General features: G+C 39.1%; 53 protein-coding genes (2 of these 53 cut by a window edge). 34 read left to right on the top strand and 19 right to left on the bottom strand.

What is annotated here, in order from left to right; translation table 11 throughout:
• The 5 genes in view from IPM48_04010 to IPM48_04030 are tightly spaced (at most 2 nt apart) and all read right to left on the bottom strand, a layout consistent with a single transcriptional unit that may run on beyond the window.
• Positions 1-218, bottom strand: partial view of a hypothetical protein gene (locus IPM48_04010; protein ID MBK9270739.1) — the 5' portion only. The gene continues 109 nt to the left of window position 1, outside the view; 218 of the gene's 327 nt are visible here — the first part of the coding sequence; the start codon lies at positions 216-218; the stop codon falls past the left edge of the window.
• Positions 215-457, bottom strand: a complete 243-nt coding sequence (locus IPM48_04015) for a hypothetical protein (protein ID MBK9270740.1) — start codon at positions 455-457, stop codon at positions 215-217. Before IPM48_04015 ends, IPM48_04010 begins: the two co-directional genes overlap by 4 nt.
• Complete coding sequence (lptB, locus tag IPM48_04020) at positions 457-1191, bottom strand: LPS export ABC transporter ATP-binding protein (protein MBK9270741.1); 735 nt, start codon at positions 1189-1191, stop codon at positions 457-459. Before lptB ends, IPM48_04015 begins: the two co-directional genes overlap by 1 nt.
• On the bottom strand, positions 1191-2792 hold the full coding sequence (locus tag IPM48_04025; GenBank protein ID MBK9270742.1) for an Ig-like domain-containing protein: 1602 nt from the start codon (positions 2790-2792) through the stop codon (positions 1191-1193). Before IPM48_04025 ends, lptB begins: the two co-directional genes overlap by 1 nt.
• A gap of 2 nt (positions 2793-2794) precedes the next feature.
• Positions 2795-4324 (bottom strand): 2,3-bisphosphoglycerate-independent phosphoglycerate mutase, encoded by a 1530-nt coding sequence (locus IPM48_04030; protein ID MBK9270743.1) that lies wholly within the window; start codon positions 4322-4324, stop codon positions 2795-2797.
• A gap of 120 nt (positions 4325-4444) precedes the next feature.
• Here IPM48_04030 and IPM48_04035 point away from each other — a divergent pair, with 120 nt between their 5' ends.
• Positions 4445-4828, top strand: coding sequence for a DUF4783 domain-containing protein (locus tag IPM48_04035; protein MBK9270744.1), 384 nt, complete (start codon positions 4445-4447; stop codon positions 4826-4828).
• Between the two features lie 1357 nt (positions 4829-6185).
• Here the strand turns inward: IPM48_04035 and IPM48_04040 are convergent.
• The 5 genes from IPM48_04040 to IPM48_04060 all read right to left on the bottom strand — a co-directional run bounded on the left by IPM48_04040 (position 6186) and on the right by IPM48_04060 (position 9100).
• Positions 6186-6794 (bottom strand): fumarylacetoacetate hydrolase family protein, encoded by a 609-nt coding sequence (locus tag IPM48_04040; GenBank protein MBK9270745.1) that lies wholly within the window; start codon positions 6792-6794, stop codon positions 6186-6188.
• A 54-nt stretch (positions 6795-6848) separates the two neighbouring features.
• On the bottom strand, positions 6849-7844 hold the full coding sequence (gene trpS, locus IPM48_04045) for a tryptophan--tRNA ligase (GenBank protein ID MBK9270746.1): 996 nt from the start codon (positions 7842-7844) through the stop codon (positions 6849-6851).
• Positions 7845-7865: 21 nt separating this feature from the next.
• On the bottom strand, positions 7866-8246 hold the full coding sequence (locus IPM48_04050) for a RidA family protein (GenBank protein MBK9270747.1): 381 nt from the start codon (positions 8244-8246) through the stop codon (positions 7866-7868).
• Between the two features lie 123 nt (positions 8247-8369).
• A complete protein-coding gene (rpmF, locus tag IPM48_04055; GenBank protein ID MBK9270748.1) occupies positions 8370-8573 on the bottom strand; it encodes a 50S ribosomal protein L32 in 204 nt (67 codons plus the stop codon).
• A gap of 11 nt (positions 8574-8584) precedes the next feature.
• Positions 8585-9100, bottom strand: coding sequence for a DUF177 domain-containing protein (locus IPM48_04060; GenBank protein MBK9270749.1), 516 nt, complete (start codon positions 9098-9100; stop codon positions 8585-8587).
• 3 nt (positions 9101-9103) lie between these two features.
• Between IPM48_04060 and IPM48_04065 the strand changes: the two genes are divergently transcribed.
• The 6 genes from IPM48_04065 (at position 9104) to IPM48_04090 (ending at position 12936) form a co-directional block, all read left to right on the top strand.
• Positions 9104-9316, top strand: coding sequence for a 30S ribosomal protein THX (locus IPM48_04065; GenBank protein ID MBK9270750.1), 213 nt, complete (start codon positions 9104-9106; stop codon positions 9314-9316).
• Positions 9317-9474: 158 nt separating this feature from the next.
• Positions 9475-10317: a PASTA domain-containing protein gene (locus IPM48_04070; protein MBK9270751.1), complete on the top strand. Its 843-nt coding sequence runs from the start codon at positions 9475-9477 to the stop codon at positions 10315-10317.
• A gap of 64 nt (positions 10318-10381) precedes the next feature.
• Positions 10382-10693 carry a rhodanese-like domain-containing protein gene (locus IPM48_04075; GenBank protein MBK9270752.1) on the top strand — a complete coding sequence of 104 codons (312 nt, stop codon included), beginning with the start codon at positions 10382-10384 and terminating at the stop codon, positions 10691-10693.
• Between the two features lie 47 nt (positions 10694-10740).
• Positions 10741-11340 (top strand): DUF4294 domain-containing protein, encoded by a 600-nt coding sequence (locus IPM48_04080; GenBank protein MBK9270753.1) that lies wholly within the window; start codon positions 10741-10743, stop codon positions 11338-11340.
• Positions 11341-11346: 6 nt separating this feature from the next.
• Positions 11347-12372: a diphosphomevalonate decarboxylase gene (locus IPM48_04085; GenBank protein MBK9270754.1), complete on the top strand. Its 1026-nt coding sequence runs from the start codon at positions 11347-11349 to the stop codon at positions 12370-12372.
• Positions 12373-12381: 9 nt separating this feature from the next.
• A complete protein-coding gene (locus IPM48_04090; GenBank protein MBK9270755.1) occupies positions 12382-12936 on the top strand; it encodes a rhodanese-like domain-containing protein in 555 nt (184 codons plus the stop codon).
• 55 nt (positions 12937-12991) lie between these two features.
• Here the strand turns inward: IPM48_04090 and IPM48_04095 are convergent, their stop codons facing one another.
• Positions 12992-13330 carry a hypothetical protein gene (locus IPM48_04095; protein MBK9270756.1) on the bottom strand — a complete coding sequence of 113 codons (339 nt, stop codon included), beginning with the start codon at positions 13328-13330 and terminating at the stop codon, positions 12992-12994.
• A 109-nt stretch (positions 13331-13439) separates the two neighbouring features.
• Here IPM48_04095 and IPM48_04100 point away from each other — a divergent pair, with 109 nt between their 5' ends.
• The 3 genes from IPM48_04100 (at position 13440) to IPM48_04110 (ending at position 15885) form a co-directional block, all read left to right on the top strand.
• On the top strand, positions 13440-14228 hold the full coding sequence (locus IPM48_04100; protein MBK9270757.1) for an SDR family oxidoreductase: 789 nt from the start codon (positions 13440-13442) through the stop codon (positions 14226-14228).
• Between the two features lie 86 nt (positions 14229-14314).
• Positions 14315-15208 (top strand): YitT family protein, encoded by an 894-nt coding sequence (locus IPM48_04105; GenBank protein MBK9270758.1) that lies wholly within the window; start codon positions 14315-14317, stop codon positions 15206-15208.
• Positions 15209-15282: 74 nt separating this feature from the next.
• Entirely contained in the window at positions 15283-15885 is a 603-nt protein-coding gene (locus IPM48_04110; GenBank protein MBK9270759.1) for an HD domain-containing protein, read from the top strand.
• 71 nt (positions 15886-15956) lie between these two features.
• On the opposite strand, the gene IPM48_04115 is transcribed toward IPM48_04110, so the two are convergent.
• The 3 genes from IPM48_04115 to IPM48_04125 all read right to left on the bottom strand — a co-directional run bounded on the left by IPM48_04115 (position 15957) and on the right by IPM48_04125 (position 20242).
• Positions 15957-18452 carry a thioredoxin family protein gene (locus IPM48_04115; protein MBK9270760.1) on the bottom strand — a complete coding sequence of 832 codons (2496 nt, stop codon included), beginning with the start codon at positions 18450-18452 and terminating at the stop codon, positions 15957-15959.
• A 90-nt stretch (positions 18453-18542) separates the two neighbouring features.
• Positions 18543-19262 (bottom strand): phosphoribosylformylglycinamidine synthase subunit PurQ, encoded by a 720-nt coding sequence (gene purQ, locus IPM48_04120; protein MBK9270761.1) that lies wholly within the window; start codon positions 19260-19262, stop codon positions 18543-18545.
• 2 nt (positions 19263-19264) lie between these two features.
• Positions 19265-20242: a hypothetical protein gene (locus tag IPM48_04125; protein MBK9270762.1), complete on the bottom strand. Its 978-nt coding sequence runs from the start codon at positions 20240-20242 to the stop codon at positions 19265-19267.
• A 109-nt stretch (positions 20243-20351) separates the two neighbouring features.
• Here IPM48_04125 and IPM48_04130 point away from each other — a divergent pair, with 109 nt between their 5' ends.
• The 6 genes from IPM48_04130 (at position 20352) to IPM48_04155 (ending at position 27670) form a co-directional block, all read left to right on the top strand.
• A complete protein-coding gene (locus IPM48_04130) occupies positions 20352-21329 on the top strand; it encodes a polyprenyl synthetase family protein (protein MBK9270763.1) in 978 nt (325 codons plus the stop codon).
• A gap of 287 nt (positions 21330-21616) precedes the next feature.
• Positions 21617-22705: a hypothetical protein gene (locus IPM48_04135; protein ID MBK9270764.1), complete on the top strand. Its 1089-nt coding sequence runs from the start codon at positions 21617-21619 to the stop codon at positions 22703-22705.
• 146 nt (positions 22706-22851) lie between these two features.
• Complete coding sequence (locus IPM48_04140; GenBank protein MBK9270765.1) at positions 22852-24573, top strand: S8 family peptidase; 1722 nt, start codon at positions 22852-22854, stop codon at positions 24571-24573.
• A gap of 7 nt (positions 24574-24580) precedes the next feature.
• Positions 24581-25633, top strand: coding sequence for a rhodanese-related sulfurtransferase (locus IPM48_04145; GenBank protein ID MBK9270766.1), 1053 nt, complete (start codon positions 24581-24583; stop codon positions 25631-25633).
• A gap of 66 nt (positions 25634-25699) precedes the next feature.
• A complete protein-coding gene (locus IPM48_04150; GenBank protein MBK9270767.1) occupies positions 25700-26611 on the top strand; it encodes a hypothetical protein in 912 nt (303 codons plus the stop codon).
• A 6-nt stretch (positions 26612-26617) separates the two neighbouring features.
• The gene (locus IPM48_04155; protein ID MBK9270768.1) at positions 26618-27670 is read left to right on the top strand and encodes a hypothetical protein; all 1053 of its coding nucleotides are present in this window, start codon (positions 26618-26620) and stop codon (positions 27668-27670) included.
• 23 nt (positions 27671-27693) lie between these two features.
• Here IPM48_04155 and IPM48_04160 read toward each other — a convergent pair whose 3' ends face one another.
• Positions 27694-32712: a hypothetical protein gene (locus IPM48_04160; GenBank protein MBK9270769.1), complete on the bottom strand. Its 5019-nt coding sequence runs from the start codon at positions 32710-32712 to the stop codon at positions 27694-27696.
• Positions 32713-32803: 91 nt separating this feature from the next.
• Here IPM48_04160 and IPM48_04165 point away from each other — a divergent pair, with 91 nt between their 5' ends.
• The 11 genes from IPM48_04165 (at position 32804) to porQ (ending at position 44659) form a co-directional block, all read left to right on the top strand.
• Positions 32804-33889 carry a glycosyltransferase gene (locus IPM48_04165; protein MBK9270770.1) on the top strand — a complete coding sequence of 362 codons (1086 nt, stop codon included), beginning with the start codon at positions 32804-32806 and terminating at the stop codon, positions 33887-33889.
• Positions 33883-34512 carry a 16S rRNA (guanine(527)-N(7))-methyltransferase RsmG gene (gene rsmG / locus IPM48_04170; GenBank protein ID MBK9270771.1) on the top strand — a complete coding sequence of 210 codons (630 nt, stop codon included), beginning with the start codon at positions 33883-33885 and terminating at the stop codon, positions 34510-34512. Before IPM48_04165 ends, rsmG begins: the two co-directional genes overlap by 7 nt.
• Positions 34502-35635 carry a T9SS type A sorting domain-containing protein gene (locus IPM48_04175; GenBank protein ID MBK9270772.1) on the top strand — a complete coding sequence of 378 codons (1134 nt, stop codon included), beginning with the start codon at positions 34502-34504 and terminating at the stop codon, positions 35633-35635. The genes rsmG and IPM48_04175 overlap by 11 nt, the downstream gene beginning before the upstream one ends.
• 110 nt (positions 35636-35745) lie before the next feature.
• Positions 35746-36456, top strand: a complete 711-nt coding sequence (locus tag IPM48_04180; protein MBK9270773.1) for a DUF4197 domain-containing protein — start codon at positions 35746-35748, stop codon at positions 36454-36456.
• A 186-nt stretch (positions 36457-36642) separates the two neighbouring features.
• Positions 36643-37194, top strand: a complete 552-nt coding sequence (locus tag IPM48_04185) for a hypothetical protein (protein ID MBK9270774.1) — start codon at positions 36643-36645, stop codon at positions 37192-37194.
• A gap of 635 nt (positions 37195-37829) precedes the next feature.
• Complete coding sequence (locus tag IPM48_04190; GenBank protein MBK9270775.1) at positions 37830-38618, top strand: hypothetical protein; 789 nt, start codon at positions 37830-37832, stop codon at positions 38616-38618.
• A gap of 39 nt (positions 38619-38657) precedes the next feature.
• A complete protein-coding gene (locus IPM48_04195; GenBank protein ID MBK9270776.1) occupies positions 38658-39305 on the top strand; it encodes a response regulator transcription factor in 648 nt (215 codons plus the stop codon).
• Between the two features lie 685 nt (positions 39306-39990).
• Positions 39991-40425 (top strand): hypothetical protein, encoded by a 435-nt coding sequence (locus tag IPM48_04200; protein ID MBK9270777.1) that lies wholly within the window; start codon positions 39991-39993, stop codon positions 40423-40425.
• Positions 40426-40689: 264 nt separating this feature from the next.
• Entirely contained in the window at positions 40690-42813 is a 2124-nt protein-coding gene (locus tag IPM48_04205; GenBank protein MBK9270778.1) for a peptidylprolyl isomerase, read from the top strand.
• A 125-nt stretch (positions 42814-42938) separates the two neighbouring features.
• Complete coding sequence (locus tag IPM48_04210; GenBank protein MBK9270779.1) at positions 42939-43532, top strand: toxin-antitoxin system YwqK family antitoxin; 594 nt, start codon at positions 42939-42941, stop codon at positions 43530-43532.
• A gap of 59 nt (positions 43533-43591) precedes the next feature.
• Positions 43592-44659: a type IX secretion system protein PorQ gene (gene porQ, locus IPM48_04215; GenBank protein ID MBK9270780.1), complete on the top strand. Its 1068-nt coding sequence runs from the start codon at positions 43592-43594 to the stop codon at positions 44657-44659.
• A 34-nt stretch (positions 44660-44693) separates the two neighbouring features.
• On the opposite strand, the gene IPM48_04220 is transcribed toward porQ, so the two are convergent.
• A complete protein-coding gene (locus IPM48_04220; GenBank protein MBK9270781.1) occupies positions 44694-48053 on the bottom strand; it encodes an isoleucine--tRNA ligase in 3360 nt (1119 codons plus the stop codon).
• A gap of 124 nt (positions 48054-48177) precedes the next feature.
• Between IPM48_04220 and IPM48_04225 the strand changes: the two genes are divergently transcribed.
• Genes IPM48_04225 through ddlA form a run of 3 tightly spaced genes read left to right on the top strand, consistent with a single transcriptional unit; the run spans position 48178 to position 50557 of the window.
• Positions 48178-49044, top strand: coding sequence for a hypothetical protein (locus IPM48_04225; protein ID MBK9270782.1), 867 nt, complete (start codon positions 48178-48180; stop codon positions 49042-49044).
• A gap of 10 nt (positions 49045-49054) precedes the next feature.
• Positions 49055-49465: a hypothetical protein gene (locus tag IPM48_04230; protein MBK9270783.1), complete on the top strand. Its 411-nt coding sequence runs from the start codon at positions 49055-49057 to the stop codon at positions 49463-49465.
• 15 nt (positions 49466-49480) lie between these two features.
• On the top strand, positions 49481-50557 hold the full coding sequence (gene ddlA / locus IPM48_04235; GenBank protein MBK9270784.1) for a D-alanine--D-alanine ligase: 1077 nt from the start codon (positions 49481-49483) through the stop codon (positions 50555-50557).
• Positions 50558-50578: 21 nt separating this feature from the next.
• On the opposite strand, the gene IPM48_04240 is transcribed toward ddlA, so the two are convergent.
• Genes IPM48_04240 through IPM48_04250 form a run of 3 tightly spaced genes read right to left on the bottom strand, consistent with a single transcriptional unit; the run spans position 50579 to position 52951 of the window.
• Positions 50579-52045, bottom strand: coding sequence for a M48 family metalloprotease (locus tag IPM48_04240; protein MBK9270785.1), 1467 nt, complete (start codon positions 52043-52045; stop codon positions 50579-50581).
• Positions 52046-52098: 53 nt separating this feature from the next.
• On the bottom strand, positions 52099-52329 hold the full coding sequence (locus IPM48_04245) for a hypothetical protein (GenBank protein MBK9270786.1): 231 nt from the start codon (positions 52327-52329) through the stop codon (positions 52099-52101).
• A gap of 46 nt (positions 52330-52375) precedes the next feature.
• Positions 52376-52951, bottom strand: a complete 576-nt coding sequence (locus tag IPM48_04250; GenBank protein MBK9270787.1) for a sigma-70 family RNA polymerase sigma factor — start codon at positions 52949-52951, stop codon at positions 52376-52378.
• Between the two features lie 87 nt (positions 52952-53038).
• Here IPM48_04250 and IPM48_04255 point away from each other — a divergent pair, with 87 nt between their 5' ends.
• From IPM48_04255 to IPM48_04270, 4 genes are all read left to right on the top strand, one after another.
• Positions 53039-54076 (top strand): thioredoxin family protein, encoded by a 1038-nt coding sequence (locus IPM48_04255; protein MBK9270788.1) that lies wholly within the window; start codon positions 53039-53041, stop codon positions 54074-54076.
• 3 nt (positions 54077-54079) lie between these two features.
• On the top strand, positions 54080-54904 hold the full coding sequence (locus IPM48_04260; GenBank protein ID MBK9270789.1) for an FkbM family methyltransferase: 825 nt from the start codon (positions 54080-54082) through the stop codon (positions 54902-54904).
• A 918-nt stretch (positions 54905-55822) separates the two neighbouring features.
• Positions 55823-56560, top strand: a complete 738-nt coding sequence (locus tag IPM48_04265; protein ID MBK9270790.1) for a succinate dehydrogenase cytochrome b subunit — start codon at positions 55823-55825, stop codon at positions 56558-56560.
• Positions 56561-56573: 13 nt separating this feature from the next.
• On the top strand, positions 56574-57671 hold the 5' portion of the coding sequence (locus tag IPM48_04270; GenBank protein MBK9270791.1) for a fumarate reductase/succinate dehydrogenase flavoprotein subunit. 900 nt of this gene lie beyond the right edge of the window; 1098 of the gene's 1998 nt are visible here — the first part of the coding sequence; it begins with the start codon at positions 56574-56576; its stop codon lies off the right edge, out of view.

Here is a 57671-nt window from a genome sequence, read left to right on the forward strand (position 1 = left end):
AACTTTTGAGATTTGGACTCTATCCTAAGAATGGAATCTGCATAAGTCTGGGCTTTGTTCATGGTTTTTCTGCTGCATTCAAGCAGTCTTTCTGTCATAAACTTGTTCTTTCTTTCTTCCAATTTCATATTGGTTAATTTTTCAAGTCTTTCAGTAGAATCAGACTGGCAGCTGGTCAGAACCGATAAGAATACAAATAGCAATACTGGACTTTTCATTTCCTCAATTCGATGACTTCAATCCTCCTTTGGGCCAACAAAGAATCAACCCAATGATTTAACTGGTTTTGTTCCAATACGGTACAAAGCGAATCAGCCTCTCTGAAATAAACGGATGTATTGGCTTGAAAAGTACTATCCGCTATTCTGAAAGACATTACTTCCAATTCTCCGGATGACAAGCCGCATCCCTGCAAGACAAAAAGAAAAAAAACAAGAAAGTTTTGAAATTTCATCATCAATTTCTCCTTCTTTTCAACTCAAAATTTTGACCAAGATACACCTTTCTGACTCTTTCATCCTCAGAGAGTTCCTCGGCTGTACCACTCATTAGAATTCTACCTTCAAAAATCAAATAGGCCCGATCTGTTATGGACAAAGTTTCCTGGACATTGTGGTCAGTAATTAAAATTCCAATGTTTTTTTCTTTTAGTTTTTCAACAATGGATTGAATATCCTCAACAGCAATGGGATCGATTCCTGCGAAAGGCTCGTCGAGCAGAATGAATTTGGGATTTGAAGCAAGAGCCCGTGCGATTTCTGTGCGCCTTCGCTCACCTCCGGACAATGAGTCACCTGAATTCTTTCTTACTTTGTGCAATGCAAATTCGTCGATCAGGTTTTCTAGCTTGTCTCTTTGCTCCTGCTTACTCAATTGGCTCATCTCAAGGATGGCTTTTATATTGTCTTCGACACTCAATTTCCGAAAGACAGAAGGTTCCTGAGGGAGGTATCCAAGTCCCTTGCGCGCACGCATGTACATTGCGTCCGTAGTGATCTCTTGATCATCCAAAAAGACCTTGCCTTCATTGGGAGTAATAAAACCAACAATCATATAAAACGTGGTGGTCTTCCCAGCGCCATTGGGACCAAGTAGTCCAACAATTTCTCCTTGTGATACTTCAATGGATACTCCATTGACCACCGTCCTGGCGCCATACTTTTTGATTAATTCTGTTGTCCGCAAGAGCATTAGTCCATTTTTATTGTTTGTTCCACATCCCAGTCTGGACGAAGTTCCTCCAGTTCATACAATCTTACTGTCTCTGGTTGTAATTTTTTATCCAAATCTCCGGGATCCCATACCCCGTTGCCATTGGAGTCTTCTATAATCTGCAGCATATATTTGCCTGGATCCAAATACGTATATTTAAATTCTTTCGGTGTTCCATCAGAATGAATAAATTCCTGTTGAATCATCGTTTTACCTTTTATCAAACGCAAAATATACTTTTTTCCACTTTCAAATTGATCAACTTTTAGATTTAAACCGGATAAACTTTCCTTGTTTATTTTTCGAATCACAATGCTATCCTGTCTGTTGATTTCCCCGTTGATAAGTTCTACAAATCCATCCTCATATTCTATTGCAATAGGTTCATTCATTACTCCCCTGAATTGAACCAGGATAACATTGGGTTTCATGGAATCTTTCATCGTCAAAAATTCGGTGTGCGATGACATTTTAATTTTGCTCTGCACAATATTTTTAATAGGATAAGGAGCCTCTAAAATGAACGGCTCATCCGGTTTTAAAATAAATCGCTTGATCTTAAAAGCAAAACCATCCTTTATGTTTTTATTCCATTCTGAAGGAGGTAAAAAGATGGTATCCAATTGGTCATCATAAGATAAAAAACCTGTCAATGTATCCTTGGATTCGTACCAAATCATCAAGCTATCCCCATCGTGTACCCAAAAGGTTTTATCCTGCTCTTTGGTCTGCCATATTAGATTGTTTACAGTTCCGGTAAATTTAATTTTGACCAGACCTGATTGGATTTCTTTTTGAGAGATCCGAACAGTGGGAGAATTTGCTGAGATCAAAAGTTTGTAACTCCGGGTACTATCTTTTCTCAAATCAATGGCCTGGGGTAAAAAAGCAAATTCCTCCGAAGCCAAATCGAAATAATTGTTTTGATTGTTGTCTTTTAGTGCGTAGAGTGCATAGCGGCCGGGTTTTAAATAAGAAATCTTGAAATATCCCTGATCGTCTGTTTTGATCAGGAAGTCTGGTTTTGTTTTTCTAAATGCGGTATCCGCCAGATTAAAATACAATCCCACGATCGCATCTTTGACTGGGTTTAATTCCAATGCATTGATCACATAACCCTCTATCCACAAAGAATCAATGTGGTCTCCAGTGGAAAACACGAATTGGATATTTTTTGCAAGATTTTTTTCAGTGATGTCCTGGATGGATTCTCCGGGAAAAAACAAATAGGTAGTGGAATCTTTTAGTTCTTCTTTTTCATCCAATTGAATCCACAAGGTTTTTCCTTTCAATTTAAATTCAGGTTTATAATCCAGACTGGGTGTAAAATGATGCTGTCCTTGAATATTGTTCAAACTGATCCACTCATTAAATGTCAATTTAATTTCTCTGGGTTTGGATCCTGTTTGTAAATTGGGACTAGACTTACTCCATACAACCTGTGGCGCTTCAGTATCCTTAGGACCTCCTTGAAGACCTTCCTGTCTGGCACATGATGACATCATCACCAATAAGAGAAATGTAAAACAAAGAAATGCAAAATAATAAAACGCAATAGCTCTGCCTCTTCGTTTTCCCATTGTTATGCTCCATTCTTCGTTAACAAAGATTCACCGGTCATTGCTGAAGGAACCGGCAAGTTCATAAGCTCCAATATGGTGGGGGCAATATCTGAGAGTTTTCCATCTTTGAGTTGGATGTCTTTTCGATCACAAATCAAAATGCAGGGAACAAAATTGGAAGTATGTGCTGTATGGGGACTTCCGTCCGGATTCAACATCAGTTCTCCATTTCCATGATCAGCCAATATTAAGATTTGGTACCCCAGTGAAACTGCCTGTGGGATCAATCTGCGAAGACAGCGATCCACGGTTTCTGCGGCACCCACAACCGCCTTAAATACACCGGTGTGACCCACCATGTCTGTGTTCGCATAGTTGATGCAGACAAATTCGGTGGGATTCGTCAGCATATCCTGTAACAAGGCATCGGTGACTTCTTCAGCCGACATCTGTGGTTGTAGATCATAGGTAGCTACTTTGGGTGAAGGAACGAGAATTCTTCTTTCACCTGCAAATGCTTGCTCACGTCCTCCACTTAAAAAATAACTGACATGGGGGTATTTCTCTGTTTCTGCAATCCTCAATTGTTTTCCACCAAAACGCGAGATCATCTCTCCTAAAGTTTCCCTGATGTTTTCTTTCTCAAAAACCACTCTAACGTTTTTATAGCGCTCATCGTAAGGAGTCATGGTGACATAATACAAATCAAGAGGATGGGTGTTATAATCGGGTAAAGAAGTTTGGGTTAATGCAGTCGTCAATTGTCTTAATCGATCCGTTCTGAAATTTAAACAAAACACCGCATCTCTATCTTTTATGTACTCCAAATGATCAAAAGAGGATTTTAGAATAATGGGCTTTACAAATTCATCTGTGATGCCATCCTGATAGCTCTTCTGAAGACTTGCCAATAAATCATCTGATAGATTTCCAATACCTTTTGTATACAAATCAAACGCCAGTTTGCTTCGCTCCCACCTTTTATCGCGATCCATGGCATAATACCGGCCAATTAAGCTGACGAGGGTCGAATTTTTGCTCTCTAAAAAATGTTGCAGTTCTTTCACATATTTGATACCAGCTCTGGGATCTGTGTCCCTCCCATCGAGAATTGCATGAATGAATATCTTCTTAAGACCAAGTCTCTCAAGGGCCTCCAGCATTCCATATAAATGATCGATATGGCTGTGGACACCACCGTCAGACAAAAGGCCTATTAAATGCAAATCTTTTCTTTGCCCAAGACAATAATCCACCAGTTCAAGAATGGTCTTGTTTTGAAGGATGCTCTGATCCTCTATAGAACGACTGATTCTGCCGAGATCTTGCCAAACCACTCTACCTGCACCAAGATGAATATGTCCTACCTCAGAATTTCCAAACTGGCCTTCGGGAAGACCTACAGAAGGACCAAAACTGATTAATTTAGAATGTGGATGCTCCAATAGCAACTGGTCATAAAAAGGGGTTTGCGCCTGAGCAATCGCGTCGGCCTCGGGAATTAGTCCAATGCCCCAACCATCCAAAATGACAAGCATTGATTTTTTCATCAGCCTTCAAACGTCCAATGAGAGCGTAAGGTTGCAAAAAATCCCATATGTTGGCCAGTAATTTGGGTAAACAGGAACGAAACATGGAATTCATTTGTTATAGGCTAAAATTAAGTTGAAATGAACAAATTTTCTGTTTTCCTTTACTGGCTACTCCCGCTTCTGAGCTTCGCCCAAACCAGGCATCCCGCCTTTGATGCATTTTCCAAATCCGACCCCTCAGGACTCTCCAATTTATTAAACTCCAAAGTGGAGTATTGTTACAACGGAAAAATTGCTTATCTTGATAAATATGAAGCTACCAAGGCTTTGGGCTTATTTATGACCAATAATCCTCCCAAAAGTGTCAATGCACTCCACAGAGGTGCCTCAAAATCCAATGAATCCCAGTATCAGATCGCCCAATACCTTAGCACCAACGGCAAATCCTTCCGAATCATGATTTATGCTGAAGAAAATGCCTCGACCAATGGTATTCGGGAAATCAAAATTGATCCCCAATAAGTCAAATACATTGGTATTCAGATCTACACCGCATTCATCCATCCTTTATTTGTCTCAATTTCTTTAGATCGTAATTGCGACAGGAACGCTTGTTATGGCAAGCGATAAAAATTTTATAATTAGACATTTGAAATTAAAAATGGAACAAGACACCCAATATTTTCAATCAGACATTGCCCCATGGCAAGGATGAGATCAAATATTCCAATTGATGCAATAGAGTTCTTTATGATGGAGAAAAGGGCAATAAAAGGCAGGCATTTTATAAGCAAGCTTGGTGGTGTTAAGCGGACGAATCAAATAGTTTGAAAAGCATGCATTTTGAAGCCATTTTTGTTAGTGCTAGGATCTCTAATCCAAGATTTGGGATGATCCTTTCCCGCAAGCTTGCAAGCTGATATTCGTATTTATAGCATAAAAAGCAAGGGACTCTAAAACTAGAAAATCAGACACACCTTTCCAAAATAAGTTTAAATTTGAAACGTGACCATTGATTTACAAGTGAATAATAATTTTGAAACGTTATTATAAAACTGAACCCTCAAAACAGTTATTGCAATTTAAAAAATTTCTTTTGTTTTTCAAACTTCATGCATGTTACTTTCTTTTGACCGTCAAAAGACGACTGAACGATCTGCGAAGCAGTTTTGAGCAACAGCTCAAAAAGTGAAGGAGCCCGCAAGGGATAAAACAAAGATAGCTCGCTGTTTCAATTATCCGCTTTCGCGGTTCACTTCGCCATCGCACTGTCGTACGATGGTATCCTGCGTGGCAGGATACTTCGCTACGATCACCTCGCTCACCCAACTGCAGCTCTTTCGCTATGCTAAAAAAACTCGCCTCTACCTCTCCTACTGGGCTCCCCAATCCTCGCTTCGCAAACTCCGTCATTGCGGGTAGCTCCTCCGTTGGGCTCAGACAGTTTTTAGCATGACCGCGAAATTCGCTGGTTGGGTACCCGAGCTACGGAGCCCTAGGCCGCATTGAAATGCTTGAAAACCATCATTCTTTCTGATATTTCAATCTAATTAATGATTAATATTAAGAGCCTTTTCGTCAGCGGCCCAAGAAGGACAGATTTTGGAAATAGCGCCTTATATTGTCGCTCCTTTAACTGAAACTAATATGATGCACCCATCAAACATACTATCATAATGAAATCATAATATGGAGCGGCAATATACAGCGCCCAAAATCTGTCCCAACAGTGAACTTTGCAAAATGAACCCAATTAAGCCCAATAGAACCAAGGAAGATGCCGCCTTAGAAAAGGCTGCGTTTTTTTCCACTTTTTGAGCGACAAAAAGTGGAAAAGTTAGTTTCTAAAAATTATTTTGGACAGATGTGAAAATCTGCATTACTTGATTTCAGTCCAAAACATCCTGCGCTCACCAATATAACCCTCCAATAAATCTCCGGTTTGCACCTGGCCTACACCCTCAGGAGTACCTGTAAAAATAACATCTCCCTGAAGCAAAGTAAAATATTGACTGATGGCTGAAATAAGCTGGCTAAAATTAAAAATCATATTTATTGAACTACCTTTCTGAACGGGTATTTTATTCTTTTGCAAAACAAAGTGAATGGGTCCATCTGGTATCTCCGACAGCGGAATCCAATCACCCACCACCGCAGAATGATCAAACGCTTTAGCGATCTCCCATGGATGTCCCAGTGATTTACAGCGATCCTGAATGTCCCTCGCAGTAAAATCAATACCCAATCCAATATGACTGACCATACTCATCCCTTCTGATTCCTTAATTTTTTTGCCACTTCTTCCAATACGCAGTAGAATTTCCACTTCGTGGTGAATATTCTGACTAAAGTCGGGGATATAAAAAGCCTTGTTGTCCTTAAGTGCTGCGGTGGAAGGTTTGCAAAAAATGAGAGGTTCTTTCGGCACAGGGTTATTTAGCTCTTTGGCGTGTTCGACATAATTTCTACCAATACAATAAAATGTCATGTGGAAATTTTTTACCAATGTAATTCTAAAAAAAATTTGTGAAATCTACCCAATTTATAAAAGACCACAAAGTTCTTTGACTTCTTTTAAAGTTTGTTGAGCCCGCTTGCGGATCGTGGCAGAAGAGTCTTTAATTTGCTCTTTGACCGCCTTCTTGTTCTGCACAATTTGTTCCTTTTTTGCTTGAATCGGTCCCACCATTTCAATAATTGCATCCGCAACAGCCTCTTTCAAATGACTGTATGCTAAATTTCCGTCCTGATACGTCTGCAGCAATTCCTGATAAATTTGCTCCTTATCACAAGCTTTAAGAATCAAAAACAAGTTTTCAACTCCTGCTGCCATTTTGGTAGAATGATCTCCGGAGTCCGTTACGGCAGATTTAATTTGTTTTCTAATTTGGTCCACCGGAGCAAAGAGATTGATGTTGTGCTTGTCACCGGCACTTGCACTCATTTTCCTGGATGGATCGGCTGTGGATAGGATCTTTGGGGTATTGGTGTAAATGGTCTCAGGCAGCACAAAATAATCCTTACCAACAACTTTGTTAAATCTGGTCGCAATGTTTCTGGTGAGTTCGAGGTGTTGGTCCTGATCCTTGCCCACCGGTACAAAATCTGCTCTGTAAATCAGAATATCCGCAGCTTGCAAAACCGGGTAGGTGAATAGGCCGGAAGAAATAAAAAGATCCTTGTCTTTTTCTTTGACTTGTTCCGATTTATCTTTAAACTGAACCATTCTGCTCAATTCACCAAAACTACACATACATCCCATGATCCATCCCAGTTCGGTATGTTCAGGTATCATGGATTGAATAGAGAGGTTTTCAGGCTTAATACCACAAGCGAGCAGATTAAAGCAGAGCTCCCAGACATTCTCTCTCAATTTGGCGGGTTGGTAGGGCATGGTCATCGCGTGGTAGTTGACAATGCTATACACACATTCATAGTCAGACTGTAATCTCACCCAATTTTGAACCGCACCAAAATATCTGCCCAAATGAAGATTCCCCGTGGGTTGGATCCCTGATAAAATTACTTTTTGGTTCACTGCTATGGGATTTTGGATGATTTATTTGTAGGCAATACAGGAAATTTCTACCTGGACACCCCGGGGCAAAGCAACTACTTCTACCAATTCCCTTGCAGGTGCTCCTTCGCTTGGAAAATAGGTGGCATAAACCGCGTTGATTCTGCTAAATTGCAAAATGTCTTTGACAAAAACACTGCACTTGGCAACATGGGAAAAATCCATACCGGCCGCTTCCAAAATGGCGGCAATATTGTCCAAAACCCGGTGTGTTTCTGTTTCAATGGATCCCGAGACCAATTCATTGGTGGATGGGTCCAAAGCAATTTGACCTGAAACATACAAAGTATGTCCTATCATGATTGCCTGGCTGTATGGTCCAATTGGTTTTGGGGCTTTTGGAGTATAAATGACTTTCCTCATATTTCTGATCTGATGAATAAATGGAAGAAAAAAGCCCCAACCAAGGAGCTTTAAAACTTAAGAAGACCTAAAACCCATGGCTTCGGCCCTTTCAGCATACTATAAGAAGATAGCTATCTCTGATTATGCTTCCGCCGTAACTTCTTCAGCTCCCTTGACCAGGATATGCCCTTTGTAAATCAAATTTCCATCATGCCAATGTGCGTGATGCATAATATGAGTGGCACCCGTCTTTTTGCAGACAGCCAGCTGGGGAGTCTCCGCCTTGTAATGCGTTCTCCTTTTTCTTTTGCGAGTTTTCGAATGTCGCCATTTTGGATTTGGCATACGATTGGATTTTAATTGTTTTTAATATTTTTCAAAACATCCCAAACCGAATCATCCTTTTGTGAATCAGATTCGGCTTTGATATATTTTAAGACATCTTCATTGCATGGTTTCGGATCTACCTCCTCACAGGCAAATACTTTGCTCAGTGGTACAGCCAAACACGCATATTCATAAAGCAGTGAGGCAAATGAAAATTCATGCGCCTCAGGGTTAAGAAGAATCAAATCCGGATCTTCAGATTCTCCTTCACTTTTTTTAATTACTAAGTCATAAATCCTCGACACCGGAAGTTTGATTTCAGCCAAACAACGATCACAAGTTTCTTTGACCCATCCTGTAATAGTCATTCTTACTGTCATCAAATCCAAATGTTTATCCAAATCAATACTGACTACTATATCACTTTCCTGAATTGGACTGGATTCAAAATGAATAAAAAACTCCTTGTCCAAGCGAAACTGATATTGGTGCTGACCATCCAGAAGGCCTTTCAGAGGAATGACAAACTGTTTGAGAAAAGGCATATAATGAACGTTTCCAAAATTTGGATCGCAAAGGTAAGAATATTTATTTTATTACAAGCTTTTTATTCATTAAATACTACCTTTGCGGCCAAACTTAAACAAAAATTTATGGGCAGAGGAGACAAAAGAACCGCCAAAGGAAAAAGAACAAGGGCTTCTTATGGCAACAGCAGACCAAAAAAAATCAAGTCGGCACCAAGCTTAAAGAAAGCTTAACCAAGTTATTTTGAATTGCAGTGTATTGATTTTAATAAATTAATACATTTAAATAAATACAATCTGAACTTAATAATCCTCCTGATCCATTGATCAGAATGCCCTTTTTTATAAAAAAGCCTTAAATTTAGGCTTAATTCGGCCAACAAGGCTCCAGGATGAATCATAAATCTAAAGATTCCTTTTCTTTTTCTGACCTGTTTGCTTTTTTCAAAAGCAGACTGTTTCGGTACACCCTGCTCCGTATGTTTGTTTTTTTGATCATCCTTTGGACATTGACCAGTTTTGGATTAAAAATCTATACAAACCATGGCCAGAGGGTTAAACTTTCAAGTTTTACAGGTGTAAAAATTGAAAAAGTGGAAAAACTGGCCTATGCTCAGGGATTCGAGATCGTTATTGCCGACTCAATCCATCTTTCAGGCGTTGAGGGTGGTGTGGTGCAATCTCAAGTTCCTCCAGCTGGATCTTTGGTAAAGCGAGGGAGAAAAATTTATTTGACAACCAGCAGATACAATCCCGATAAAGTAGATTCGGAAGTTTTGTTTTCAAGCTATGGAAAAAAGTACGAACATAAAAAAGCAGAATTGTATAATCTGTATGCTCTAAAATCAAAATTGATTGCGGCAGAATACGACCCCGGACCACCTGGTCACATTCTTAAAATATATTACAAAGGTGAATTGGTCGTGGACAAAAATGTTCAAAAAGCAGGAATTCAGATCGCTAAAGGAGATACCCTGGATATGATTGTTTCCAGTTTATCGGGTGGATCTATAGATATCCCGGATTTGGTATGTAAAGATTATACTGAGGTCTTGTTTATACTTGATGCAGCAGGATTAAAAATTGGCGAAGTGAATCATTTAGAAGATGATGTTTTCCTGGACTCCGCCATAGTGACCAGCCAAACACCAGCCTTTCATCCAGGCCAGCAAATTAAAATGGGTGAAAAAATAAATATAAGCATTAGCAATGCCCGGCCGGAAAATTGCGACTAATTCTAACCAATAATTGGACAAACCAATCCGTTAAGGCTTTGTTTTAAAATTAAATAAGATAAGAATGGAGGATATTACAACAGCTGAATTGAGTCTCAGATTACAAAATGGAGAAAAACCCTTCCTGATTGACGTTCGCGAAGATTACGAACATCAGGAATTCAACATTGGGGGAGATCTGGCCCCTTTGCAGACAGTTTTCCAATCCAAAATTCAGGAATTGGCCGGCCGCGAAGATGAAGAAATCATTGTTTATTGCAGAAGTGGCAATAGAAGCGGAATGGCAAAATACTTGTTGGTACAGGCTGGATTTAAAAACGTCAGAAATTTGTTGGGTGGAATGAATGCTTGGCTAGATCAGCAAAATGCCGTTTGACCTCCGCGTCCGTTTTCTCGTCCAAGTGCAACATGGTTATTCAAAATTTGATTCGATTTTTCCTGACAATTTTTATGATTTTGTTCTCTGTACTTCTAATGGCACAGTACACAGAATACACGACCATCGTTGATGGAGAAGAGGTCAAAATTTTGGTGAGAGAGGGTGATACCATTGTGGTAGCCGAGTTGGAAAGGATATCGGTGGTTGTTCCCAAAGAATTTGATTATGAAGACGAACGAGTAAGATATGCAAGGTACCGCAGATTTGCAGCAGTTGTTTATCCTTATGCAGTCCAGGGTATCCGTTTGTACAAACAGTTGGAAAAGATCTCTGAGGGAAAATCCAGAAGGGATAAGAAAAAATTGTACAAGGAAATAGAAAAAAGACTGGAGGATGAGTTCGAAAAACCACTTAAAAACCTGAGTCGCACACAAGGGTTGATTCTGACCAAAATGATGGAAAGGGCTTTGGATAAATCATTTTTCAATATCATCAAAGAGTTTAAGGGAAGTTGGAGTGCCGCTTATTACAATCAATTCAGCAAAATATACGGCTACAATCTTAAGGAAAAATATATTTACGGGCAAGATGAAGTCATGGATGCTGTTTTGGAAGATTTTGATGTGATGAAAGACATAGAATAATAGATGATGGAAAATCAAATTATTTGGAGAAGTCCTTCCAATATTGCAATTGTCAAGTATTGGGGTAAATTTCCCCAACAGATTCCGATGAATCCATCCCTCAGTTTTACACTGGACCGCTGTTACACTGAAACAGAGTTAAGCTATCGAACGAATGGGAGTGGCGCAATTGATTTTTTTTACGAGGGAAAATTAAATGAAGCCTTTGGCAATAGGATAAAAAAATACATTGGGAGTTTGGGATTAGGTTTTCTTGACCATTTGGATTTGGAAATTCAAAGTAGGAATACGTTTCCTCATTCTGCAGGTATTGCATCTTCTGCATCTGCAATGAGCGCATTGGCTTTATGCCTCTGTAGTTTGGAAAATATTTTATTCGATTTGCATCAAAACGAATGTGACTTTAAGACAAGGTCATCTTTTTTGGCAAGGATGGGAAGTGGGTCAGCTTGCAGATCCATTTACCCCAAAGCCTCGCTCTGGGGATCTGTACCTTCGATCCCTTTCTCTTCCGATTCCTATGGAATAGATTGGTCAGGTGAACTAGCTCCTTCTTTTCAGACGGTCAACGACTGGATTTTCATTGTAAGCGCAGAAGTAAAATCTGTTTCATCATCTCATGGACACCAACTCATGGAACGGCATGTATATCGGTCAAACAGAATAATACAGGCCAATGAAAATCTGATCCGTTTGGTTAAATCGCTCAAAGAGGGAGATTGGACGAGTTTTATCGAAATTTGTGAAGAGGAAGCACTCAGTTTGCATGGATTGATGATGAGTTCCCGCCCCTCTTATTTATTGCTGCAACCTGAGTCCATTAGAATGATTCAATCCATCCGTCAATTCAGAAACGATTCAAAGATTCCGCTTGCATTCACCATCGATGCTGGTCCTAATATTCACCTCTTGTTTGATCCAGTTTATGAAAGTCAAGTAATTGAATTTATAGAACGCGAGTGGCCAGCTTATATAAACAATGATCTAATCCTTAAAGACAAAATGGGTGGTGGCCCGATAAAGATGAAATAGGAGGAAGATATGCTTGCTTTTAAAAAAAATTTTAAACCAATACTGCTTTTCGTTTTGGGAATATTCAGCCTTTTTGAATGCTCCTATTCTCAAGACTCCAAAGATCTGGAGCTGCCTGCCATAAAAAATAAATCCTTTGACAAGATGCTTCGCTCAATATTGTCTTTCAGCGTACCATTGATTGGTGTAGATGAATTGTACCATCAAATCGGCAAGTATCAGCTTTTGGATACCCGAGAATATGGTGAATATAAAATAAGTCATCTTAAAAATGCAAAATGGGTGGGCTACAATGATTTTGATGTCCAAAGAGTAAAGCATTTGGATAAAAAAATACCGGTAGTTTGCTATTGCAGCGTGGGCTACCGAAGTGAGAAGATCTGTGAGAAATTGCAAGCACTCGGATTTAAAGAAGTATATAATTTGTACGGCAGTATTTTCGAATGGGCCAACAATTCTTATCCCCTGGACAATTCAAACAACTGCCCTACCGACAGCATTCATGTGTACAACAAAATTTGGGGAAAATTTATGCAAAATAAAAAACTCGTAAAAATTTACTAGTTGGTACGATGACAAACAAATGATTGAGCCATTGCGTGCCATCAGAAACCTTGGCTTAAAAATTTCTAAGCACAAAAAAAACGATTAGAATCAGGATAGAAATGGCCAAACCTATTTTAATGTTCTTCTGATCATCCCTTTCACTTTTCTTGCGGGCTAAATTGTATGGAGTATCGCTTTCGGTATCCACCAATAGGGAATATAAAAATTCCTTGTCTTGCTTTTTAATCTGCAAATGCAATAGTTCATGTCCAATGTAAAAATGATAACTTTTGTCTTCAAAGATTTTGAAATCTATGATCATAATGGATTGGTTGAGATAAACCATGATGTTACCACTTTCTTCACCATGGTACAAACCAAGGGTGTACTCTTCACCCGTGATATCCGTCATATTCCACAATTGTTGTGCCAAGGCTCTTGCGATAAATAAAACTAATAAAGCAAAAATATGAAATTAAATTGTTCAGTCCCTTTAGCTTTGCAAAATTAAATTTAGAATAATGCACCAATTGAATTTACAAGATAAGAAGGCACTGGTTTGTGGAGCCAGTAAAGGAATTGGCCGGGCCATTGCCTATGCGCTGGCTGAGAATGGATGTACTGTTATCTTGCTGGCAAGAAATCAAAGCCTTCTCAATGAGGTGCTCGTTGGTCTTCCAAGAAATCATCAACAGGAACATCAGGCACTTCCTCTGGATTTATCCGATCTGGCTGCAGTAGAATCCACCCTCAAAAATCTTGTATTGATAAATGATTTTCACATACTTATCAACAATACGGGTGGGCCTCCCGGGGGTCGGCTGGAACTAGCTGAAATTCCAGCCTTGGAATCCGCCATCCGGCAACATCTCATGGCTGCTCATTTGGTGACCAAAGCGGTGCTGCCAGGAATGAAACGCCATCAATATGGCAGAATTATCAATGTATTGTCCACGTCTGTCAAACAACCTTTGGATCATCTCGGGGTATCAAATACAGTACGGGCTGCCATGGCCAATTGGGCCAAAACCCTTGCAAATGAGTTGGCTGTTGAGGGAATCACCGTCAATAATATTTTGCCGGGTGCCACAAATACGGACCGGCTCCAGGACCTTATCATCCGGGAATCTGATCTTCAAAAGTCTGATCCTCAACAAATAGCTGAAAAAATGCTAAGCCACATACCCATGAAGCGATTTGCCAGACCGGAAGAAATTGCCTGGGCAGTTTTGTTTTTGGCCTCGCCCCTGGCATCCTATATCACGGGAATAAACTTGCCCATTGATGGCGGAAGAACAAAGTCTCTTTAAGCTCTGTCCTTGGTGCTCTGGAGGATAAATAATTGATCTGTTTTGATAATTTTAACTATTATTACGTCTCTAAAAATTAAGCGTTTATGTCATCCGCCCACAGGCACGATCTGATCGATTGGAAACAAATTTTTTCCTTTCATTCCGTCATCTTTACGCTTGCTGGTGTGGTAATGGCTTCCATCGCCTTTAAAGGATTTATGATTCCAAATAAATTCATCGATGGCGGTATGACAGGATTGTCGGTCGTTTTACACGAATTGTTTCATCTCAATATCAGTGTACTAATTGTTTTGCTGAATATCCCATTTATTTATATCGGGTATAAAAAAATAGGTAAGACTTTCGCACTTCAAACAAGTTTTGCAATAATAATTCTTGCCATCGTAATTCATTTTTTGGAAATCCCCCCAATTACAAATGATAAAGTATTAATTGCCATATTTGGAGGATTCTTAATTGGTCTCGGTATTGGACTGGTAATCAAAGGAGGCGGAGTTATTGACGGTATGGAGGTCCTTGCCGATTATACCAACAAGAAAGTAGGTTTTACAACAAGTGAAATTGTGATGCTGTTTAATTCTGGAATTATTCTTTCAGTAGCATGGATTTTTGGGTTGGAAGCCGGGATGTATAGCATTCTTACTTATTTTACCGCCATGAAAACCTCCGATTATGTGGTAGATGGTTTTGAAGAATACACCGCATTAACTGTGATCAGCAGTCGTTTTGAAGACATCAAATCTTGCATTGTAAATGATTTTGGGAAGGCAATAACTGTTTATAATGGCGAGAGAGGTTATCTGCCAGGTAGTTTTCACATCAAACACGATACACAAATTATTATGACCATTGTAACACGCATTGAGATCCATCGAATTAAAAATGCCATTTTTGAAACGGACCCAAACTCTTTTATCTACATATCCAGTATCAAAGAAGTATCCGGTGGAATTGTCAAAAAGAAAAGAAAACATTAATTCAATAAATCATTGTCTGCAAAAAACATGACTTATAACACCACATATTTGTATCATTAATAACCAACTGTTCCATGTTGTCCATCAAAAAACTAAAGTCATTCGTTGTAAACAAACTGGAAGGGGAACTCGATCCAAAGCTCAGCTATCATGGCGTCCACCATACTTTGGATGTATTGAGGGTTTGCGATGAGTACATCTCAAGATTCGCCCTGAAAGGAAAAGAAGCTTGGTTGATCAGAACTGCTGCATTATTGCATGATGTCGGTATCGCTGAAACCTATTCCGGACATGAAGAAGCAAGTGTTGTATTCGCCAGAAATATATTGACTGCCTGGGGTTATGAAAAACCAGATGTCAAAAAAATTGAAGGAATGATTTTGGCCACAAAAATCCCACAAGAACCTAAAAATCTGATGGAGAAGATTATCTGTGATGCTGACCTCGATTACCTTGGCACAGACCAGTTTTATGAGATAGGCAATAGGCTATTTCATGAATTGGTGGCCTATCGCATCATTGAAAATGAAGAACAGTGGGATAGGCTTCAAATTAAATTCTTGCTTTCCCATTCTTTCCATACTGATTTTGCCAAAAAACACCGCGAACCGATCAAGCAAAAATTTATGCATGAGGTACTTCATAAATGGAAATGGAATCTGAATGATTTTATTTAAATGTTCTGGAATTTAAACTTGTGGTAAAAAGGTATTCATAAAAATCTTTAAAATTCAAATCGTTTCACCACTTACATCTTTTGAATATTCGGGGAATCCATTTGCTTTCTATACGCATTCAAACCGCAATTTAAAAAATCGTCGTAATCCTTCACGCCTTCTTTGTACCCCCGGGGTTTGGTGATCACCTGCTCATCCGGTGACATAATCACATATAAAGGTTGCGAATTTTGATTGAAATTGACAATTTGAAAATCGGCCCACTTATTACCCACATTTCTTATGGGATTCTGAGTAACAGATGAAATTAAAATTGAATCAAGTGGTGCGCGATCATCCACATACAAAGATACCAGCACAAAATCATCGTTTAGCTTTTTCCTGATCTCATCGTTCACCCAAATATGTTCTTCTGTCTTTCGGCAGTTGACGCAACCGTATCCTGTAAAATCCAACAACAGCGGTCTTCCTGTTTCCTTGGCATACGCAACCCCTTCGTTGTAATCTTTAAAACAATTGATGTTATTGGCACATTTGGTGAATGAAGGAAATTTGTTTTTAATGCTTGCATCCAGTACGGGCTCGGGCAAAAAATAATTGTAGGTGGACGGAGGTGCTAAACCACTCATCAATTTGAGAGAGTTGTATGAATTATACTCAGGTATCACTCTGAATCCAGTGACCAGATAAATGGTCAATGCGAGAAAAGTCACTCCGAAAATCGATCTGGTAACAGACAATTTTTTAACCGGACTGTCGTGAGGAAATTTGATAAATCCAAACAAATAAAGTGTAGTAAGCGCGAAAATTACAATCCAAAGACCCATGAATATTTCATAACCCAAAATTCCCCAGTGCTTGGTCATGTCCGCTACGGAAAGAAACTTAAGTGCAAGAGCCAATTCCAAAAAACCTAGCACCACCTTGACACTTGACATCCATGAGCCGGATTTCGGAAGACTGTTGAGCCAGGCCGGAAACGCAGCAAAAAGTCCAAAAGGAAGTGCCAAGGCAAGTGAAAACCCAAGCATGACAATGGCTGGTCCTGTGGCTGACTTGGCCGACTCAACAATGGCTGAACCAATGATAGGACCTGTACAGGAGAAAGATACGATGGCCAAGGTAAACGCCATAAAAAATATTCCAATCAAGCCCCCTTTGTCTGCAAGTGCATCGGTTTTGTTGGACCAACTAGAGGGTAGTGTAATTTCAAAATATCCAAAAAAAGAAAATGCAAATACTATAAAAATCAGAAAAAATAAAACATTGGCAATCCAATTGGTAGACAATTCGTTCAGCGCGGTAGCACCAAATAATGCGGTGATCAGCAAACCAATCGCCACATAAATCACTACAATGCTCAATCCGTACAAAATACCATTGCGAATGCCTGATTTCCGGTCCTTACTACCCTTGGTAAAATAGGATACTGTCAAGGGAATCATGGGAAATACGCAGGGAGTCAATAAAGCCAACAATCCTCCTAAAAATCCAAAAAAGAGGGTCCAAAAATGATTGGTACCCCTGACCATTTCTTCACCGCACTCACCCACAGGTGATTCAAGTGTGCTTACAATTGTTGGAATGGTCTGATCTATCACCGAGCCTCCTGGCATAATTAGACCTGCACCACCTTTATCTCCTTCCAACATCACCGATATTTTTGATGGATCTATCTCGAATGCCAGACTTTTAGGGGGAAGACACATGGTGGCATCACAAGTCTGATAGGTGAAATATCCCGTTATTTTCTTGCTGTGATCTTTGACCATCAGCTTTTGGTAAAAAAGAACATTTTCTTTATACTTGGTGACGTCCATTTCAAAAATCTCATCATATCCTTTGATCTGATGCTGGCTTTTCTCCTCGATCAGGCCCAAGGTCTGATAATTTTCTGCAGTATCCCATTCTATGTTCGTAGGAATCGGTCCGTCTTCGGCAATTTGACTGGAATAAATGTACCATCCCTTGTCGATCTTTGCTTCAAATTCAATTTGGAACTGATCTTCAGAAATCTTTTGGACTTTTGCAGATATTTTGACAGGATCATGCATGCCCTGTGCGGCCTGAATTTCCATGGGGTCGGAGGGCAAACTCCCTGCAAAATTGTCTCCACCCAATTGGAATTTAAAGTTCTTTGGAGTAGGTGGGATGCATTTCTCTGAATCGCAGCACATGTAGTAAATCTCTGCTTCTATCGGTATAGACAGATCCGTCACTTTGACCATTTGTACAAATTCTACCTGATTGTAATACTTGATGACGATCAGATTGTCAAACAATGGTTCAGGCCCCTCCTTTTTCTCACCCAATTCTTTGACTTCGCCCAGTAATTGATAATTTGAACCAGCTTTAAAACTCACTTCGGTCGGTGTCGCTGCATCAGGATCAGACTTCTGGCTGTATATGGCCCAGCTTTCATCCAATTTGCCCCTGATGATAAGTTCATACTTTTGATTTCCAAGGTCTTTTACTTCTGTGGTCCATTTGACTGGATCCAATATCTGGGCAGGACAAATAAGCCATCCTGTGATCAAAAGGAAACTTGTAAAAACTAGTTTTGACATATTCTTTCTCTAACTTAAATATAGTAACAGTTGATTTATAGATAGTTGGGAAAATCTCTGTATTTAACTGATTTTTAAGGATTTCTATTATCAGGCCAGCAGCGCATGGTGCTCCTTCATCCAACTGAACAAACTTTTAAAAATTTCCTTTCCATCCGTATTTCCCAATGCGGACTCGGAGGCGCGTTCAGGATGTGGCATCATTCCATACACATTTCTTTTTTCGTTGCAGATTCCTGCGATGTTCATACTTGATCCGTTGACATTGCTTTTTTCATTTACCAGCCCATTCTCATCGCAATATTGAAAAAGGATCTGATTGTTTTTGTGCAAACGATCCAGGGTCAAAGCATCGGCAAAATACCTGCCTTCTGCATGTGCAATGGGAATGGAGTAAGTCTTGTTGACATCCAGATCATAGGTGAGTGCAGATTGGTTGTTGTTTGGTTTGATCCATACATTGTCGCAAATAAAAAGCTGATCGCGATTGAGCAACAATTGACCTGGCAAAAGTCCAGCTTCGCATAATATCTGAAACCCATTGCAAATACCGATCACCATTCCTCCATCGGAGGCGAAACGAATAAGCTCTTCCATAATGGGTGAAAATCTCGCGATGGCCCCACACCTCAAATAATCGCCATAAGAGAACCCACCCGGTAAAACAATGCAATCTCCGGGATTGATCCCATGTAGACTGGTTTCTTTGTGCCAGATCCTCCTCACTTTATGTCCAAAAACTTCGCCCAAGACATAATGCATGTCATCGTCACAATTGGATCCGGGAAAAGTAATTACGCCAAAATTCATATTTACCAGTTTTGAATTTGCAAAAATAAAGCAGAAAAAGCAAACAAAAGGTGAAGTGTTTCTAAAAGCAATGGGTTTTTGATCTTGGTCAACAAAAGTCCAAGCAATACGGAAAGGGGCGTCATCAATAAAATCAAATGTGAACAATTATCAAATTTCATAAAAAAGAGGGAAATCAAACTGCAGAGAGTTATCCAAAACATCAAATCATAGTATTTCTGAATTATTACTGTTCGTTTGATTTTGTAAAAATTGTATTGAATCAATGTTACAATCAAAAGAATCAACAAAATAAACAAAACGATAAGTCCTTTTGCGCCGCTTACAGAATTAAATATCGATGAACTGAAATAAGCTTTGATCTGCAACTGGTAAAATATCTTTTCGCTTCCAGTTACATAACAAATGGTAAAGACCAAAAACAAAATGGTGATCGTTCCTGACATCATTTGAAGCCATTCTTGGACATTTATGCTCCTGAGAATGGTTAGTCCGGCCAATCCAATCAGAAGAAACCAGATGAAAGGAGGATACAGGATTGCTGCCAACCCAACGAAGAAACCAAAATTGAACAAATGTAAGGCTGTTTGCTTCTTGATATAAATGCCCATAATTTGTGTGATGGCCAAAATTAAAAATACATTCCCCAACATCACCGGACCAACGTTGGCGGTCAATGGATGCATTGCAGACAATAAAATAAAAACAACACCTGCAAACAATTGGCCCTCTGGATTTAGTTTGAATTTATTGACCAAATGGTTTAGCAAAAATGCCTGGAGAATAATTAGAATCGCGCTCCAAAGATATTGATAAGGACCGTTTAAATGGAAGAGATCTGCCAGATGGTTGTAGATCCATGCCTTTTCGTAGATGGGACTCTTGCCTGAATTAAAATACAATCCCAAACGCAAAATGAATGCGTATGGAATAATTAATAGAATGTTGAATAATAGGCTTTTACGAAAAATCTGAAGCAAGATCCCAAATTTTTGCACAATATATGGAAAATAGAACAAACCCCTCTGGCCAGCAGCTTTTCAAACAATACCTCTGAGATAACTTACTGAATTATCTTTGCGACTTCTCATGCAAAATGTCAACTTACATACCATCAAAGATCTGATCAAAGAAGATCTGCGTCAATTTGACCAGCATTTTAGAGAGGCCATTGCCAGCAGGGTATCCTTGCTCGATAAAATCAGCTATTATATTGTCAAAACCAAAGGAAAGCAATTCAGACCTATACTAAGTTTGCTTTCTGCCAAAATGTTGGGTGAGATCAATGAAAACACCTATACGGCAGCAACCATGGTGGAACTTTTGCATACTGCCACTTTGGTGCATGATGATGTGGTGGATGATTCTGATCAGCGCAGGGGATTTTTTTCCATCAATGCACTATGGAAAAATAAGATTGCTGTGTTGGTCGGAGATTATTTATTGTCAAGAGGTTTGTTGGTTGCATTGGAAAGAGACCAATTTGGAATGCTTAAAATACTTTCAAGGGCAGTCACCGATATGAGTGAAGGCGAGTTACTTCAACTTGAAAAAGCTAGAAGACTGGACATCAACCGCAGTGTTTATTTTGAAATTATTCAGAAAAAAACAGCTTCCCTCATCGCCGCAGCAGTGACTTGTGGAGCGCAGAGCGTCACCAATGATGTAGAAAAGTTGGATCAAATCTGGCAATTTGGCATCCAATTGGGCATCGCTTTTCAAATCAAAGATGATCTGATGGATTTATCCGATCACTCCATCGGTAAACCCCTGATCAATGACATCAAAGAAAAGAAAATGACTTTGCCACTTATCTTGTCATTAGAAAATGCACCCGACAAAGAATCTTCTCAAATCATCCGCGGCATTCGCAAGGATTCATTGGACAAATCCATCATCGCTGATACAGTTTCTTTTATCATTCGCAATAAAGGAGTACAACAGTCGAGCGACATGATGCATGAATATAAGTCAAAAGCCTTGGCCATCCTGGATGGCTTTGAAGACAATCCTGCCAGACAAGCTTTACAACAGCTTTGCCATTTTGTGACAGAGAGAAATACATAAAAAGTTTTTTAGAAATTCAATTGGGTTCCAATTTTGCATGGGTTGGTTTAAAATCTGAGGCAACCCGATAACTGACTTTTCAAAGAAAAAATAACTGCCAATCCCTGTTTTCAGAAATTTAAAGCTTGATTTGACTTCATTTATTCAAACTTATCATCGAAATATTTCTACAATAGACTGGATATATAGTATTTTATATATTATATAAATAAAAATGTGTTTTTATCCAAATCTGATTCAGGTCAAAATTTTTTACTCTGACCTTTGTCTCAACAAAATTTTAACAAATGAAAACACAAATTTTAAAACCAATTTTAGTTGCTTTTCTGACTTTAAAAACATTCTCTTACTCAGTAGCTGCAAGTGCAGCCCTGCCCATTGTCACTGTCGCAGGCATTGACATTAAAGGCATCAAAAAAGACAGCGCTTTGTTGCCAGATCTTGTTATCCACCAACTCCGTGGTATCAATATCTACGATGTAAGCAACCGTAAAGACGGTGAACAAGCTGCAGCCGATAATGGATTTAAATTGGCTGACTGCCACAGCAAATCTTGCATGGAGAATCTGGGTAGAATCACAGGATCTACCAAAATACTTGGAGGTAGCATTGAGCGGTTCGGAGATAAAATTTATTTAAACTTCCGCATTTTGGATGTTGCCTCTGGACAAATGGACAAATCTTATTCCATGGAATTCCTTGCATTGGAAGAGAGAATAGGCTTGATGATTGAGATTACCCTGCGCAAAATGCATGATCTCAATGTCGATGAACAGTCCCTAAAACAAGTCACTTCTCCACAGACTCTGGAAAGTCAGGTCAACAATCCCAATATCAGCAGGCTTAACCTGAGCGGACCCAGATTTGGGTTTGGAGTACTTTTTGGAACAGACGGAAAGGATTACCGAAGACCACAGAACCAGGGTGGCTGGGGTACCTTCCCGGTGGCTTCCCACATTGGATACCAGTTTGAAGTCTCTTACCTCAACCAAGGAAATATCCAGGGATTGTTTGAATTCATTCCATTGATCAATGGAATTGAACAAGGTAGTTTCATCCCTTCATTGGCCATCCTTCATGGTGTACGTTCCAATAAATCAGGACTTGAGTTTGCAATTGGAACCAATTTTTCGATCACCAAAAGAAGAGAAGGTTTTTATCAGGATGGAAAATGGATTTCGGGCAAGTCTCCGGATGGAAGTGAAAGACCAACCCTGCACAATGATGGGCACGTGAAGATCGAAGGTGGCCTGGTGGTCGCTTTGGGTAAATCTTTCAGAAGCGGATCCATGAATTTTCCGGTCAATTTTTACACTGTATTGCGAAAAGACAGCCCAAGGATAGGCCTCTCACTGGGGTTCAATACCAAAAAGTAATATTTCAATAAATAACACCCTTGTTAATATACGGGGTACGTTCCTCAGGGAAGGTACCCCTTTTTTATTGTTGTTGTTTTGCCCAGCCCATTCTTTGATTTTATTTCAAGATGTGTCTGTCGTATCTTTGCCAAAATTTTTTAAAAGTGAAGTATCTCCTTTTCCAAATATCGATATTTTGTTTCTTGCTCAATGGCAATGCTCAAGTGAAGTTGTCCCAGAGTCTTATCCATCATATAGAAAATCATGGCCGTGCCAATGCAATCCTCTTGTTAAAAGAAAAACCAGTCTTTGCACAATATCAGTCAGGCTGGACCAAAGAAAAAAAGACTTCTTATGTGTACAATGTCTTGATCAGCCATGCCCGCCAAACACAAAGACCCTTGTTGGATTTTCTAAACCTACATCAAATACCACACAATTCATTTTGGATTGTCAATGCAATCCGCTGTGAAATAAATTCTGATCAATTGGAATTGCTTGTCAAAAGAAAAGAAATTTCGTCGATTGTCCTCGACCAGGCCATCCACTTATCGTTTAATCTTTCTTCAGATCTGCAAAGTTTACAATCCCGCGGACCTGATTTGACCTGGGGGCTTCAGAGAATGGCTGTAGAAGAAGTTTGGAAAATGGGAATCGACGGCAAAGGGGTCATCCTGGCTGGTCACGACACAGGATACAAATGGGATATGGTCGGCATTAAAGAAAAGTACCGCGGTTGGAATGGTTCCGATGCGGATCATAACTACAACTGGCACGATGCCATCCACGAGATTAGTCCGCTTAGTTCTGACAGCATCAATCCCTGTGGCCTTAAGCTGGCAGAGCCCTGCGATGATCACGGACACGGTACCCATACTGCCGGTACCATGGTCGGTTATACGGATGATTTGGCTTATGGAGTAGCACCCGGAGCAAAGTGGATTGGTTGTAGAAACATGGAACGCGGCAATGGTGCGCCTTCTACTTACATCGAGTGTTTTGAATTTTTTCTGGCACCAACCGATCTGAATGGAATGAATCCCAGGACTGATCTTGCACCCCATGCCATCAACAACAGTTGGTATTGCAGCCTTTCGGAGGGATGTCATCCTGACAATTTTCATTTTATGGAAGAAGTGATTGATCACCTCACATTGGCGGGTGTGGTGGTGGTAGTTTCTGCCGGTAATCAGGGAAACAACTGTGGTAGTATTGCCTTTCCGCCCGCTATATTCAAAAATAGCTTTACCGTTGGTTCATTTGCCGAGAATGATACCATCAGTTCTTTTAGCAGCATCGGACCTGTATATATTGATAGTAGTCTTAGAATTAAACCCGATGTAGTAGCTCCTGGAAGCGGAGTTTTGTCAAGACCGCTTTCCGGTAATCTGGAAGCATGGAATGGCACAAGCATGGCAGGTCCACATGTTGCCGGATTGGTGGCACTAATTATACAGGCCAACCCTGAGCTATCCGGACAGGTAGAAAAAATTCGGGAGATCATCCAGCAATCTGCAAGAATGCATGATGCTTCTGTGCAATGCGATGGTTTAGATTCAACTGCCAGGCCCAATCAGATGTATGGATACGGCAAGATCATGGCGCTTGAAGCCGTAAGAAGAGCCATCGTATTAAAATTAAAAAAAGAGGATTCAACTCCAAAAACAAGTTTTCTTTTACCCAATCCTGTAAAAGATATTCTAAGCGTTCATTCCACCAAAGAAGGTGTTTACACCGTTACAATCACAGACTTGAGTGGCAAAGTGGTTTACTTTTCAAAAGAAAATCACAGCTCCCATCAAATCAATCTACAAAATTTGAATCAAGGGGTCTATTTGGTAAATTTATCCAATGAACCCATTTGGCACAAACTGATCAAAATTTAATGGGACGATGGGAAAACTCTTGTACAACAGAATAGACCGCAGGGTGCTTTTGGAAAAAATGCGGAACAACGATGAGGTCAGAAAAACCATTTCGTTTTACAAATACCACAAAATTGGAAATCCTCAGATATTCAGGGACCACTTGTTTGTCTTGTTGAGTGAGGCTCAAGTGCTTGGAAGAATTTATGTGGCCAATGAAGGCATCAATGCACAAATCTCAGTTCCAGAATCGCAATTGGAAAAATTGATTGCGTTAAAGGACGAAATTACTTTTCTCAAAAACATCCGTCTGAATTATGCCATCCAAGACGATGGTCGCAGTTTCTTCAAATTAATTATCAAAGTGAGGAAAAAAATAGTGGCTGATGGTCTGGACGACAAGAGCTTTGATGTAACGAACACTGGCGTCCATTTGAATGCCAAAGAATTTAACGAACTTTCGTCCAAAGAAAATGCGATCATAGTGGATATGCGAAACCATTATGAAAGCGAAGTTGGTCACTTTCACAATGCCATAACTCCGGATGTGGTGACTTTCAGAGAATCACTTCCCCTCATTGCAGACATGCTATCAGACAAGAAAGAACAACCAGTATTGATGTATTGTACCGGTGGTATCCGATGTGAAAAAGCATCTGCTTATATGAAGTACCGCGGATTTAAAGACGTTTATCAACTCAACGGAGGAATCATTGAATACGCCAGACAAGTAAAAGAACAAGGATTGGAAAATAAATTCCTTGGAAAAAATTTCGTATTTGACGAAAGGCTTGGAGAAAAGATCTCAGATGAAACCATCAGCAAATGCCACCAATGCGGTGCTGCGTGTGACAGTCATACCAATTGTCTCAACGATCATTGCCATATCTTATTTATCCAATGTCCGAATTGTGCTGCCAAATACAATCGATGCTGTTCTAAAAAATGCGCAGATTACGTACAACTCCCTAAAGAAGAAAAAGAAAAATTACAACAACAAAATATTCGATTTAACGGATCTGCTTTTTCCAAAGGAAGATACAAAGCCCTCAAACCAGATCAGGGCTTGAATCTTTCCTAATGTTGTGGCAGTCCATCTAATCTTGCGAAGAAAAATCTGAACAAAATTGTTCTTTAAACCAATCCATTGAAGCTTGAACCTAATTTTGATAGAAAGGATCTCTTTACCCAAAGTTGCTGGTCAAAAATATTGTTTCCTGATACAGAACAAATACAAATTGAGTTTGAATACAAAAGAAGTCATTTATTTGCTTGCTTCTTATTTAGAAAATCCTGGAAGTACCGTTTTTTAGAATGTCCCAAATTTACACCCCACAATGTTTTTATCGATCATCAGGTTGACTTCCCGGACAGTTACAAATCCTACTTAAAGGAAATCGAATTATTGAAAATGTTAAAAACCATTTTGACTTCCTTTGATTTGATTACCTGCAAATTTCATGGAAGTATCCAACATGCTTCGGTTGATAAAAGCCAAAATGAATTTTATCAAACGGCACCATCCGCTTACATCAGGGGTCAAAATGACATCGATCAACTATGGCAAAAGATGTATCGAAACACCCGGAATCACATCGTCCACGCCATACAGTCGAATATTGAGTTCAAAGAAATTTCGCCACTTGAATTTTCAAATTTGATTAGAAGCAGCAATTACTATACAACTTCCGGATTAACTGCTGAAATGGTGCAAAATTTGTATGGTGCTTTTCATCCGAATGGCATATTAAAAATTACAGCAGCGGTGTTTGAGGAGAAAATAATGTCTTCGGCGATGACAATTCACTGGAAATCGGACTGCTATCTTTTGGTCAATGTACTTTCAGATGATCAAAAAATCCGATCTGCCAATACGGCCTTGCTTTGGCATCTGATTGAAAAATCCATCCAACAATCCGTTCACTTTCATTTTGACGGCTCATCGGTGGGAGACATTATGCAGAAATACAAATCTTTTGGAGCAGAGACCTGTGGTTATATCTATGGTAAGATCATTCATTCTAAAATTCTTAGGCACATTTATATTCACAAAATGTAGTATTGGATGGAGCGGGAACTTTTTTTAGCAGAAAAAAAAGCGATGAATTGGCTTCGCTACACAGCTTCCAAATTCAATTCAAGAGGATTTTCCCACAGCAGACGGAACTGGCTGCCAGAATTTTGCGCCTGGAGAAATCCTTACCCCGAAACCAGCGGATATCTCATCGAGAATTTCCTTTATAAAAATAACAATGGAGAAGAAGACATTACGATCGCTTTAAAAACAGCTGAATGGCTGACAAATATTCAGGACCCTTCGGGATGCTATCACAGTGGAACAAAACAAAAGAGATCAAGCTCCTTCAATACGGCTCAAATTTTGTTTGGACTTGCTGAAGCGCATTTACATTCCCCAGATCCAAAATACCAAAAGTCCATTGGGAAAGCAAAATCTTGGTTGTTGCAACAGATTGATGAAAAAGGATTATGGACAGAGGGATTGTATGTCAACGGATATTTTCCATCTTATTATGCCCGTGCGATATGGCCCATGTTGATGTTGGCTCAATCAGATGAGGAAAAACAACTCCTTCAAAAAAGTTTTGAAAGGCTTTGGAAAAACCGTGATCAAAAATGCCTTTTTAGAAACGCCGGATTTTATCCCTTACAAGCTGCATTGTCTCATACTGTTTTGTATGCCATGGAAGGCTTTTTTGAAATTGCAAGCCTATTGAACTTAAAGGAGGTATTAAATGAGATTTTCGAAATCCTTGAAAACGAATCCATCGAGATTCTTAAAACTAAAACATTGTGGGCCATGATCGATCAGGAAGGAAGAAGAAATTATCGATTTAGATGTCTGACCGGAGAAGCTCAGATGGCAAGTTTGTTGTTAAAAATGTATCTCAGTCGAAAAGAAAATTTATTGTTGCGATCATCACAATTGATATTACAGGGATTGATCCGAGCACAGAAACACTCAAGCAAGCGATTTTTGGATGGGTCCTTTCCGGCGTCCGTCCCTTGGTATTCTGACTATTTCCCTTTACAAAGTGTCAATTGGACCAACAAATTTTTTCTAGATGCTTGTTACCAATACAAGTTGGCCATTTCATAATATAGGAAAACAAAATCCTCCGATTATCTCAATATAAGCATTTTTCCAACGCCATTTTTAAAATACTGATCCGTTCCATTTTGCAAAGGATTTCTTTCATTTCCTGCTGGATCTTTGACCACCAGTCTATAAAAATAAACACCATTGATCAGTTTCATACCGTACTGGTCGGTTCCATCATATTCGTATTCTGTCATGTGGGTGCCAAGATGCAGGGGTCCTAGTTCAGTTTGATCGATTTCTCTTACGATTCTACCTAATTGGGAAAATATTTGGATTTTATAAAATTCAGGTGTTCCAGTACCTGTCATGGTATAAACGAATTTTGTCCAGACTTTGAAAGGATTGGGATAATTAAAGAGATTGGAAATACTAATCTCCTGTTTGATTTTAAAGCTGGTACGGATCTCCGCATCTGAAATATAATTTCCACTATGATCCTTGGCTCTGACAATAATCTCGTAAGTGCCATTGTCAACAAACTCCTGATCAATAATAACAATAGCCTCGTTGCGTGATTGACCGAACACAGCCGGGACAAATTGAACGTTGTTTTGGCTAAAGAAAATATCTCGGATGCTTCGGTCGGGATATCTCAACTTAATGCTGAACAATGCAGTGTCATCGATTGGAAAGGCCAAATTTTCATCTCTCACTTGAATCTGAATTTTGCTTTTAGCAGAAATATAATCTCCATCTTCAATGGTCTTTCCATTGAACCGGAGAATAAACCTTGGCCTCCTCCTTTCTTTTGTCACAAAATAATTGATCACACCAATGTTATTGAAATGATGCAATTCTGATTGATCATTGTCAGGATTGAGTTCGACAAACAATTGATAGGCTCCAAACAGTCTGCTGGTGTTTTTTGCGAATGGTATGCGAATGGATTCTTGAGATTTTATAGGACTTATTCTGGCAATGATGGTTTCAGATGAATTGTTTGGCCCGACGAGGGTAAATTTTACCAGCAAGCTATCCATATCAAACTGACTGATGTTGGAAGCGTTGAAATCAAGTCTGAAAACTTCACCTTGATTTAGGGTATCTGCACTTTTGACAAATCCATTTCCACAATCAATGGCGACATCTGGAAGACCTTTGTACAGAACCCTCCAATATTCCTTTTGCGGACAGGTTCTATCCATCGAATCTTTAGAGGACCATATTAACTTTAATCTGGGATAATTTTTCGCATCGATGTTTCGCAAATCCACTTCGCTCACGGAAATGTCAGAAAACAAAATGGACTCTCTTCCTTGGGGATCAATACCTACAATGTCCAACTTAACTTGATCTATATTTTGGCTGGTATCAACAACTTTCCATAGACATTTGTCAAAGTAGCTTGCTGGTCCAATTATTCTTGAATCAATATGGCCTGAAGTCAATCGCACCGGGATATAATGCGACAAATCAATTTCTCCTGAAAAATCTCCAAATTTCTCCCTTGGTATATAATCTGCTCTTTTGTTTCTATAAATAAAAATATAGGGTACATCACCCAACATTTTCAAATTCTCTACCTGAAGAGCGCCGAGAGATTTTAGAGTTGTGAATAGATTTTTGATCCCATCACTGTCCCATAATTCCGGAAAAAAAGAATAATTTTCCTGAACGAGGGTCATAAGACTCACCACAGCATCTTTCGGAATGTCATTTTCTAAAAAGCGCATCAATGATTCGCGCTGATTTTTGGTTTCAGTTTTAAAAATAAACATTGGTCGGCCTGCAATTCCTGGTAGCGAAACACTTCCAAAATCAGCTCCTGTTTGATTGATCCAAAGATTGCCTTCTACCGGACTAAAGATCGTCACCAAAATACCACTGAAATCTGAACCATAAATATCTTCATTGTAGTCCACTTTCACTTCGCCCTGATAGAATACCTTGGGTCTCAGAAAATGGGAATTTCTGGTTACTGCATTAAATACTCTGAAATCTTCAAGAACTTCTTTGAATTCAAATTTTCTTTCAGGTTCTTCTAATTTTATATTGTTGAAATCATTTCTAAGATCCTGAAAAAAATGGGATTGGTTCCAACCGTCTTTTACCCCCTGCATGTAAACAAAAGAACTAGAACGCCAAGCCAATACGCCATTAGTGCTACTGTCAGGCCTTGTTCTCCAATAATACACTTTGTCAGAAATCAGAGTTTGTTCCGGCGTCCACCGAATCACTCCACCCGCTTGTGAAACTGACTTTTCAAGCTTAAGAGGGCTGTTAAAATTCTCTGTGGTATCCAATTCAAAAAAATACGGACTGGCACCGGAAAACATATTTCCTGTATTTGCAATCAACTCAGGTTTGTCGCGATCTATAATTGCAAATTCATGTGGATGCACTGGAAATACATCCTTATCCAAAACTACATATCGAAACCCAATTTCTCCGGAAGAACTGAACAGGTCGTTGTTCTCTTCTGCAATCGGCAACGGACTTTCCGGAATATTCTGATCTGCATCGACTTTTAGAAATATTTTGTTAAAACCAACAGAATTGGTCTTTGGTATTTTAATCTTAAAATGGTATTTTTCTCTTGAAGAAGGTGAGGAAACCAAATCATAAAAAACTGTATCTCTTTTACCCGCAGAGTTTTCATTTTGTATGAATATCCTGATTGAATCTTTAATCGACTTTCCAAGATTGACAATGTCCAATTCCAGTTCAAACTCCCCTTGATCGGCATAAATAATGGAAGGATTGGTTTTGACAGATGACCCATCAGGAATAAAGTCGGGACTTTCAGATGCCAATAAACGGATGGCAGGATCTCCATTGAAACTGATTGACAAAGCCTGATGAGCAATGGCCTCATTGTTAAAAATTTGAAAATCCTCCATCATTTTACGATTGGAATACTGAACAGCCTCACCCAAGGTCAAACCATATCTCTCTTGTCCAATTTGGTGATAAAATTCTGCACCGTATATCGAAAGAATATAAGGTAAACCAGCCGTTGAATTTGCCAGATAAACAATTGAACCCCGATCTGCTGCAAGATTATGTACTTCACTAATGCTTCTCACATTTTCAAACATTTGTCCCGCATAGCAGCCCATCGCCACAAAGGCATGGTATTTTCCTTTGTTTTGATAACTCGAAATATTTTCCAAATTGAAATCAAGCCGTGTTGACAGAGAATGACCCATGAAAGAAATCACGGAGACACCATTGTCCACCAGATATTTGAGTCTATCAGAGCTTGATACTTCAATTGGATTGGAGCTTTGTTTGTAAAATGTTTCTACATCCGCACCAAATGAATTGTTTTCGATGACCTCTTCCATGGCCGACAATTGATTGGATATGGTGGTAAAGAGAGTTGGATCACCACCCGAAAGATGCACAAACCGTTTGATCCATTCTCTGTTTTCCAAAATATGTGCAGTATTTTGAATGGCGTTTTCGTGTTCTTTGACTTTGTCAAGATAGGTTTTAATTTCATCGCCATTAACCGCGGGCAGTCTACCCAATGCCAGGAAAGGCATTCTGTTTTCATCAGAAACCAGCATATAATCTGCAGCCGGCATGGAATAGGTCGGGACAAAATTGTTTAGATCCTGTCCATTTCTGCGATCAATTTGATATTCTAATCCTTTACCTATAATCAAGGTGTGTTTCAATTCGGGCCAGAGCTGACGGACATATTGGTAAAAATTCCTTATTGCAATTGAGTGCCCCTTTATTCCAAAACCAAACTCATTGTACAAATCTTCAACTGCGATTGTAATCACGCGATAGGCTCCACCGGAAACACTTTTGCGGTAGTTTTCATATTCCTGAACCATACCATTGCCCAAAGTAATATCCATCAAACGCTTTGAAGTCAAAATGACATAGTTGTATTCCTCAGGACTAAAATGATTAAACTCGGTGTAGAATAAGTTTGATATTGGACGGATGGCGGTGTTGGAAACGATGAGCAATTTCCTTTCCTGTTCGGAAGGAGGTAGGGAGATTTTATAGATGCCGGAAGGTTCCCTTTTGCTGATCAGGTGGAAATTATTGGTCAAGTCATACATGATTATCTCATCGCCACCATCAAAATCTTCAATTTCTAGATTTTTTCGAATGACTGAGGCCGGTATATAAATAAGCGCTTCTTTCCTCTGATCAAATAAAAATTCTGCTTGGTATTCGAGTTTTATGGTGGAAAGGCTGATGCGATCTTCAGAATTTCCATTGGCCAGTACATTGAGTGCCATTTGGTTTTTGAGCTCGTCTGCAAACAAAGTGAAGTTTGCTTTCCTCACTTTAAAACCTGGAAATAAAATGATATCCTTTGGTTGACTATCTATGGAGAAATTGACCCGATGCGATGTGAAATCTTCTCCATGCCCAAAAACAGTGACTTCAACTTTGGCCTGATCTCCCTGCAGATATGGATGTTGAAAACTGATGTTGAAATCGCGATTAGAAAAACCATTGGTTGCATAGCCCTGACCCTCATCAAAGTCAGGAAGTTTTTGAGAATTGCGATAACCATAACTTCGTTTTGTCGCCATTTCCTCAAAAGATACCGTCTGTTTTTGTATATAGTAGAAATCCTTTGGCAGCGGATTAGAGAGATCATTTGTGATGGATTGTATCCTCTCTGATGAAATCTGATCAGACCAACTTAAAAAATAAGCTGCAGAATCTGTAAACATACTGTACTCTGAGTTAACCATAGGAGTACCCTGAGCAAATAAAGCGGCATCCAATTCTGACCGATTTTTTTCTCCATAAAATTCAATATAATCATCCGGTCCCAAAGGTCCCTTTGCATTTACAAATATTGGAACTTCCTTCCCGAACCTAAACAGTTGATACTGCTCTCCGGGTATTGTACCTACCGGTAAACCTGCATCCACCAAGGTCTGATAGGGAATGCGATAGATTCCATCTTTTGCCAAAGACAATTTATAATACCTTTGATTTTTTTTGATCCATTCATTGCCAAACATGAATTTGCCATCAAAGCGCATTTGTCCAACTGCGGTGCAAACAATTAAACTAAAAACCAATATACCAAAAGTGGCGATTTTATTTTGAATCATATTTAAATTAATAATAATCAGTAGCAAATATATGATGAAAATAGATTATATTAAATAATTTTCCTGTAAAATTAATAAATTCAACATTGATTTGGCTCCAATAGATTTGCTCTTGGTATTAAACACTGTCATACAAATACTTATATGGTTGATTTGTTTTGCAGGATTGGTACATTATGTACCAAAAAGTCCGGAATCTCAATCAAACCAGAGACTTCCTCCTGTGTCAGTGATCATCTGTGTCCACAACCATAAGGAAAAAATCATCCAATTGCTGAGGGTTTTGTCCGGTCAACATTATCCGCAATTCGAGATAATCATATCTGATGATGGTTCCTCCGATGGTTTGAAAGAGTATATACAAAATGAATTCACTGGATTCAAAAACTTAAAATACATTTTCGAAACCAAGACGGTGGCAGGGAAAAAACCGGCTTTGATCCGAGCCATTGAATCCTCAAAATATGAATATCTCCTTCTTACAGATGCCGATTGTCTTCCAGTCTCAGAGTATTGGATCCGTGAAATGACAACTCCTGTAATAAAAGGAGATCAGATGGTGTTGGGATTTAGTCCTTACATTTTCAAAACCGGAATCTTAAACTTAATCATTCGATTTGAAAGTACCCTCAATGGAATTCAATATTTATCTTCAGCTTTAAGGGGCAAAGTCTATATGGGAGTCGGACGAAATTTGCTTTATCACAAATCAATTTTTAATCCCTCATTGCTGAACTTAGACATTCCATTTGGAGACGATGATCTTTTTGTAAATAAAATTGGTCCGTTTGTTTCCACAGCTGTCGTCCTTTCTCCAAACAGCATGGTATTTTCAGAACCAAAAAACGACTGGAAATCTTATTTTCAACAAAGAAGAAGACATTTTGCTGCAGCTAGACATTACAATTGGGAAAACCGTCTGTTTTTAGGAGTGTATCATTTCAGTCTCATCTTGTTTTATTTTTTCTTAATCCTTGGTATCTTTTCATCATTCGGGAATTGTATAATATTGATGTATTTGATCAGACTCTTGGTGGTTTGGTTTATCTTTGCCTTTTCGGCACAAAAGTTGGAATCAAGAGATATGGTTTTAAAATTTCCTTTTCTGGAACCAATTTATCTTGTCTTTTTATTGGTTCAGGCACCGTTTATTTGGATTAAACCTGCCAAATGGTGATGGATAGAATACTTCATTACTTTCCTTATCTACTAGAGCGACAAATTAAACAACTGGAATTGCTTTTTCCATTGTACAAGGAGTGGAATCAGAAAATCAATGTAATATCCAGGAAAGATATGGATTTTTTTTACCTTCATCATGTCTTGCACAGTATGAGTTTGGGAATGTATGTAAATTGGAAAAACGGAACCAAGGTGCTGGATTTGGGTTGTGGCGGAGGATTTCCGGGAATACCACTTGCCATCCTATTTCCCCAGCTTGAATTTACCCTGATCGATGGGACTTCAAAGAAAATAAAAGTAGTACAATCCGTGATTGAAGCATTAAAAATTGAAAATGCACGTGCCGTACATGCCAGGGCAGAAGAACATCCTTTCAAATATCACTACATTGTATCCAGGGCAGTCGCACCACTGTCCCATTTAATGGAATGGTCCACTCCCCTGCTTTTGCACAAATCCATCAATGCATTACCAAATGGTCTAATTGCATATAAAGGTGGGGATCTGAAAGAAGAAATGGATCAGATCCGCGGTAGAAAAATGATTGATTGTTGGCCATTGAAGGAGAAATTAACTGAACCATATTTTGACACAAAGTTTCTGGTCTATGTTTCTTAATCCCATTCAATTGACTTTTCGACTATTCTTTTTGATCGTTATAGCTAATTTTAAATTAGCAGCTCAAGTTTTGGACGTTGAAATTCTTTGTACACTACCTGATGAAGTCAAAGAAAGTTCTGGTTTGATTAGTCTATATAATGGCATCAGTTTTTGGACACACAACGACAGTGGAGGAGAACCAATACTTTTTGAAATCAATCAAAATTGTGAAATTCTCCGATCGGTTAGAATTACCAACGCGGAAAATGTAGATTGGGAAGAAATCTGCATGGATTCATTGAAAAATATCTACATCGGAGATTTTGGCAACAATAGCAATGACCGCAAGAATCTTGTGATTTACAAGATATCTGGATTGGATAGAGCAGATTCCAGTGAAATCAAAGCAGAACAGATCCACTTTGAATATTCCAATCAATTTGCCTTTCCTCCTTCGGGACAGTTTTTAAATTTTGACATGGAAGCCTTTGTTTGGATAAATGATAGCTTGCATTTGTTTTCTAAAAATCGCACCAACCCCTTCAGCGGATATTGTTACCAACATACTATTCCGGATCAGCCGGGTTTTTACAAAAGCCATTTGGTAGATAGTTTTTACACTGGAAATGGGTTGATGCAACAATTTTGGGTAACTGGCGCTGCAATAAGTCCAGACCATGGCAAACTAATATTGCTTTCTTATGACAAGGCATGGTTGTTTTACCCTTTAAAGCCAGATCGAATTTTTAATTCTCCTGTGCGTGAGCTTGGATTCCCCTATCTCAGTCAAAAAGAAGGCCTAAGCTTTACATCCGAATCAGAGATCGTAATAAGCGATGAATATTTTTCGCTTCTTCGCAATGGTGGCACACTAATGAGAACCTCTCTGGATAAAGTGCTTCAATCCAATGACATAGAATCAGATCACAAATATTCTATTTTTCCCAATCCTGGTAGCGAAATCGCACAGATTTTTCCAACAGATTATCAATTTGTGACTTTCTATGATTTGTTGGGAAGACCCATCTGCACATTTGATCCAACAAATACCATCTCTCTATCCAATCTGATTCAAGGATTCTATCTTGTCAGTGTGATCAGTGACCATAAAATTAACAAGATCGGTTTTTATAAAAAGTAAGATCTGCTGGCAGCAGGCTCATTGGACAGAGCATGTTTTTCACAAAGTTTTAACCTTGTTTGACTAACTTTAGATTTACTTTTGCTGTCTAATGAAAAAATCAAATGTACATGAAAAAAGGAATTCTGTATTCGCTTTTACTGCTTTTTGGGTTTTCATCCTGCGATGCTCAGCTTGGTAAGTTATTGAAACAAGCCGGTTTGGGTGAACTGAGTACTGAAGATGTCGTAGCGGGATTGAAAGAAGCATTGGGAAATGGCACCTCCAAAGGCAGTGATTTGTTGTCTGCCAAAGACGGCTTTTACAAAAGCATCTATAAAATTGCATTACCCCCTGATGCCAAAGCTGTTGCTGATAAACTCAGAATAGTACCTGGATTTGACAAGGTAGAAGAAAATGTGGTGGAGAAAATGAATCGAGCGGCTGAAGACGCAGCCATCAAAGCAAAACCAATATTTATCAGTGCCATCAGGCAAATGACGGTAGCGGATGCCTGGGGAATCTTAAAAGGAGAGAAAGATGCAGCAACGCAATATTTGATTCGAACCACCCGAAGCACCTTGTACAGTGAATTTAAACCTGTTGTAATTGAATCATTGAATAAATTTGGAGCAATAGACTATTGGAGCACAGCAGTCAATGCTTATAATCAGATACCCCTGGTGAAGAAAGCAAACCCGGATATTTCAGACCATGTGGTCAATCTCGCTTTGGACGCTTTGTTTAAAACGATCGCAATTGAAGAAAAAAACATCCGAATCAATTTGTCGGCCAGGACTTCGGATTTGCTTAAACGGGTTTTTTCCAAACAAGACCCATAAAAATTAATACACGGCCTTACCAAATTGTTCCGTAGCATGCACCTTCATTTTGAACAAAGATAAAATGTGCCGCTAAAGCTGCATTTTTAGGGAGAAATCAAGTGATATAACAAAAGTTATATGTCCACTTTGACTGAAGATTGATACTTTTGCAGTGAATTATTTATTTACTCAAAACTATCAAAAATGACAAATAAGCTGCTTTTACTATTCATTGTTTTTACACTTATTCTTCTGGCTGGTTTTAAAAATTCTACTGATTCACCAATACAGCTAAATCAAGCCAATCCTAATGCTTCTAATAAAACAGGTCAGATCGACCCGGGGGAAGAAAGCTTATTACAAACAATCGATTTTGCGCTTGCAGTAAGTATGGTGTCAAGTTGGGTAGATACCATTGCAATGATGAGGAATATTACGACCAGACAAGGAAAAAGAGACAGTATCGAGAAATCAGTTTATTTCAGCAAGGCTGATCTTGAAACATTGATCAATCATCTGAATTCCAATAATAGCTCAGGAGTTCGAGTCTATTTTGGACATTATGGCAATACAACTGCGATTGCCAATTATCTCGAACAAAATAATCGGCCCGAATACCTGCACCGATTCTCATTGATCCTTCAATCGACGGATGGACAGGGAAATCCCACTCAGGGACTACCTTTGGTCAATTTTGGAAATTTATGTCCTCCCAGATGTCCTTCCGCTGAAATTAATGATCTCATGTATTATTAATTTTTTTCTTAGTAATTTGACTTGACATTATATATATACATATTATTTGTCGCAACATTTTTTGCTTTCATTGCACGACTTCTCAAAAAGTTAACTTTCGCATTTTTTTTTGAATTCGTGTTGATATGCTTTCTCACTGAGGCTGTCATTGCTAAATATTTCGCCATCCAATTTCAATCCAACCTTATAGTATACAATGTGTACTATATCTTAACTTTTTCCTACTACAGCTTTTTGTTTATTAATTATAATCCACAAATTGGATGGAGACATCCAGTCAGCTATTTGGGATATTTACTGTTCGTCGCATCCAGGGTCAATTTCTTTTTTTTTCAGGGATTTCACGTGGCCAATGTATTCACGTACAACCTGGCCATGATTTACGTTCTTTTTCTGATTGGATGGTATTTAAAGAGCTTGCTTCAGAACGCAGTATTTTATGACTTAAAAACCTTGCCACTCTTTTGGCTGTCCATCGGAATCCTTTTGTTTTACACGTCTTCCTTCCCAATCCTGTTGTTTATGAATCAAATTATTGAACACAACAGGGAATTTAATATTTCTCTATACTCCTTGGTTTCTATCGGCAATTCGTTTTTAAGTCTTTCCTATTTGGCTGTATCTTTATGCCACTTATGGAAGAGTCACTAATCTACAAAATTGTTGTAGCTGCATTTGTCATGCCAGTCCTGCTTGCAGGATTCCTGATTTGGTTTATTGTCCTTTACCAAAAAAGAAAATACGAGTCATTGATATTTCAACAAGATCAGCTGCTAAGAGAGCAAAAATTGATCCTTGCTCAACAGCGCGCATTGGAAAATGAACGCAACAGGATTGCATCAGAAATGCACGATGATCTTGGATCAGGTTTAACCACCATCAGCTATTTAAGTGAAAGACTTACCAAATCCATAATATCAGAAGAAGAAAGAAGTCTGGTTCAAAAAATAAATCTACAAAGTAAAAAATTGGTAGGAAATATGGGTGAAATTATTTGGGCCATGAATACCAAATTTGATACTGTTGAAAATTTACTCATTTACATTCGCCGTTATGCTTCAGAGTATTTTGCAGGAATTTACATCCAGCTTGAGTGGAATCAGAATCAAAGCCTATTAAATTATTCCATCAGCGGTGAAAATAGAAGAAACATATTTTTGGTGCTCAAAGAACTATTCCACAACATTGCAAAGCATTCGCAAGCAAGTATTGTAAACCTTGATTTAACTCAACTTGAAAATGAACTGATCATTCGCTTAAAAGACAATGGTAAGGGTTTTGATTTAAACAAAAATTTGGAAAAGGGGAATGGTTTGCACAATATTTTTAAAAGAATTGAATACCTTGGAGGCACAGGAAATTTTTCAGGAGAGCCACTTGGAACTGAATTTGTATTCTCCATTCCTATTCATGCCTCTGTATAAAATACATTCCTATATTCCTTCATTACAGCAATATAAAATATGCAGAATAAAATAAGAATCGCGATATTGGAAGACCTTGAAGAGGTGGCTGAAGAATTGAGGAGCATTATATCTTCCCAGGAGGATATGCTTTGTAGTCAGATTTTTCACAAGGCGGAAGATGCAATGGAATTACTGCCTGCACAAGCCGTTGATATCCTGGTTGTGGACATAGGACTTCCAAGAGCGAGCGGCATTGAAGCCATCGAACATCTGATCCAAATTTGTCCTGACACTCAGTTTTGTATGTTTACCGTATATGAGGATGACGATAAAATATTTCGATCTCTTCAGGCTGGAGCCAAGGGGTACATTCTAAAAACTTCAGAGACCCATAAAATTCTGGAGGCCCTTAGAGAGCTTTACCACGGAGGATCGCCTATGAGTCCTACTATTGCAAGGAGAATCCTTGAAATCTTTCAAAAAATGCAGTTACCTGTCCAGGATTTAAAATTGCCCATTACAGCTAGAGAAAATGAATTGCTGGTCTACCTTTCGAAGGGATTGCTCTATAAAGAGATTGCTGATTTGATGGGGATCACCATGGGAACTGTTAAACAACACATCCATAAAATTTATGAGAAACTCCAGGTTTGCAATCGGACCGAAGCCATCAACAAATTGAATCAGATCAAAACAAGGATCTAAGGATATAAATTTCAATTAAATTCTCCGAATTATCCATTGTAAATAGTTGTTTTTTAACTAATTAGTTAAATCGTTGACCTGGGCATATAACAAAAGTTATATGGCTCATTTGGTCAATAAAACTCACCTTTGCTTTTAGAAATCACATAAATTTGATATTGTGGCGGCTCTTGGTTCAGACCAAATACAAAATGATCCAGAGATACATTATCAGTATCGTGATCTTATGAATCTGGCCACCTGCATAACCCCAGGCCAAATTCTTCAAAGAGCAAACGAGCCTTTGTACCAATGACCGGAATTTTCAAACCCTTTCTAATAAGCCCGCTCATGAGAACATCCTTTTTCTCTTCATAGAAAGCCGATTGGAGAATCTTATAGGAGGGGTCCTATTCAAGTGTTTGCCTATCAAATTCCTCTTTCGTTCCAAAATATTCAATCGAAATAGATGGAAAAATTGAAAATAGCCCATAAGCCTGTGTTTTGGAAAAATCATTTTTACGGAGCTATGTTGTTTGGTTTAAGGAATATCATTCATTCTGTCTTAAAATTGAACAAACTTGAATTGAATTTTCCGTTGATTATGTTTGGGTTACCTCAAAATCTTTCCAAATGCATTTTTTGCATGGCTAATCCAAACCGCAAATTATCCTTCTATGCAGAAAAATAAATAAATACAAAAAAAATGATAGAGTTTGTTGTCATCAGAAGGTCCTATGAAGAAAAACAAGTCTTGGGAACTTTATTGATCATGGACGAAGTAAAAACATTGTTCAACTGCCGAACCCTTGAGTTGGCATGGCAAAGAAATCAAAAAAATATATCATGCGTACCTGCCGGAAAGTACATGATGAAATTTGAATATAGTTCAAAATTTAAAAGAAAATTATGGGAACTGAAAGCGGTCCCCAATCGCACAGAAATAAAATTTCATGTGGCCAATTTCCACCATGAATTAAATGGTTGCATTGCGGTGGGTGATTTGCATCTGGATATGAATCAGGATGGGTTTCGAGATCTTAGAAATTCTAGAAATACATTGGATAAAATACATCAATACACCAATGGACTGGAAGAGGTTCCGCTATGGATTTATGGCGATGGAAGGGATAAAATATAGGGGCAAAAGATTTTCCTTTCAATCCGTTCATTGACCAATTTGTCGAGATTTTCATGCAGTTTTATACATAACCAATGGCTTTCATTCAAAATGGAAAGAGGGCTGTTTCAATACCTACCTTTTATTTACCCTCTTTTTTAAGTGAAAAAGCCTTTGTCATTCCACGCAAATGTGTTTACCTTTGCAGGGCTTTTTGGAAAAATTTCTGAAAAGCATTTATTTTTTATATATAATATTGATTTTCAATAAACTACGAATTATAAAATGGGACTAATCACAAGTATAAGAAAAAGACTATGGATGGTGACCATCCTTATGGCACTTGCGCTGGTAGGTTTTTTGGTCATGGACATGTCGTCTGGCAGATCTTCTTGGTTTTTTAACAATCCAGACGCTCTCGGTTCTGTGGCTGGGGAAAAAATCAGCTGGAAGGAGTTCCAAAAGACAGAAGCCGTGTTGTATCGCAATGCGGATGTGGACTTTTATGGTAGAAAGGAATTCATCTGGCACCAGACATTGGAAAAAATTATTCTGGAAAAGGATGCCGAATACAATGGCATGGGTGTCAGTGAGGCAGAACTTCAGGAGCTTCAGTTTGGCCAAAACCTATCCCCCATTATTGAAAGGAATTTCAGAGATCCCAATACGGGTCAGGTATTGCGGGAACAGTTAAATCAATTTCAAAATGGTATGGAAAACGGGGATCTTCCGGCCGAAGCCCGCGAATTTTGGCAGGTTCAACAAAAAGAGATCATTAAAGACCGGATGTTTAAAAAGTTAGAGAATTTGACCAAATCTGCACTTTACATGCCCAACTTTATGTGTGAAAGGCATTTTGCTGAGTCAAATGCAAAATTGGAATTTGTTTTTTCAAGAATACCTTATACTGTTGTCAATGACGAAGAGATTGATATAACTGATGCCGATATTGAAGCTTATGTTAAATCCAAGGCTTCCTATTTTAAGACAGAAGAAGAAACACGCGACATCAATTATGCTGTGATGAGGATTGTACCTACATCAGAAGATTCAGCTTCGATCTCGAAAATTCTGGAAGATAAAATGGAACCTTTTAGAAATGCGACGAAAGATTCGCTGTTTATTGTTTCTAATTTAGGCACCTGGGATGAAGCCTATACATTGATTCAGGATATTCCCATTCAAATAATGGATACTGTTCTTAAAAGCCCGATCGGAACTATTATTGGTCCTTATGTGGACAATGGAGATTTTAAGATCAGTAAAATTTTGGGTAAAAAAATAATTCCGGATTCCGTCAAATCCAGGCATATCCTTCGCAGAGTTACTACCAATGAAGAATATCGGGCTGCATCACTCCTTTTAGACAGCATTAAAAATGTGTTGGAAAAAGGTCAGGGCAGGTTTGATAGTTTGGCCATTAAATTTAGCCAGGATCCTGGATCAGGAATTAAGGGAGGAGATCTCGGTTTTGCAGGAGCTGGGGCCATGGTAAAACCATTCAATGATGTATTGTTTTATACCGGTGAAAAAGGAAAATTTTATACTGTCGCTTCTCAATTTGGTTTGCACCTCATTGAAATTACTGATATTAAGTATTTAAATAATCAACAGGGAATTCGTCTCGGTACAATTTCTGAATCTATCCAGCCAGGTGACCGTATAATGGATAAGATGTTGGACGAAGCCCAATCGCTGGTAGAACAAAACAATACCCTGGAAAGCTTGCAAAAAGCGATCAGCGATGGAAAGACTTACATTCTTGAATTCATGCCTGGTGTTTTGGCAAATGATTACAAGAACACAAAACTAGGAGAAGAGGCCAACAATACTTGGAGACAGATTGTACGTTGGGCGTTTGACAAAAAAACCAAAGTAGGGGATGTCAGTCCGGAAGTTTATTCTTTGCAAGATCCTGTAAAGAGATACACGGATAGAATTGTTATTGCCGCACTGGCCAATATCAATCCCAAAGGAATTCCAACTGCTTTTTCCATGCGCGAAAAGGTGAAGAACGATATCATGATTAGAAAGAAATTTCAAATCATCAAACAAAAAGCCGGCTTAGTTACCGATCTAAACGGTCAGTATGGATTTTACCAATATCCAATTGATTCAGCCTTTGAGGTGACGGTGAATGGTCAACAAATGCCCAACTATGGTTATGAACCTGATATTCTTACATTAATAGCAAAATTAAAACCAGGTGAAGTAGGTGGTCCTTACCGGGGAGAAAACGGAGTGTACTTTGTTAAAATGATCAATATTAAAGATCCAGGTAAATCAAGCAATATTGAAAGCTTCAGAAGATTTTACAGACATACGGCCATCTATACTTCCATGAATTATATGACCCAAGCTCTTAAGAAAAATTATAAAGTAAAGGATGACCGATCTAAGTTTTTCTAAAATATTTTAAAATCAACAAACATCCTACACAAAAGAGCCTTTTGCCCCAAACAAAGGGCTCTTTGATTTTTGCTTTGTTCCTAAAACAGTTTTGTCGGTATGATCGTTTCCATTTTATTTGATCTATGAAAAGAACTATATTTTTACTTTTCGTTGTAATATGTTTCATTGCCTGCAATCCCGAAGTCCATACAATTAGGAACCAAAATGGAATTGTGGTATTAAAGATCACCGGTCCTTCTGCGGATACTTCCAAGCCATGGAATGGACTTTATGAGAAATTTGATAGCCTTGGCGTCATCTACGAGACTGCAAATTTTAAGGATGGTCAACTCCATGGCGAGAGAGTTATTTTTGAAGATGGTGTTCTTTATGCCAGCGAAAATTATAAACACAATGTATTTCACGGACCCTACAAATTATTTTATCCCAATGGCGTATTAAAACTCGAAACTCAATATGACAATGGCGTCATGTCTGGTACCCTAAAAGCCTATTATTCTGACGGATCCATCAAAGAAATTGTTCAAATGGAAAACAATGAAGAGAATGGACCCTTTAAAGAGTATCATCCCAATGGTCAGATTAAAGCAGTTGGCACTTATAAAAACGGTCCCAACGAACATGGTGAACTACAGATGTATGACAGCCTTGGAGTACTGGTCAAAACCATGATTTGTGAAGAGGGAATTTGTCATACACAATGGACCAAAGAATAATCCGTTATAGCTACCTATCCCGTCATTTTATGTCATTGAAATCGAAAGCTGTTGTGTGGATGTCAAGATGCACCATAATTACCATCCTAGTATTATTCTTGTCCGGATTTAATTGGATCCTGGCACAACAGACAGGCGGTAGGTCTGCTTATCAATTTCTAAATCTTTCAGCTTCTGCCAGGAATACCGCCTTGGGATCTTATGCCATTTCATGGGCATCGACAGATCCGGCTCTTGCTTATCACAATCCTTCTTTAATCCAACACTCCAATCAATATGGGCTTAGTTTTCAGCATCAGTCACTTCCCGGAGGACTTAAAAATGGACATTTTGCCTATTGCCATGCACCATTCAAAAATGGAATTCAGCTTCAGGCAGGAGTGCATTTTCTAAATACCTCAGACATCCAGGCCAGTGATATTTTTGGCAATAACACAGGTTACTTTGGGGTAGGTGAAAATGCCTTTTATATTGGTGCCTCAAAAAAATTAAACGAGCGCATTCACTTCGGTTTGAATTTACAATTTGTCTCTTCCAATCTGGAGATGTACAGCTCTCATGCATTGGCTTTCAACGGTGGAATTCATTATTTCAATCCTATCCAGAGGTTTGCTCTTTCATTGGTCATGAGAAATGCAGGATTTGCTTTGAATTCTTATCATCTGACCAAAGAGAATTTACCCTTTGTTGCCGAAATAGGTTTTTCCAAAAGATTAAAGCACCTTCCGTTCATTTACCACATCGGGTTTCACCATTTACACCATTACAGTGTTCGTTATGATGACCCTGCGCTCAGAAATTCCGGTAGTTTGTTTGGGACTGTAAAAGAGCCAAGTGCTTTTGCCAGAATAACCGACAATTTTTTTAGACATTTTGCCTTTGGTGGAGAGATGTTACTGGGCAAAAAGGAAATCATTGCTCTAAGAATAGGATACAACCATCTGCGCAGGAAAGAATTGGGAATCAAAGATTACAGTTCTTTTGCCGGTCTTTCTTTTGGTGCGGGCTTAAAAATTTACAAATTCAGAATTGATTATACTTATGCCATCTATCACCTTGGCGGAGGAGTGAACCAATTTGGTTTGACCACCCAAATCAACAGCTTTTTAAAACAGAAAGAGCTTTAGTTTATTGAAAAAATGATTCTATGATTCAGCTCAATTAACTGACGCTTAGTTCGACCCCAATCAAACTGTTGTCCTCCCATTCAAACTGATCCTTATAGTCTTTTTGCACCAGCTCAAGCTGATCAGCAAGAACTTCCTGGCATATCATCTTCTTGTGGGATTGGACTGCTTTTAGAATTTCTTCCTGTGGTTGAATCCAAATATTGATTCTGTCAGTGACTACAAAATCTTTTTGTTTTCTTAGATTTTGTATCCGATTGATCAGTTCTTTTGCATAGCCCTCCGAAAGCAATTCTTCGGTGAGCGTAATGTCCAATGCGACTGTTATCGAATCATCTGTGCCCACCAACCAACCGGGAATATCTTCTGAAACGATTTCCACATCTTCTTTCAATATTTCAAACCGCTCATTCCCAAACTCAACAACAATGGGGTGGTTGTTTTCAAGTTGAATGATCTGTTCGCGATCAAAATGATGGATTAAATCGGTTGCGGCTTTCATGTGAATACCCAATTTCTTTCCAAGTGTTCTGAAGTTTGGTTTTGCCTTCTTCACCACCATTCCAGTATCGCCACTTACATATTTAATTTCTTTGACATTGACTTCAGTCTTTATCAATGCTTCGACCTTTTCAAGATCCAATTGATATTCCGGGTCCAACACTGGAATTAATATTTGTTGCAGGGGCTGTCTGACCCTGATCTTCTGAGATTTTCTCAAAGACAACACCACCGAACTGATCCTTCTTGCATAATCCATTCGGCGCTCAAGATTCAGGTCAATCATTTTTTCTTCAGATAAGCTAAGGTCTGTGAGATGAACCGATTCATGTCTTAAAGGAGTATTGAATCTAATCGCATCGGCCCTCATACTTTCTGTTAAATTTCTATACAACCAGTCCGAAAAAAATGGAGCAATGGGCGCAATTAATTGTCCACTTACCATTAGACATTCGAAAAGCGTTTCGAAAGCCGCCTGTTTGTCTTTAGAGGATTCTGCTTTCCAAAAACGTCTACGGGACAATCGGACGTACCAATTGGACAATTCATCATTGACAAATTGCTCCACAGCCCTTGCTGCCTGCGTTGGTTCGTAATCGTCCATCGATACTGTATAGGACTTAATGAGATTCTGTAATCTTGAGATGATCCAACGATCCAATTCTGACCTTTGTGAAATTGGAATTATATCCTGTTCATTCAATTTAAAACCATCAATGTTGGCATAAATGGCAAAAAAACTATAGGTATTGTAAAGTGTTCCAAAAAACTTATTCCTAACTTCAAGGATTCCTTCCTCGTCAAATTTCAAATTATCCCAGGGATCTGCATTACTGATCATGTACCAGCGCGTAGCATCTGTGCCGAATTTTTCCAGTGTTGCAAATGGGTCAACTGCATTGCCAAGTCGCTTGGACATTTTGTTGCCATTCTTGTCAAGCACCAATCCATTGGATACGACTGCCTTGAAAGCCACGGAATCGCTGATCATGGTGGCGATGGCGTGCAAGGTATAAAACCATCCTCTGGTTTGATCTACCCCCTCAGCAATGAAATCAGCAGGAAACAGGCCTTCCAGTGAATGGATTGAAAATGGGTAGTGGTATTGTGCATAAGGCATTGCACCACTGTCAAACCAAACGTCGATTAAATCAGATTCTCTGATTAGTTTTTGTTGGGTGTTATTATCCCAAAGGAAAATCTCATCAATGTAGGGTCTGTGTAAATCTTTAGGCAAGGTTTGCTCAAGTCCCAATGCTTGATTGGCCAGACTAATTTCTGCTTCAAGTTCCTTCATTGAACCAATGCATTTTTGTACCATCCCATCTTCAGATCTCCAAATTGGCAGAGGTACTCCCCAATATCTGCTTCTTGATAAATTCCAATCCTGTAAATTTTCCAACCAATTGCCAAAGCGTCCGGTACCGGTGGACTCAGGTTTCCAGCGTATGGTTTTGTTGAGTTCAATCAAGCGATCTTTTACTGCGGTCACCTTAATAAACCAAGAGTCGAGTGGATAATACAAGATGGGTTTATCTGTGCGCCAGCAATGTGGATAGTTGTGTGCGTATTTTTGAGACTGCAGTAATTTACCTTCCTTTTTAAGTTTGATGACGATTCTATCGTCTACCGACAAGTATTTGTCGGTACCCATTCTTTGTTTTTCAGACTCCTTTTGCGCCGGAGACAGATAATCCTCTTTCACATATTCTCCTTCAAAGTCTCTTACTTCATGGGTAAATTTTCCTTGTTTGTCCACTAGAGTCAAGGAACCTACTCCATTTTTTCGGGCAACACGCATGTCATCCGAACCAAATGAAGGAGCAATGTGGACAATTCCTGTGCCATCTTCCGTACTGACAAAATCACCCAACAGTACCCTCCAAGCATCCCCATCTTCTGGCCTTGCGTAATCAAAAAGCGGTTGATAACGCAAACCTTCAAGGAGCGCTCCACTCAAATCGCTATACAAAATCTGATAGGGTATATTTTTATCTTCAGCTGGAAGCAGCGGCAGCTCGTTTCGTTGATTTTCGGGTTTCAGCCACTTGGAGACCAAGTCAGTGGCTAAAACAATTCTTATCCGTTCTCGCGTATAGGGATTGTACGTATCGATTAGGCTGTACAAGATTTTTTCTCCCACCGCAAGTGCTGTATTGCTGGGAAGAGTCCATGGGGTAGTGGTCCAGGCAGCAATCATGGTTTTCTCCTTTCCAAAGATTTTGAATTGAGTACTGTCCATGGATTCAGGGAGTATTTCAAACAAAGCAACCGCCGAAACATCTTTTACCTCCTTGTAAGCGCCGGGCATGTTGAGTTCGTGTGAACTGAGTCCTGTGCCTGCAGCCGGAGAATAAGGCTGTATGGTAAAGCCCTTGTAGAGCAAACCCTTTTGATAAATCTGGCTCAACAGGTACCAAACCGATTCGATGTATTCATTTTCAAAAGTGATATAAGGATTTTGAAGATCCACCCAATAGCCCATTTTGTGGGTAATGTTGTCCCATTCCAGTTTGTAACGCATTACCGTCTCCCTGCATTTATGGTTGTATTCGTCAATGGAAATTTTATGGCCAATGTCTTCCTTGGTAATCCCCAATTCCTTTTCAACACTGAGCTCAATTGGTAAACCATGTGTGTCCCATCCTCCTTTGCGAACGACTTTTTTGCCCTTTAGGGTCTGGTAGCGGCAAAACAAATCTTTCACAGCTCTTGCCATCACATGGTGAATGCCGGGCTTTCCATTGGCAGAAGGCGGCCCTTCGTAAAATACAAAACTGGTTTGACCTTCTCTGTTTTCGATACTTTTTTCAAAAATGCGATGATCCTCCCAAAATTTCAATATTTCCTGGTCAATCTCCGGTAAATTCAATCCTTTTGTTTCACGATACATCTCTAAAATAAAATAGTGGCCGCAAAAATAAGATATTTAGGTGTACCAGACAGATGAATAGAATTTGCTTTAAACCTCATTTAGAATTCTTTGTATTTTAGGTCCCCAGATCCTTTTGTGTGAAATGAGCCAGTTTTTTCCCATTCATTTTTTAATCAACCCCAAAGCAGGAAAGGCTTGGTCCAAAGTGGAGCAAAAATGGCTTGAGGAATATTGCCGATTGCACCGGTACTCCTTCTATCTGACGAAGTCCAAGGCTGATTTGATCCAAATATGTGATCAAATTATGGTCTCTTCGCAAACTCAAATACTTGTTGCTGTTGGCGGCGACGGTACGGTACATGACATTGCGACTAAAATTCATAGCACCCACCACATTTTGGGTATTGTCCCAATGGGTTCAGGAAATGGACTTGCAGGGCATTTGGGGATTCCAATCGGATTAGAAAAATCTGTACTTCAATTGACCAAGGGAAAAATACATTCGATGGATTTATTGGAAATCAACCACAATATTTGTTGCAATACTTCAGGATTCGGCTTAAACGGATGGGTTGCAAGAAAGTTTGGTAAAAAAGGGGGTCGTGGATTGTTCAACTACCTACGTTTGGGTCTTGTGGGTTTCTTCCGGCAGACTTCTTTCCAGGTTCGTTTTGAAAATCAGGTGTACCGCAAGCTGTTAAGCTTTGAGATCGCCAACTCATCCCAATTGGGCAATGGAGTTAATCTTTCACCCTCATCCAACAGCTCAGATGGAAAGTCCGAATTGGTCTTTCTAACAACTCCATCTCTTTGGGATGTGCCTTGGATTATTTTTGCAGCCTTTACAAAAAAATTACACCAATCTAAATACATTTGCATTGTCGATGCTACCTTTGGCATTCTTGAAATGAATAAGTTGGTAGATTGGCATATTGATGGAGAATATATGGGTCAAACTGATCGTTTAGAATTTAAAGTGTTGCCCAAAGCATTGCGTATAATCAGCTAAAATTGTAAATATGAAGAAGATAAAATTATTGACTTTAACTTCAGCGATGTTTTTGATGTTGATCTCAATTTTGAGTTGTAGCGATGACCACTCTGATCCACCGGATACTTCATTGCCTGTTGTTACTATTTCTGCTCCCGGTGAAAATTCTTTCACTGACATGGGAGACAATCTCGAAATCAGGGCTAGCATTACAGACAATAATCTGGGCGATATCAAAATGCAAATTAAATCTGCCACTGACAGTGTGCTTTTCGACAAAGTGTACAATGCCCATGAGAAAAGCAATTTTGCAATAAATGAAACTTGGACGGTCCCACGATTGGGAACAATACCGACTGAAATAAGCATTCATATTTCAGCGGAAGATCATGCAAAAAACAAGGGTGTTGCAAGTCGTATTGTTTCTGTTTTTCCATAATTGGCAATTCTTCCGGTGAAAAAAATCAATCTTGGTATTCTATTTGGTGGTAAAAGCGCAGAGCATGAAATTTCTCTTCGATCTGCCGAATCCATGCTCAAAGCTGTCAATAGGGAAAAGTACAACATCTACCTAATCGGCGTATCCCGCGAAGGTAAATGGTATCTGAGTAAAGAAATCACATCTCCATCAGCTACTCTGAATTCTGGTCAAATAGAAATTGTTCTAAAAAAAGAATCAGAGGGATCTACAATGGTAGCAGCCGATGACAGCAAAAGTCTTATGATGCTAGAAGTAGTCTTTCCCATTATGCATGGCACTTATGGCGAGGATGGAACCATTCAGGGATTCTTAAAAGCATTGGATCTTCCTTTTGTTGGGGTTGATCTGATGGCAGCATCCGTTGGTATGGACAAGGACATGGCCAAAAGAATCTGGCGTGATGCGGGCTTGCCAATCGCTCGCTACCACTGCATCCGCAGGGCTGAAAAACATCAAATCGATTGTACTTCCATCTGTAAAGATTTGGGTTTTCCCCTTTTTGTAAAACCTGCCAATGCGGGTTCATCTGTTGGCGTCCGGAAGGTAAGTAAAGAGGAAGATTTGGCAGAGGCCATTGACTTTGCCCTTGAATTTGACCACAAAGTCTTGGTGGAAGAGGCCATACCGGGAATAGAAATCGAATGTGCCATCTTGGGAAATGAATACCCACGTGCCTCAGCACTTGGCGAGATTATTCCACAATCTGATTTTTACTCTTATGAAGCCAAATATCTGGATGATCATGGAGCAATTCTAAGAATTCCCGCAAACGTGAAAGAGGAGCTTGCCAAAAAAATTCAAATGGCGGCCATTCTTGCTTTTCAAAGTATTGGTGCGGAAGGTTTATCAAGGGTTGATTTTTTTCTGAAACCCGATGGCGACTTTGTCATCAATGAAATTAACACCATGCCTGGTTTTACTGAAATCAGCATGTATCCCAAACTTTGGGAATTTTCCGGAATACCATATTCTTCACTCATCGATCAGCTCATCGATCTTGCCATTGAAAGGCATAGCAGGGATAAAAAATTAAAGACGAGTTTTAAGTGAATAATTTTTCTTAAGCTTTGCTTATTTGGTGATTGTTTTCAAAAGAGTGCCTTGAGTTACAACATCCGTCAACATTCTGCCATTTAAAATAGACAATTCATCGTATCTTTTGGTATCCTGATTAAATTGTGTAAAAGCTTCTTTGAGGGTCATTTGTTTTGGGACAGTTTTGATGGTAATTCTCTCAGGCTTTACATTCAGTTTGGCGGGATCTGTCAACGATTTAAATCCGTTCATGGTCTTGCTAAATGCAGGATCATAATTGTTGAAATCATTCAATGCAGAAACCCCTGTAATGTTATAAATAAGATTATTGTACTGAATCAAAGTAGTAGCTACTCTAAGGGTATTGGCAGCTAGTTCCTGGGGGGTGGCAGCCTGCTCAGGTACCAAATCTGCAAGTACATACATCGCTTGTAATCCGTTAACAGAAATGCGATCCTGGCGCAGTGCTTTTAATTTGTAGTGGTTGATATGTGCAGCAGCCGCAGAACTTAGATCTTTCTCTGCTGCCAGGGACAAAACCATAATCGCTTTCTGATCCTTGGTTGAAAACTGTACCTTGGAAGGTGAATTTTCATAGGCCCAATTGGCTGGGGTAGGAAATTGAAATTTTAATTCCGGGTGATAAAACACATCACCTTCTTTGAAACCCTGTTTTGGATCTTTCCCATAAATCATTCCTTCCAATCTCTTGAGGTAACTATTGGTTTCTACTTTAGTCGCTTGTGGAAATTCCACTTTCTTATCAGCAGCCATGGCTTTGACTTTGTTAAAACGGTCTCCCGGATCCGGATGTGTGCTCATAAAAGATGGAATCCTCGCCCCGGCAGCGTCGGACAAACGACCCAATGTTTTAAAAAAATCAGCCATGTGGGAAGCATCATAACCAACCTTGGTTGAATATTCAACTCCAAGTTTATCCGATTGAGATTCATTGTCTCTGCTAAATTTTAAAAACATCAATTGTACACCAGTATTTGCAAGATCAGAAAACTCTCTGAATTTTGGAGAGAGTACCATTCCGGCAACAAGTCCAATTTGTGCCAGTGTTTGTTTGGTGTATTGTTCGTTGGCATGTCTTGCTGTCACATGACCAATTTCATGTCCCATCACACCCATCAATTGAGCTTCGCTGTTAAAATGTGCCAAAATCCCTCTTGTAAAATAAATATAACCACCTGGTACTGCAAAAGCATTTACCACTTCAGAATCAATGACCCTAAATTGAAATCCCAGGCTGGGTCTGTGTGAAATCCGAGCCATGGATTCTCCCTTTTCTCTTAGGTAGCGCTGCCAAGTAGAATCTGCGTACATACCGAATTCAGCTTGGATTTGTGGATCATACTCCAATCCCATTGATTTTTCCTGAGATTCGGACATAAAGCTCAGTTCTTTCTTTCCTGTGACAGGATTTCTTGAGCAACCGATTAATAAAATCATCAAGCCAATGGCAAGACCTATGTTTCTTAAAAAATAATTGGGCATTTTTCTTTTTTAAAATTTATTACTAATCTTTTATAGACACTGGATCAAAAAATCTACCCAGGTAACTTGTTTCGGAGTTTATCTAAGAATCCTTCTGACAAGTGGGGGCTTCTGATGTTTTCCTTAAGTCTTGATCGGATAATTCTTTCGTGAAGAAGTTCATTTCGAAGATCAGCATTGGATTTCACTTGTTCTAAAAATTGTGTCTGATCTTCAGGTTTCATTTCATGATCTAAAAAAGAATTAATCTTATTTCTTATCTCGATCGGCGCAAGCTTATCCATACGGTATTTTTAAATTTACTTTAATGAATTTATTTATTCCTACCAATTATTCGGTCTCTCCATGTTCACTTCTCTTATCTTTTATGCCCAAAGTAACAGCATAATTTTTTAATTTATCTTTCAGCATATTTCTTGCTCTAAATAATCTGCTTCGAACTGTACCCACCGGAATGTCTAAAATTTTAGCAATTTCTTGATAAGAAAAGTCTTCAATATCACACAGCAATATAATGGTTTTGAATTCTTCCGGAATAGAATGCAAAGCCTCAGTGACCTCATCCCCCATGATTTGATCAAATAACTCTTCCCTTAAATCATCATAGCTTACAACAGCGTGATCCTCACCTTCGTGAAAAGCGGCTGAATCTTCATAATCAACTTGTCTGGGACGACGGTTCTTCTTCCTGAACTCGTTGATATAGACGTTTTTCAGTATCTTAAACAACCAGGCTTTTGCATTGGTTCCCTCTCCATAATGATCCAGGTATTTGTAAGCTTTGATATAGGTCTCTTGCACCAGGTCTTCAGCATCTTCCTCATTGTAGGTCATATGGTAGGCAAAAGAGTGCAATGCCTCCAAATGGGGTAAAAGTTCCTGATCAAATTTCTCCTGGCGCGTCATTTTCCGATATTCGTTCACTATTTGACTCAATGAGAACCAATTACAACTGTTTGGGTTTAAAGATTTGATAAATCAAAAGAAATAATTATGAATTTGCAGCCCCAATATTATGGAAAACACCTGTTTATTTTGAGCCTTTTTAGCTATTTGGCGATTGTATTGGGCGAAAACAATTGTCTGGCTCAGGTTAAAGCCGTCGAACTTGGTGCGGTCAACTGGCAAAGGTCGTTGGAGAAGGCCCAACTGGAATCCAAGAACAGCGGTAAACCCATATTGATATTATTTCAGGAAGTGCCAGGCTGCATGACTTGTCAAAATTATGGTTCGAAGGTGCTTTCACATCCACTCATTGTGGAAGCCATAGAAAGCTATTTTGTTCCCTTGGCGATATTCAACAACAAGGGCGGTGAAGACAAGAAGGTTCTCGACCAATTTAAAGAACCCAGTTGGAACAATCCAGTGGTAAGGATTGTGGATCACCATTTATTGCCTTTGACCTTGCGCTTGTCTGCCAATTATTCAGCCATTGGTCTGGTGGAAAAAATAAATACTGCATTGGTGAAAACGCAGGGAAAGATCCCTTTATGGCTAAAATTGCTTGAAGAAGAAATGAGTGCAGAATCTCAAGGGACAAATAAAACCTATCTTGGAATGTATTGCTTCTGGAGTGGTGAAAAGTACTATGGGAGTCTTGATGGGGTGGTTGCCACGAAAGCAGGATTTGTGGAAGGAAATGAAGTTGTGGAGATTGAATTTAATCCTTCAAAAATAAAACTGGAAAAGCTGGTAGAACACGGCCATAAAAACGGCCAGGCTGACAAGATCTATGGGCCAGCCTTCCAAAACAAAACCCTCAGCTCTATTCCAATTCGGCCAATGAGAGAATTCAGTCCGGACAAAGAATCAAAGTATTATCTCTACCACAGTTTGTACAAATATTTACCACTTACCAGATTACAAAGCACAAGGATGAATGCCATGTTGGCAAACAAGCAGAATCCGGAACTGTATTTGTCGCCCAGACAATTGCAATTACTTGATCAGATTAAGAAGAATCCAAATCAATACAAAAACAATTTAATCGATAAAGACATCCAAACGGCGTGGAAAAGTCTCGGCAACTAGTTTATGATATTTAGTAAGTTGGTTCGGCTGATAAGACTCAATAAACAATATGGAGCAGGATTCTCTGGATTGGGAATATTCCTTTGGAAAGTATTTGCCATCCATTTTATTTACAAAGAGAGAATCATCTTCTGGAATTCAAATTTAAAATGGATCGTACACAGAGATTTTCAATCAAGTAAAAATCCCTGGTACTATCATATTTCTGAAAAAACTGAATTTGCTCTTCTTTCAAAGGAGTTAAAAGCCGGAGATATTTTTTATGACGTCGGTGCCAATGCGGGTTTATATTCTTTTTGGATTGCTGCACATCATCCCGTTCAATGCTATTTATTTGAACCAAATCCCAGACATCAGAATTTTATTCGAAGAATGATTCAATTGAATCAATTAGAACAAAAATGCATCTTACAGCCATTTGCGCTGGGTGAAGAAAACGGGATGAAGTTTTTGACATTAGACAAGGATGTCAACAACAAAATAAGCGATCAACCCACCAATCTTGTCATCGAAATGCGAAGAATGGATGATTTAATCGAATTGCCGAGGCCAAGCATTTTGAAATTAGATACCGAAGGATATGAACGCATGATTTTACAGGGAGGCTTGCAAGTCCTGGCTAACGAGATCTTAAGGATTATAATTATTGAAAGTGTTGACATTCATTTTGAAAAATGCCATGAATTGCTTCGTTCATTTGGATTTGAGAGGATGATGATTCGCGAAAATAGACCTGGCTCCAAGGATGCATTCTATACCACACCATCTGGAAACACCATCTACCTGAGAAATGAAAAAGCGATCCTCTCAGATCAACAAACAAGGTAAATAGATTCTGCAAATTGAATGTTTATGTTTAACAACTTTCTCTTTATTCTTCCAAAAATAAATTCTAACAAACAAAAGTCATTATGCGACAATTCAATACGCAGGTATAATTTGATCTGATTCCAATCCTTGTATTTTCAGCGTGTAAACAAAATGGTTCAAGAGAAGATCTCGCCATAAAATTATTAAATCAATGAAACTTATGCCGGTGAAATCAGACCAAATGGTATGAAAATATTTTTCGTACTTTTTTATTGACGGAGGTCTCAGATTGCAATTCCATTTTTAGAAACATGGGTTGCGAAAGCAATATAGGACTCCTTGATGTCCAGATCCTTCTCAATGAAATCAGAAGTTATCAAAAATTCCGGGTATTGGAGACAATAAATAGTTTAAAGGCTTCAAAATGATTTTGTATTGATTTTCTACCAACAACTTGCATTTCCTTTAAATTCGGTTTTGCTTATATCATACCTTGACTGATCGCAAGAATTCCGTGTAAAAATCAATACATTGACTAAAATTTGGATCGAAAGTGAGTGGCTTTCCGGGCCAAAAAAATCTCAAAACTGGACAAAAAGATCCTGGAATTGGTAAGACCGTATCGATTTGGGTTCTTTCATTTATATTTCTTTGATGTTCAAATTACAGTTCCAATGGATTTACAAAAAAATGTCAGCATCTCAAGCTGTAAATTTTCTCATTAAATATATCATTGATATTGAAAGATTATCAATTTTCGATCCTAAAAAATGGCAGGAAGTTTTGCATAAAATTGGATAATATATTGACTATTAACAATATAATCAAATTAAATCCTTGTACCTTACCCATCCTCTGATCGAAGATCTTGGAAATTTTTGAAACCCTGTCCCCAATATCCATCGGTTGACTATGAACAATAATGTCTGGGATCCTATGAGTTTTATGTCTTCAAATCGTACCTTTGCGCCCTCTAACGATCAATTTATGAAGTGGATAATTGACTTTCTTTTCAGGTCTTCCATTGGACAAAAAATTATCATGAGTCTCAGTGGTCTTTTTTTGATCCTATTTCTTGTGATTCATTTGCTCGGAAATTTACAACTCTTGGTGGATGATGGTGGGATGTCGTTCAATGTTTATACCTACTTCATGACCCACAATCCTTTGATTAAAATCATTTCCTACATTCTTTACTTTACCATTCTGTTGCACAGCATCCAGGGATTTTATCTATACCGTCAGAATCGGTTGGCAAAAGGCAAAACTTATTCAGTTAAAGCAAATGTGGGAGACAGTTTTTTTTCGAGATACATGATGCACCTTGGTGTCATCCTTTTCGTTTTTATCATTATCCACCTTTGGCAGTTTTGGCTGCAGATGAAACTAGGCCATCTTGAGTTGGTCCAATACCCTGGAAAAGAAATACAATACAAGGATTTATACACCCCTGTCAGGCTGGCTTTTGCCAATGTATATTATGTTGTTTTCTATGTAATCTCCATGCTGGTCCTTGCTTTTCACCTGTGGCATGGTTTTCATTCTGCCTTTCAATCTCTTGGAATACGACATCCAAAATATAACACTGTCATCAGAATCCTCGGATATCTTTATTCTATTTTCATCCCACTGGGTTTCGCCATAATCCCGGTTATCATGTTTATTAATTCCTAAATTGGACTTACCTATGATCAACGCAAAAATACCAACAGGTCCACTGTCAGAAAAGTGGACGCAATACAAATCCAAAATGCCCTTGGTTTCCCCTGCCAACAAGCGAAAAATAGAAGTCATTGTAGTGGGTACCGGACTTGCGGGTGCCGCAGCTGCAGCAAGTCTTGCAGAACTTGGATATCAGGTCAAATGCTTTACATTTCACGATAGCCCTCGCAGAGCCCATAGCATTGCAGCACAGGGGGGAATTAATGCAGCAAAAAATTATGCCAATGATGGTGACAGCGTTTTCCGCCTATTTTATGACACAATTAAAGGCGGAGATTACAGGGCCAGGGAAGCCAATGTCCACAGACTCGCTGAAGTGAGTGCCAGTATCATCGATCAGGCTGTCGCTCAAGGCGTTCCATTTGCAAGAGAATATGGCGGATTATTGGAAAACAGGTCCTTTGGAGGGGTGCAGGTCAGCAGAACCTTTTACGCCCGGGGTCAAACCGGACAACAACTCCTTATTGGAGCTTATCAGGCCTTAAGTCGTCAGATTTCTCTGGGGAATGTAGCCATGTACAACCGGCACGAGATGCTCGATTTGGTAATCATCGACGGCAAAGCCAGAGGAATCATTGCCAGAAACCTTCTCACCGGTACGCTCGAGCGATTTGGTGCACATTGCGTAGTGCTGGGCACAGGTGGATATGGCAATGTGTTTTATCTGTCCACAAATGCGATGGGATCAAACGTAACTGCAGCCTGGAAAGCTGTGAAGCGCGGTGCGTGGATGGCCAATCCGTGTTTTACCCAAATACATCCTACCTGCATTCCTGTGTCTGGAGATTATCAATCCAAATTGACTTTGATGTCAGAGTCTTTAAGAAATGACGGACGTGTGTGGGTGCCCGCAAAAAAAGAAGATGCAGTCGCCATTCAGCAAGGCAAAAAGAAAGGGACTGATATACCTGAGACTGACAGAGACTATTTCCTTGAAAGAAGATACCCCGCGTTTGGAAATCTTGTACCCAGGGATGTAGCCTCGCGTGCCGCTAAAATTGAATGCGACAAAGGACATGGGGTAAGCCCTACTGGTCTAGCAGTGTTTTTGGATTTTGGTGCA

Source organism: Saprospiraceae bacterium, assembly GCA_016715965.1.
Taxonomy (GTDB): Bacteria; Bacteroidota; Bacteroidia; order Chitinophagales; family Saprospiraceae; genus Vicinibacter.

Excerpts from the sequence above, each read along its gene's own strand:
- IPM48_04015 (MBK9270740.1), bottom strand. The coding sequence starts at position 457 with ATGATGAAATTTCAAAACTTTCTTGTTTTTTTTCTTTTTGTCTTGCAG.
- lptB (MBK9270741.1), bottom strand. The coding sequence starts at position 1,191 with ATGCTCTTGCGGACAACAGAATTAATCAAAAAGTATGGCGCCAGGACG.
- IPM48_04025 (MBK9270742.1), bottom strand. The coding sequence starts at position 2,792 with ATGGGAAAACGAAGAGGCAGAGCTATTGCGTTTTATTATTTTGCATTT.
- IPM48_04030 (MBK9270743.1), bottom strand. The coding sequence starts at position 4,324 with ATGAAAAAATCAATGCTTGTCATTTTGGATGGTTGGGGCATTGGACTA.
- IPM48_04035 (MBK9270744.1), top strand. The coding sequence starts at position 4,445 with ATGAACAAATTTTCTGTTTTCCTTTACTGGCTACTCCCGCTTCTGAGC.
- IPM48_04040 (MBK9270745.1), bottom strand. The coding sequence starts at position 6,794 with ATGACATTTTATTGTATTGGTAGAAATTATGTCGAACACGCCAAAGAG.
- IPM48_04050 (MBK9270747.1), bottom strand. The coding sequence starts at position 8,246 with ATGAGGAAAGTCATTTATACTCCAAAAGCCCCAAAACCAATTGGACCA.
- rpmF (MBK9270748.1), bottom strand. The coding sequence starts at position 8,573 with ATGCCAAATCCAAAATGGCGACATTCGAAAACTCGCAAAAGAAAAAGG.
- IPM48_04060 (MBK9270749.1), bottom strand. The coding sequence starts at position 9,100 with ATGCCTTTTCTCAAACAGTTTGTCATTCCTCTGAAAGGCCTTCTGGAT.
- IPM48_04065 (MBK9270750.1), top strand. The coding sequence starts at position 9,104 with ATGAACGTTTCCAAAATTTGGATCGCAAAGGTAAGAATATTTATTTTA.
- IPM48_04070 (MBK9270751.1), top strand. The coding sequence starts at position 9,475 with ATGAATCATAAATCTAAAGATTCCTTTTCTTTTTCTGACCTGTTTGCT.
- IPM48_04075 (MBK9270752.1), top strand. The coding sequence starts at position 10,382 with ATGGAGGATATTACAACAGCTGAATTGAGTCTCAGATTACAAAATGGA.
- IPM48_04085 (MBK9270754.1), top strand. The coding sequence starts at position 11,347 with ATGGAAAATCAAATTATTTGGAGAAGTCCTTCCAATATTGCAATTGTC.
- IPM48_04090 (MBK9270755.1), top strand. The coding sequence starts at position 12,382 with ATGCTTGCTTTTAAAAAAAATTTTAAACCAATACTGCTTTTCGTTTTG.
- IPM48_04095 (MBK9270756.1), bottom strand. The coding sequence starts at position 13,330 with ATGACGGATATCACGGGTGAAGAGTACACCCTTGGTTTGTACCATGGT.
- IPM48_04100 (MBK9270757.1), top strand. The coding sequence starts at position 13,440 with ATGCACCAATTGAATTTACAAGATAAGAAGGCACTGGTTTGTGGAGCC.
- IPM48_04105 (MBK9270758.1), top strand. The coding sequence starts at position 14,315 with ATGTCATCCGCCCACAGGCACGATCTGATCGATTGGAAACAAATTTTT.
- IPM48_04110 (MBK9270759.1), top strand. The coding sequence starts at position 15,283 with ATGTTGTCCATCAAAAAACTAAAGTCATTCGTTGTAAACAAACTGGAA.
- IPM48_04115 (MBK9270760.1), bottom strand. The coding sequence starts at position 18,452 with ATGTCAAAACTAGTTTTTACAAGTTTCCTTTTGATCACAGGATGGCTT.
- purQ (MBK9270761.1), bottom strand. The coding sequence starts at position 19,262 with ATGAATTTTGGCGTAATTACTTTTCCCGGATCCAATTGTGACGATGAC.
- IPM48_04130 (MBK9270763.1), top strand. The coding sequence starts at position 20,352 with ATGCAAAATGTCAACTTACATACCATCAAAGATCTGATCAAAGAAGAT.
- IPM48_04135 (MBK9270764.1), top strand. The coding sequence starts at position 21,617 with ATGAAAACACAAATTTTAAAACCAATTTTAGTTGCTTTTCTGACTTTA.
- IPM48_04145 (MBK9270766.1), top strand. The coding sequence starts at position 24,581 with ATGGGAAAACTCTTGTACAACAGAATAGACCGCAGGGTGCTTTTGGAA.
- IPM48_04155 (MBK9270768.1), top strand. The coding sequence starts at position 26,618 with ATGGAGCGGGAACTTTTTTTAGCAGAAAAAAAAGCGATGAATTGGCTT.
- IPM48_04160 (MBK9270769.1), bottom strand. The coding sequence starts at position 32,712 with ATGATTCAAAATAAAATCGCCACTTTTGGTATATTGGTTTTTAGTTTA.
- rsmG (MBK9270771.1), top strand. The coding sequence starts at position 33,883 with ATGGTGATGGATAGAATACTTCATTACTTTCCTTATCTACTAGAGCGA.
- IPM48_04175 (MBK9270772.1), top strand. The coding sequence starts at position 34,502 with ATGTTTCTTAATCCCATTCAATTGACTTTTCGACTATTCTTTTTGATC.
- IPM48_04180 (MBK9270773.1), top strand. The coding sequence starts at position 35,746 with ATGAAAAAAGGAATTCTGTATTCGCTTTTACTGCTTTTTGGGTTTTCA.
- IPM48_04185 (MBK9270774.1), top strand. The coding sequence starts at position 36,643 with ATGACAAATAAGCTGCTTTTACTATTCATTGTTTTTACACTTATTCTT.
- IPM48_04190 (MBK9270775.1), top strand. The coding sequence starts at position 37,830 with ATGGAAGAGTCACTAATCTACAAAATTGTTGTAGCTGCATTTGTCATG.
- IPM48_04195 (MBK9270776.1), top strand. The coding sequence starts at position 38,658 with ATGCAGAATAAAATAAGAATCGCGATATTGGAAGACCTTGAAGAGGTG.
- IPM48_04200 (MBK9270777.1), top strand. The coding sequence starts at position 39,991 with ATGATAGAGTTTGTTGTCATCAGAAGGTCCTATGAAGAAAAACAAGTC.
- IPM48_04205 (MBK9270778.1), top strand. The coding sequence starts at position 40,690 with ATGGGACTAATCACAAGTATAAGAAAAAGACTATGGATGGTGACCATC.
- IPM48_04210 (MBK9270779.1), top strand. The coding sequence starts at position 42,939 with ATGAAAAGAACTATATTTTTACTTTTCGTTGTAATATGTTTCATTGCC.
- porQ (MBK9270780.1), top strand. The coding sequence starts at position 43,592 with ATGTCAAGATGCACCATAATTACCATCCTAGTATTATTCTTGTCCGGA.
- IPM48_04220 (MBK9270781.1), bottom strand. The coding sequence starts at position 48,053 with ATGTATCGTGAAACAAAAGGATTGAATTTACCGGAGATTGACCAGGAA.
- IPM48_04225 (MBK9270782.1), top strand. The coding sequence starts at position 48,178 with ATGAGCCAGTTTTTTCCCATTCATTTTTTAATCAACCCCAAAGCAGGA.
- IPM48_04230 (MBK9270783.1), top strand. The coding sequence starts at position 49,055 with ATGAAGAAGATAAAATTATTGACTTTAACTTCAGCGATGTTTTTGATG.
- IPM48_04240 (MBK9270785.1), bottom strand. The coding sequence starts at position 52,045 with ATGCCCAATTATTTTTTAAGAAACATAGGTCTTGCCATTGGCTTGATG.
- IPM48_04245 (MBK9270786.1), bottom strand. The coding sequence starts at position 52,329 with ATGGATAAGCTTGCGCCGATCGAGATAAGAAATAAGATTAATTCTTTT.
- IPM48_04250 (MBK9270787.1), bottom strand. The coding sequence starts at position 52,951 with ATGACGCGCCAGGAGAAATTTGATCAGGAACTTTTACCCCATTTGGAG.
- IPM48_04255 (MBK9270788.1), top strand. The coding sequence starts at position 53,039 with ATGAATTTGCAGCCCCAATATTATGGAAAACACCTGTTTATTTTGAGC.
- IPM48_04260 (MBK9270789.1), top strand. The coding sequence starts at position 54,080 with ATGATATTTAGTAAGTTGGTTCGGCTGATAAGACTCAATAAACAATAT.
- IPM48_04265 (MBK9270790.1), top strand. The coding sequence starts at position 55,823 with ATGAGTTTTATGTCTTCAAATCGTACCTTTGCGCCCTCTAACGATCAA.